The sequence below is a fragment of the Comamonas humi genome, assembly GCF_054782535.1.
Window position 1 is genome coordinate 443,639 of the sequence record NZ_BAAGSH010000005.1, and the last position, 57,371, is coordinate 501,009.

General features: G+C 67.3%; 47 protein-coding genes and 1 tRNA gene (2 of these 48 running past the window's edge). 31 read left to right on the forward strand and 17 right to left on the reverse strand.

The genetic code is table 11. The annotated features are described in order from the left end of the window. On the reverse strand, positions 1–962 hold the 5' portion of the coding sequence (locus ACYVKR_RS06365; RefSeq protein ID WP_460479959.1) for an FAD-dependent monooxygenase. It extends 172 nt beyond the left edge of the window; the window shows 962 of its 1,134 coding nt (coding positions 1–962); it begins with the start codon at positions 960–962; its stop codon lies off the left edge, out of view. A 49-nt stretch (positions 963–1,011) separates the two neighbouring features. Here ACYVKR_RS06365 and ACYVKR_RS06370 point away from each other — a divergent pair, with 49 nt between their 5' ends. Next, positions 1,012–1,887, forward strand: a complete 876-nt coding sequence (locus tag ACYVKR_RS06370; protein WP_460479960.1) for an MOSC domain-containing protein — start codon at positions 1,012–1,014, stop codon at positions 1,885–1,887. Between the two features lie 85 nt (positions 1,888–1,972). Here the strand turns inward: ACYVKR_RS06370 and ACYVKR_RS06375 are convergent, their stop codons facing one another. Further along, positions 1,973–2,287 carry a hypothetical protein gene (locus ACYVKR_RS06375; protein WP_460479961.1) on the reverse strand — a complete coding sequence of 105 codons (315 nt, stop codon included), beginning with the start codon at positions 2,285–2,287 and terminating at the stop codon, positions 1,973–1,975. Positions 2,288–2,551: 264 nt separating this feature from the next. On the opposite strand from ACYVKR_RS06375, the gene ychF reads away from it, so the two are divergent. Beyond that, positions 2,552–3,646, forward strand: a complete 1,095-nt coding sequence (gene ychF / locus ACYVKR_RS06380; RefSeq protein WP_460479962.1) for a redox-regulated ATPase YchF — start codon at positions 2,552–2,554, stop codon at positions 3,644–3,646. A gap of 334 nt (positions 3,647–3,980) precedes the next feature. On the opposite strand, the gene ACYVKR_RS06385 is transcribed toward ychF, so the two are convergent. The 3 genes from ACYVKR_RS06385 to ACYVKR_RS06395 all read right to left on the reverse strand — a co-directional run bounded on the left by ACYVKR_RS06385 (position 3,981) and on the right by ACYVKR_RS06395 (position 7,338). Beyond that, entirely contained in the window at positions 3,981–5,450 is a 1,470-nt protein-coding gene (locus ACYVKR_RS06385; RefSeq protein WP_460479963.1) for an N-acyl-D-amino-acid deacylase family protein, read from the reverse strand. A gap of 126 nt (positions 5,451–5,576) precedes the next feature. Beyond that, positions 5,577–6,551, reverse strand: coding sequence for a Bug family tripartite tricarboxylate transporter substrate binding protein (locus ACYVKR_RS06390; RefSeq protein WP_460479964.1), 975 nt, complete (start codon positions 6,549–6,551; stop codon positions 5,577–5,579). 109 nt (positions 6,552–6,660) lie between these two features. Next, entirely contained in the window at positions 6,661–7,338 is a 678-nt protein-coding gene (locus ACYVKR_RS06395) for a DJ-1/PfpI family protein (RefSeq protein WP_460479965.1), read from the reverse strand. On the opposite strand from ACYVKR_RS06395, the gene ACYVKR_RS06400 reads away from it, so the two are divergent. The 8 genes from ACYVKR_RS06400 (at position 7,337) to ACYVKR_RS06435 (ending at position 21,851) form a co-directional block, all read left to right on the forward strand. Further along, positions 7,337–8,287 carry a GlxA family transcriptional regulator gene (locus tag ACYVKR_RS06400; RefSeq protein ID WP_460479966.1) on the forward strand — a complete coding sequence of 317 codons (951 nt, stop codon included), beginning with the start codon at positions 7,337–7,339 and terminating at the stop codon, positions 8,285–8,287. The genes ACYVKR_RS06395 and ACYVKR_RS06400 overlap by 2 nt on opposite strands. 524 nt (positions 8,288–8,811) lie before the next feature. After that, positions 8,812–9,105 carry a hypothetical protein gene (locus ACYVKR_RS06405; RefSeq protein ID WP_460479967.1) on the forward strand — a complete coding sequence of 98 codons (294 nt, stop codon included), beginning with the start codon at positions 8,812–8,814 and terminating at the stop codon, positions 9,103–9,105. Between the two features lie 138 nt (positions 9,106–9,243). Next, complete coding sequence (gene mgtA / locus ACYVKR_RS06410) at positions 9,244–12,009, forward strand: magnesium-translocating P-type ATPase (RefSeq protein ID WP_460479968.1); 2,766 nt, start codon at positions 9,244–9,246, stop codon at positions 12,007–12,009. Between the two features lie 18 nt (positions 12,010–12,027). Continuing rightward, positions 12,028–12,759 carry an MgtC/SapB family protein gene (locus ACYVKR_RS06415; RefSeq protein WP_460479969.1) on the forward strand — a complete coding sequence of 244 codons (732 nt, stop codon included), beginning with the start codon at positions 12,028–12,030 and terminating at the stop codon, positions 12,757–12,759. Between the two features lie 22 nt (positions 12,760–12,781). Further along, a complete protein-coding gene (locus ACYVKR_RS06420) occupies positions 12,782–13,870 on the forward strand; it encodes a sensor histidine kinase (protein WP_460479970.1) in 1,089 nt (362 codons plus the stop codon). After that, positions 13,867–14,487, forward strand: a complete 621-nt coding sequence (locus tag ACYVKR_RS06425) for a response regulator transcription factor (RefSeq protein WP_460479971.1) — start codon at positions 13,867–13,869, stop codon at positions 14,485–14,487. The genes ACYVKR_RS06420 and ACYVKR_RS06425 overlap by 4 nt, the downstream gene beginning before the upstream one ends. An 82-nt stretch (positions 14,488–14,569) precedes the next feature. Continuing rightward, on the forward strand, positions 14,570–16,132 hold the full coding sequence (locus tag ACYVKR_RS06430) for a serine hydrolase (protein ID WP_460479972.1): 1,563 nt from the start codon (positions 14,570–14,572) through the stop codon (positions 16,130–16,132). Between the two features lie 298 nt (positions 16,133–16,430). Continuing rightward, positions 16,431–21,851, forward strand: a complete 5,421-nt coding sequence (locus ACYVKR_RS06435) for a DUF7507 domain-containing protein (protein ID WP_460479973.1) — start codon at positions 16,431–16,433, stop codon at positions 21,849–21,851. Between the two features lie 113 nt (positions 21,852–21,964). Here the strand turns inward: ACYVKR_RS06435 and ACYVKR_RS06440 are convergent, their stop codons facing one another. The 3 genes from ACYVKR_RS06440 to ACYVKR_RS06450 all read right to left on the reverse strand — a co-directional run bounded on the left by ACYVKR_RS06440 (position 21,965) and on the right by ACYVKR_RS06450 (position 25,067). Beyond that, positions 21,965–23,647, reverse strand: a complete 1,683-nt coding sequence (locus ACYVKR_RS06440; RefSeq protein WP_460479974.1) for a sensor histidine kinase — start codon at positions 23,645–23,647, stop codon at positions 21,965–21,967. Positions 23,648–23,772: 125 nt separating this feature from the next. Continuing rightward, the gene (locus ACYVKR_RS06445; RefSeq protein ID WP_460479975.1) at positions 23,773–24,474 is read right to left on the reverse strand and encodes a response regulator transcription factor; all 702 of its coding nucleotides are present in this window, start codon (positions 24,472–24,474) and stop codon (positions 23,773–23,775) included. Positions 24,475–24,536: 62 nt separating this feature from the next. Further along, complete coding sequence (locus tag ACYVKR_RS06450; RefSeq protein ID WP_460479976.1) at positions 24,537–25,067, reverse strand: YqaA family protein; 531 nt, start codon at positions 25,065–25,067, stop codon at positions 24,537–24,539. A gap of 105 nt (positions 25,068–25,172) precedes the next feature. On the opposite strand from ACYVKR_RS06450, the gene ACYVKR_RS06455 reads away from it, so the two are divergent. The 6 genes from ACYVKR_RS06455 (at position 25,173) to ACYVKR_RS06480 (ending at position 30,194) form a co-directional block, all read left to right on the forward strand. Further along, on the forward strand, positions 25,173–26,006 hold the full coding sequence (locus ACYVKR_RS06455; protein ID WP_460479977.1) for a c-type cytochrome: 834 nt from the start codon (positions 25,173–25,175) through the stop codon (positions 26,004–26,006). Positions 26,007–26,124: 118 nt separating this feature from the next. Next, positions 26,125–27,198 (forward strand): tRNA dihydrouridine synthase, encoded by a 1,074-nt coding sequence (gene dusB, locus ACYVKR_RS06460; protein ID WP_460479978.1) that lies wholly within the window; start codon positions 26,125–26,127, stop codon positions 27,196–27,198. Further along, the gene (locus tag ACYVKR_RS06465) at positions 27,195–27,431 is read left to right on the forward strand and encodes a Fis family transcriptional regulator (RefSeq protein ID WP_460479979.1); all 237 of its coding nucleotides are present in this window, start codon (positions 27,195–27,197) and stop codon (positions 27,429–27,431) included. The genes dusB and ACYVKR_RS06465 overlap by 4 nt, the downstream gene beginning before the upstream one ends. An 82-nt stretch (positions 27,432–27,513) precedes the next feature. Continuing rightward, complete coding sequence (gene purH, locus ACYVKR_RS06470; protein WP_460479980.1) at positions 27,514–29,112, forward strand: bifunctional phosphoribosylaminoimidazolecarboxamide formyltransferase/inosine monophosphate cyclohydrolase; 1,599 nt, start codon at positions 27,514–27,516, stop codon at positions 29,110–29,112. 8 nt (positions 29,113–29,120) lie between these two features. Further along, positions 29,121–29,534, forward strand: a complete 414-nt coding sequence (locus ACYVKR_RS06475) for a c-type cytochrome (RefSeq protein ID WP_460479981.1) — start codon at positions 29,121–29,123, stop codon at positions 29,532–29,534. A 21-nt stretch (positions 29,535–29,555) separates the two neighbouring features. Further along, positions 29,556–30,194, forward strand: a complete 639-nt coding sequence (locus tag ACYVKR_RS06480) for a phosphatase PAP2 family protein (RefSeq protein ID WP_460479982.1) — start codon at positions 29,556–29,558, stop codon at positions 30,192–30,194. An 84-nt stretch (positions 30,195–30,278) separates the two neighbouring features. Here ACYVKR_RS06480 and ACYVKR_RS06485 read toward each other — a convergent pair whose 3' ends face one another. From ACYVKR_RS06485 to thiD, 5 genes are all read right to left on the reverse strand, one after another. Then, positions 30,279–31,196, reverse strand: coding sequence for a LysR family transcriptional regulator (locus ACYVKR_RS06485; RefSeq protein ID WP_460479983.1), 918 nt, complete (start codon positions 31,194–31,196; stop codon positions 30,279–30,281). A 23-nt stretch (positions 31,197–31,219) separates the two neighbouring features. After that, the gene (locus ACYVKR_RS06490; RefSeq protein WP_460479984.1) at positions 31,220–31,921 is read right to left on the reverse strand and encodes a cysteine hydrolase family protein; all 702 of its coding nucleotides are present in this window, start codon (positions 31,919–31,921) and stop codon (positions 31,220–31,222) included. A 141-nt stretch (positions 31,922–32,062) separates the two neighbouring features. Further along, positions 32,063–33,034 carry a Bug family tripartite tricarboxylate transporter substrate binding protein gene (locus tag ACYVKR_RS06495; protein ID WP_460479985.1) on the reverse strand — a complete coding sequence of 324 codons (972 nt, stop codon included), beginning with the start codon at positions 33,032–33,034 and terminating at the stop codon, positions 32,063–32,065. A 155-nt stretch (positions 33,035–33,189) separates the two neighbouring features. Then, on the reverse strand, positions 33,190–34,494 hold the full coding sequence (gene hemL, locus ACYVKR_RS06500) for a glutamate-1-semialdehyde 2,1-aminomutase (protein WP_460479986.1): 1,305 nt from the start codon (positions 34,492–34,494) through the stop codon (positions 33,190–33,192). A gap of 32 nt (positions 34,495–34,526) precedes the next feature. Then, positions 34,527–35,429 (reverse strand): bifunctional hydroxymethylpyrimidine kinase/phosphomethylpyrimidine kinase, encoded by a 903-nt coding sequence (gene thiD / locus ACYVKR_RS06505; RefSeq protein ID WP_460479987.1) that lies wholly within the window; start codon positions 35,427–35,429, stop codon positions 34,527–34,529. Positions 35,430–35,738: 309 nt separating this feature from the next. Here thiD and ACYVKR_RS06510 point away from each other — a divergent pair, with 309 nt between their 5' ends. The 8 genes from ACYVKR_RS06510 (at position 35,739) to ACYVKR_RS06545 (ending at position 47,117) form a co-directional block, all read left to right on the forward strand. Beyond that, positions 35,739–36,125, forward strand: a complete 387-nt coding sequence (locus ACYVKR_RS06510) for a response regulator (protein WP_460479988.1) — start codon at positions 35,739–35,741, stop codon at positions 36,123–36,125. Positions 36,126–36,152: 27 nt separating this feature from the next. Further along, positions 36,153–36,518: a response regulator gene (locus ACYVKR_RS06515; RefSeq protein WP_460479989.1), complete on the forward strand. Its 366-nt coding sequence runs from the start codon at positions 36,153–36,155 to the stop codon at positions 36,516–36,518. A gap of 3 nt (positions 36,519–36,521) precedes the next feature. Then, positions 36,522–37,049 (forward strand): chemotaxis protein CheW, encoded by a 528-nt coding sequence (locus ACYVKR_RS06520; protein ID WP_460479990.1) that lies wholly within the window; start codon positions 36,522–36,524, stop codon positions 37,047–37,049. A 35-nt stretch (positions 37,050–37,084) separates the two neighbouring features. Continuing rightward, entirely contained in the window at positions 37,085–39,289 is a 2,205-nt protein-coding gene (locus tag ACYVKR_RS06525; RefSeq protein WP_460479991.1) for a methyl-accepting chemotaxis protein, read from the forward strand. 149 nt (positions 39,290–39,438) lie between these two features. After that, complete coding sequence (locus ACYVKR_RS06530) at positions 39,439–45,300, forward strand: hybrid sensor histidine kinase/response regulator (RefSeq protein WP_460479992.1); 5,862 nt, start codon at positions 39,439–39,441, stop codon at positions 45,298–45,300. A 58-nt stretch (positions 45,301–45,358) separates the two neighbouring features. Next, positions 45,359–45,955, forward strand: coding sequence for a YqgE/AlgH family protein (locus ACYVKR_RS06535; RefSeq protein ID WP_460479993.1), 597 nt, complete (start codon positions 45,359–45,361; stop codon positions 45,953–45,955). Next, a complete protein-coding gene (gene ruvX, locus ACYVKR_RS06540) occupies positions 45,955–46,362 on the forward strand; it encodes a RuvX/YqgF family protein (RefSeq protein WP_460479994.1) in 408 nt (135 codons plus the stop codon). Before ACYVKR_RS06535 ends, ruvX begins: the two co-directional genes overlap by 1 nt. Next, a complete protein-coding gene (locus ACYVKR_RS06545) occupies positions 46,359–47,117 on the forward strand; it encodes a lysophospholipid acyltransferase family protein (protein WP_460479995.1) in 759 nt (252 codons plus the stop codon). The genes ruvX and ACYVKR_RS06545 overlap by 4 nt, the downstream gene beginning before the upstream one ends. A 94-nt stretch (positions 47,118–47,211) precedes the next feature. Here the strand turns inward: ACYVKR_RS06545 and ACYVKR_RS06550 are convergent, their stop codons facing one another. After that, complete coding sequence (locus ACYVKR_RS06550) at positions 47,212–48,255, reverse strand: ABC transporter ATP-binding protein (protein WP_460480082.1); 1,044 nt, start codon at positions 48,253–48,255, stop codon at positions 47,212–47,214. A 121-nt stretch (positions 48,256–48,376) separates the two neighbouring features. On the opposite strand from ACYVKR_RS06550, the gene ACYVKR_RS06555 reads away from it, so the two are divergent. The 5 genes from ACYVKR_RS06555 to ACYVKR_RS06575 all read left to right on the forward strand — a co-directional run bounded on the left by ACYVKR_RS06555 (position 48,377) and on the right by ACYVKR_RS06575 (position 52,572). Next, positions 48,377–50,011: an ABC transporter permease gene (locus ACYVKR_RS06555; protein ID WP_460479996.1), complete on the forward strand. Its 1,635-nt coding sequence runs from the start codon at positions 48,377–48,379 to the stop codon at positions 50,009–50,011. Positions 50,012–50,181: 170 nt separating this feature from the next. Then, on the forward strand, positions 50,182–51,621 hold the full coding sequence (locus ACYVKR_RS06560) for a phosphatase domain-containing protein (protein WP_460479997.1): 1,440 nt from the start codon (positions 50,182–50,184) through the stop codon (positions 51,619–51,621). A gap of 25 nt (positions 51,622–51,646) precedes the next feature. Continuing rightward, positions 51,647–52,054 (forward strand): roadblock/LC7 domain-containing protein, encoded by a 408-nt coding sequence (locus ACYVKR_RS06565; RefSeq protein WP_460479998.1) that lies wholly within the window; start codon positions 51,647–51,649, stop codon positions 52,052–52,054. Between the two features lie 55 nt (positions 52,055–52,109). Next, positions 52,110–52,463, forward strand: coding sequence for an arsenate reductase (glutaredoxin) (arsC, locus tag ACYVKR_RS06570; RefSeq protein ID WP_460479999.1), 354 nt, complete (start codon positions 52,110–52,112; stop codon positions 52,461–52,463). 34 nt (positions 52,464–52,497) lie between these two features. After that, a tRNA-Arg gene (locus ACYVKR_RS06575) sits at positions 52,498–52,572 on the forward strand. Positions 52,573–52,708: 136 nt separating this feature from the next. On the opposite strand, the gene dnaJ is transcribed toward ACYVKR_RS06575, so the two are convergent. The 3 genes from dnaJ to grpE all read right to left on the reverse strand — a co-directional run bounded on the left by dnaJ (position 52,709) and on the right by grpE (position 56,566). After that, complete coding sequence (dnaJ, locus tag ACYVKR_RS06580; protein WP_460480000.1) at positions 52,709–53,839, reverse strand: molecular chaperone DnaJ; 1,131 nt, start codon at positions 53,837–53,839, stop codon at positions 52,709–52,711. A gap of 141 nt (positions 53,840–53,980) precedes the next feature. Then, positions 53,981–55,912 carry an Hsp70 family protein gene (gene dnaK / locus ACYVKR_RS06585; protein ID WP_460480001.1) on the reverse strand — a complete coding sequence of 644 codons (1,932 nt, stop codon included), beginning with the start codon at positions 55,910–55,912 and terminating at the stop codon, positions 53,981–53,983. Positions 55,913–56,023: 111 nt separating this feature from the next. After that, the gene (grpE, locus tag ACYVKR_RS06590) at positions 56,024–56,566 is read right to left on the reverse strand and encodes a nucleotide exchange factor GrpE (protein ID WP_460480083.1); all 543 of its coding nucleotides are present in this window, start codon (positions 56,564–56,566) and stop codon (positions 56,024–56,026) included. Between the two features lie 217 nt (positions 56,567–56,783). Here grpE and rpsF point away from each other — a divergent pair, with 217 nt between their 5' ends. Continuing rightward, positions 56,784–57,158: a 30S ribosomal protein S6 gene (gene rpsF / locus ACYVKR_RS06595; RefSeq protein WP_460480002.1), complete on the forward strand. Its 375-nt coding sequence runs from the start codon at positions 56,784–56,786 to the stop codon at positions 57,156–57,158. 15 nt (positions 57,159–57,173) lie between these two features. Continuing rightward, positions 57,174–57,371, forward strand: partial view of a primosomal replication protein N gene (gene priB, locus ACYVKR_RS06600; protein ID WP_460480003.1) — the 5' portion only. 99 nt of this gene lie beyond the right edge of the window; the window shows 198 of its 297 coding nt (coding positions 1–198); it begins with the start codon at positions 57,174–57,176; its stop codon lies beyond the right edge, outside the window.

The following is a 57,371-nucleotide window of genomic DNA, read 5'->3' on the forward strand; positions in this document are numbered from 1 at the left end:
TCGCGCTCGTAGCGGCGCAGCACGCGCAGGTCGCCCAGGCGGCGCCAGCGGCCCTGGCTGTCGCACAGCAGGCGGGCGAGCGCGGCCACGTCGGCCAGCCCCAGGTTCAGGCCCTGGCCGGCGAGCGGGTGTACGTTGTGGGCCGAATCGCCGGCCAGCACCCAGCTGGTGGACGGCGCATCGGGCATGCTGCCGCACCAGCGTTCGGCCACGGCCTGCTGCAGTGGCCAGCTGGCGCGCGGCGCGGCGAGGGTGAGCGCGCCCAGCGCGCCCTGGCTGGCCGACTGCAGCGCCTGCACGAAGGCAGCGTCGTCCATCTGCAGCAGCGCCGGGGCCTGCGCGGCGGGCAGCGACCAGACCACGGCCACGGTGCGGCCCTCGGGGCCGCCCAGCGGCAGAAAGGCGAGGATGTCGCCGGCCGTCGAGAACCACTGGCGCGCCACCTGGCCGTGCGGCAGCTCGCACTCGAGCCGCGTGGCGATCGCCGTCTGGTGGTAGGGGGTGACGGCGAAGTCGATGTTGAATTCCTCGCGCGTGCGACTGTGCCTGCCCTCGCAGACCACGGTCAGCTCGGCGGCGACGGGCTCGGCCACCACCTCGACCATCGGCTGGTAGCGCACGGCCGCGGCCAGCTGCGCCTCGAGCGCGGGCACGTCCACGATCCAGTTCAGCGCCTCCACGCCCTGCAGCGCGGCATCAAAATGCACCTGGCCACCCATGTCGCCCTGCACGTCCATGCGCAGCACCGGCGTGGCGTAGGCCGACTCGGGCCAGCTGCGCACCGCCAGCAGCAGCTGGCGCGAGGCCTGGTTCAGCGCATAGGCGCGCACGTCGGAATGGCCGGAAGGCCCGCCGGGCGTCTCGACCAGGGCCACGCGCAGCCGCTCCCGGGCCAGCAGCAATGCCAGGGCGCGGCCTACAATGCCTGCGCCGCGAATACATACGTCAAAGTGGGGAGCCATAGGCTGGCTATTGTAGAGGTGCCCCCATTCGCGGGACGGACACAGTGACATGGATGCATTTGATATAGACGGGCACATCGCCCGCATGTGGACCTACCCCATCAAGTCCTGCGCGGGCATCGCGCTGACCGAGGCGCGCCTGCTGCCCACGGGGCTGGAGCACGACCGCCGCTTCATGCTGGTGGACGGGCAGGGCGAGTTCCTCACCCAGCGCAGCCTGCCGCGCATGGCGCTGGTCCAGCCGCAGCTGCCGGCGGACGGCGCGATGCAGGTCGGCGCGCCGGGCATGCCGCCGCTCGCCGTCGAGCTGGATTTCGACGGCCCCGAGCGCACGGTGCAGGTCTGGGACGACCGCGTGCAGGCCCTGGCCGCGCCGGCGGCGGTGAACCAGTGGTTCAGCGACTTTCTCGGCCAGGACTGCGCGCTGGTGCGCTTCGCGCCCGGCGAGCGCCGTCTGGCCAGCGCCAAGTGGACGCGCGGCGTGGAGGCGCCCACGCAGTTCGCCGACGGCTACCCGCTGCTGGTCATCACCCAGGCGGCGGTCGAGGAACTGAATGAGCGCCTGGTGCGCGCCGGCCATGCGCCGGTGGGGCCCGAGCGCTTCCGCCCGAACCTGCTGATCGGCGGCTGGCAGGCGCACGACGAAGACCGGGTGGACGAGTGCAGCATCCGGCTCGATGCCGCCGGCGACGCCTGGCTGCGGCTGGCCCTGGTCAAGCCCTGCGCGCGCTGTCCCATCCCCGACATCGACCCGCGGACGGCTGAGAGCCACCCCAGCGTCAGCGACACCCTGCGCGGCTACCGCCAGGACGCGCGGCTGGACGGCGCCATCACCTTCGGCATGAATGCCATCGCGCTGCAGGCCGATGAGCCGGTGAATCTGGCCGTGGGCCAGGCGGCGGGCGGCATGCTTCAGTTCGATTGATATAGCCTCGCTGAAAAGCAAAAAGCCGCTGATCGCTCAGCGGCTTTTTTCATGGTGCAGACCTGTGCGGCATGCATTGCGGCGCTTATTCGCCGTAGCTTTCGCCTTCGAAGCTGTGGCCGGCGTGGGCGAACTGGGCGGCTTCCTGGCGCACGGCGTCGCGGCTTTGGGTCGAGGGGCGCAGGGCTTCGCGGGCATTCACGCGGTCACCAACCAGGGCCATGGTGCCGTCGTGCATGGCTTGCACGGTCTGGGCTTGCACTTCGGCGCGGCTCAGCGCGCTGGTGGCGGCCACGGCGGGAGCCTGCGAGGCTTCGCCTTCATACACCGAGGCGGCCTGTGCTGCAGCAGCACCAAAAACCAGGGAAGCGGCAACGGCAAAAATACGGGCGTTCAACATTTTCAAATTCCTTTCAACAGTGGCGGCGGGTCGATCTGGCGGGCCGCGTCGTTGAGCGAGAGCGCTGAGGTGTTGTGCTTTTGTTCAACGATGTGCGAAGTTTAGAACTACAGGATTTCGGGATAAACCACCTCTGGCAGAACTTATTGTCATGAAAATGACATCAATCGAGGGCGGGAGCACTGCATTGGCCTCGCTGCACTGTGCTATGCGCATGGGCGGTAAAATGCCGGGTTTGATCGAAAAAATACGGAAAGCCCTGCCATGAGCCTGAAATGCGGCATCGTCGGTTTGCCCAACGTGGGCAAGTCCACCCTCTTCAACGCGCTGACCAAGGCCGGCATTGCGGCCGAGAACTACCCCTTCTGCACCATCGAGCCGAACACCGGCGTGGTGGAAGTGCCCGATCCGCGCCTGGACCAGCTGGCCGGCATCATCACGCCCGAGCGCATCGTGCCCGCCATCGTCGAGTTCGTGGACATCGCGGGCCTGGTGGCCGGCGCCTCCAAGGGTGAGGGCCTGGGCAACCAGTTCCTGGCCCACATCCGCGAGACGGACGCCATCGTCAACGTGGTGCGCTGCTTCGAAGACCCGAACGTGATTCACGTGGCCGGCCGGGTCGATCCCATCGCCGACATCGAGGTCATCCAGACCGAGCTGTGCCTGGCCGACCTGGCCACGGTGGAGAAGGCGCTGAACCGCTACAGCAAGGCCGCCAAGTCGGGCAACGACAAGGAAGCCGCCAAGCTGGTGTCGCTGCTCACGCCCATCCAGGCCGCGCTCGACCAGGGCAAGCCCGCGCGCACCGTGCCGCACAGCAAGGAAGACGCGCCGCTGCTCAAGCAGTTCTGCCTGATCACCGCCAAGCCGGCGATGTTCGTCGGCAACGTCGCCGAAGACGGCTTCGAGAACAATCCGTTGCTCGACAAGCTCAAGGAATACGCGGCGGCCCAGGGCGCGCCCGTGGTGGCCATCTGCGCCAAGATCGAGGCCGAGATGGCCGAGATGGAAGATGAAGACCGCGACATGTTCCTGCAGGAGCTGGGCCTGGAAGAGCCCGGCCTGAACCGCCTGATCCGCGCCGGCTTCAAGCTGCTGGGCCTGCAGACCTACTTCACCGCCGGTGTGAAGGAAGTGCGCGCCTGGACCGTGCCCGTGGGCGCCACAGCCCCCCAGGCCGCCGGCGTGATCCACGGCGACTTCGAGCGCGGCTTCATCCGCGCCCAGACCATCGCCTTCGACGACTTCATCCAGTACAAGGGCGAGCAGGGCGCCAAGGACGCGGGCAAGATGCGCGCCGAAGGCAAGGAATACATCGTCAAGGATGGCGATGTGATGAACTTCCTGTTCAACGTGTAAGCAGGAAGAGCTGTTCTTCAGGGTTCGCCGATGTCCCCAGGCGTTGGTTAACCCTCTGAAAAGATATAGGGGAACTGTTCGCCGTTGAACGTGAGTGTTCAGGGGTGTTCGCCTCATATGGGGGCATGCGTCCGTGTGCCCTGGGATACTGGGGATCTCGTGCCTCCAGCAGTCTCACAACCCGCATGGATACTGGCGGTATCGCCGTTTTGTATCCCCCTCATCTCACTTCGCATTGCGCAGGGGGCGAAACTGGCAACCTACTCCAGACCACCCTCTGCAGGGTGATGATCGATGATGGCAAATGTCAAGGAGCAGCGAATTTGCAGCCGCGCTACTTGCGAATCGATTTTTCCCCAACAGGAGGCGCACTACGTGCCAAGACTTGGCCAGTCCGAGTATGCAAATGTTCACGGTTAGAGTATGCAACGGTGCCGTTGACGATGACAACTTCGATGCCATCCGAAGGTTTAGTGGGGTCTTCATAGCTGGCTACGTCTTGCACTGTGGCAGGATCAAACACGGTTATGTCTGCATAGCAACCATCTGAGATCATTCCACGGCCTTCCAAGCCGAAGGTGTCTGCTGTGAGGCCCGTCATCTTCCAGACCGCCGTTTCTAACGGGAATAAACCAATGTCTCGGCTATAACGCCCCAGCACGCGTGGGAAGGTACCCCAAAGACGCGGGTGTGGGTGAGCCCCCTTTGGGATTCCATCTGAACCTACCATGGTCCACTCGAATGCCAGGATGCGCTGGACGTCCTCTTCACTCATACTGAAGTAGATCGCGCTTGCAGGATGAAGCCGATTCGCCGCTTTCAATCGAGAGACTCCCCAGCTATCCGCGATGTCTTGCAGGTCCATCCCCTGACACTCGGGATGAGGTTCACTGGACGCGATGGTCACGCGGCCTCGTAGCCGGGATTCCTCCTGGTGCAGCATGGTGGAGCTTGCGGTATATGGATAGCAATCGAGGCTCACACACTGGCAGTGCATTTCTTCTTCAATGCGACGCAGCGTGATCAGAGAGTTGCCAAAGTTGGCTTCTTGTAGATGCTTGTGATGGGAGATCACAACCGGTGCTAACACTTCGCTGCCAACTCGGAAAATCTCCTCTATCGATTCGAGACACTTGTCTGCCTCATTGCGAATGTGTGCGACAAGTAGCGCACGCCGAACGCCGAGCGGACGAGATACCTCAACCACCTCTTCAGTGGAGGCCGCTGCAGCAGGTGGATAGTAGGTTCCAGTTGACATACCCACAGCTCCTGCATCGAGAGCCTCATTCAGAAGGGATTGCATTACTGCTACTTCCTCGCAGGTTGCCGAGCGATTGATATCCTCCATTGCCATGAGTCGCAAATTCGTATGTCCCACCATCGGTACTACGTTCACTGCTGGCGGACACCGTTTCAGCTCGTCGAGGTAGTGCTTAAAGGTCGGAAAGTATCGACTGCCATCATGTAACAGTCCGAGCGGCATGGGGAGCGGGGAATCCAGGCGGAGTGGTGCCGCGCTGATGCCACAATTGCCTGTAACTACAGTGGTTACTCCCTGCGATACCTTGAAAGGAAGATCAGGATTCGACAGCAATGCATCATCATCGTGTGTGTGCGAGTCTATGAAACCGGGAGCAACAACCCTTCCCGAAGCATCAATGACCTGATCCGCGTTATAGGCTGACAGATCGCCAATCGCAACGATACGCCCAGCCCTTACGCCAACGTCGGCTCGATATCTGGGGCGCCTAGTTCCGTCGATAACCGTGCCCCCTCGGATCAGGAGCTCAAGCTTTATATTCATCCCTATAATTCCTCATTATTCAATGATGCCCTATCATGGCTCTGATGTGAATTTGCTGTGCAAAATGCGGGAGATATATTCAATCAATGACTATTTCATTGTGGGAAAATATTTATCCAAATTTTATCACTCTACATTAAGATGCCGCTCCTCTATCAATGTTCTCACCTGCTTGAGCTCCGATAGAATATCCGCTCGAAACTTTGCTTCGGTTCCACCTGCTGCAATTGCCTCATTAACTATTAATGCATCGCGAAATGCCTGTGTTTTGATGATTTTGTTCGCAGCAGTATTAAGCTTGTCGACAATCACTTGAGAAGTCCTTGCAGGGGCCATAAGGCCATACCACGCCATGGTGTTGAGTTCTGGATAGCCGAGCTCCGCGAAGGTGGGGACTCCAGGCAAGCTGGACAGACGTGTGGGCGCCGCCACAGCCAATGCACGAACTTTTCCTGCCTTTATGAAGGGTAGGCTGGAGTTAATCTGGTCACACATCGATTGAACTTGCCCAGAGAGCAAATCGGCGAGTGCTGGCCCTGAGCCTTTGTAAGGAATATGTGTCATCCTGGTTCTAGTGGCGGCAGCAAACATCTCACAGTTGACGTGATTTATCCCTCCTGTCCCTGCACTGGAGAAATTGTATTTCTCTGGGTTGGCAGCCAACAATTTAATAAATGATCTTAGGTCTGAGGCAGGCACCGAAGGGTGAACCTCTAGGACGTTTGGCACTTCTGCAATCTTGATGATGGGAATCAGATCTTTATCAGGGGTATAGCCTAGTTTCATAAAAACTGGATTTGTCACATGGGTTGAAACGGTGGCAACTCCAATGGTGTAACCATCAGCAGGAGCATTCGCCACGATGCCCGTACCAAGCGCGCCGCCCGCTCCACCACGGTTATCCGGTACAACAGGTACCCCTAGCTCTTTTGACAGACTATCGGCGACAAGACGACCAATAATGTTAGTTGCTCCACCGCTTGCAAATGGGATTACCAGCCTGATAGGTCTAGTGGGCCAATCCGCAGCCAATGCTGGCATACAGGCAATCAACCACGACACGAGAACGAGATGCACTAAAGCTCTAAAAGACATTTTCATGTTTATCTAAGTGTGGACGTTGATCTATTTTTTCGTTTATGGGCTAAGCTCCCCGCCTAGCCTTTCGTCCTCGGATCGGCGAGCTGAAAGCGATAGCCTCACGTATGCACTAGGATTTAAGTGCGGCCACAGCTTGTTTGACGATGCCTGCTCGAATCGTGCGACGCTGCTGAGTTGCGGCCAGACAATGCTCAACGATGGCCGGAGGTGAAGTCTCCGGTCGGCCCCCTTCAAAAGGTGGCTCAGGGTCATATTCGATCTGCAGTTGAATCTGTCGAGCTGTGTCTTCATCGAACATTAGAGCTACCGCACGAAGCGCCATGTCGATTCCCGAGGTCACGCCACCAGAAGTAAAGATGTTGCCATCCACACATGTGCGAGAGGCGTCCGGTATACCTCCAAAAGCAGCAATGAACTCGCGAGACTGCCAGTGACAAGCCGCTCGCTTGCCATGCAATAGGCCGGCTGCACCGAGTAGCAGGGAGCCAGTGCAGATACCCAAGATGTAGCGCGCACTGCTGGCTTGCTGTGTAATGAAGCTGATCCAACGTGGGTCGATCAGCGCGTCATCCGTGCCTGGCCCACCAGGGACTACCAGGAGATCACACGGCGCGGCTAACTCTAAGGTTGTGGTAGGCATCATTATCAAACCACGGTCTGAGCGGACTGGGTCGAGAGTAGGTGAAACAAAATCGATGGTGACCCCTGGCAACCGAGCTAGTATTTCATAGGGGCCAGCCAAGTCCAGTTGCGTGAGAGCTTCAAATAGTAGAAAGTTGACGTGCATGAAAGACCTCCGTAAAAGTTCAATGATGGGAGGTGCACGACTCATCAGTGCGCCAAAAACGACAGCTATTGCGCCAATTCGCATCGCATTCCTCGTCTTCGAAGGCTTTCAGCCTATTGACCTAAGCGGGCCATGGCAGGCCTTCACCACCGCAAATGAAGAAAGCGGTCGCATGCTCTACGAATTGGTTACCTGTGGCGCGCAAGCCGTCGCCGCGACTACCGGTCATGGACTGCGTGTACTGCTCGACTACACCCTAGGGGAGTCACACAGCTTGCGACCACATACGGTCATCGTACCGGGTGGGGAAGGTGTACACGCTGCGATAGGTGATGCCCAGATGAGAGATTGGCTCAAACATCAAGATAATGTGACTGAGCGCACCTGTAGCGTTTGCACGGGGGTGTTTCTGTTGGCAGCGGCTGGTTTAGTAGATGGGAGAGAAGTCACCACTCACTGGCGGGCGGCCGAACAATTACGGCAGCAATTTCCCTCTGTAAAGGTACAGGATGAGCAAATCTATTGTGAGTCTGGCAAGTACTGGACGACCGCAGGCGTCACGGCGGGAATTGATTTAGCACTCGCCCTGATTGAGCAAGACGGAGGTGCGTTATTGACCCAAAAAGTCTCTCGCCGTCTTGTGGTGCATATGCGAAGAAGCGGCGATCAACGCCAGTACAGCCAAGTGTTGCGGGCACAGGATCGGGCAGGCGCACCATTTGGCGCGCTGATCGAGCGCATCGAGTCGAACATAACCCTACCTTGGACTGTAGATGACATGGCCGATGCGAGCAACATGTCTCGCAGGACTTTCCAGAGGAGATTCAAACAGAGTTTTGGTGTTACACCAGTGGAATTGCTTCGTACGTTACGCGCTGAGCGTTCCCAGTTACTTGCTCGGGCAGGAAAAATCACACGCAAAGAGGGTTATAGGCTCACTAGGTCCTAGTGAAAGACGGATTTCAATCTCTCAATATTCAAGTGATCGGGCCTCTTCCTGTTCGGAAATTGCCTTAGTCGTGACGGTGCGTAATCGGTAATGTGTTACAGACTTGTTGCCAATAATCGGTGGTGAGGCGCATGAGAGCGTGCTAAAGCACGCACGGTGAATTTTCACATTTGGGCATAACAGAGGTGGCTGGTGCTTGGATTTTTTCATTTCTGGGCCTAGCCGTCATATACCAAGGTATATCCCCCCACCGCCAAGGTATAGCGCGGCCATCCCAAGAGAGGTTGGCGCCGCGCCGCCATCCTGCGGACAATAGCTGCCATGGCAGGGCCGGCATGGCTCCGGCGCCACCCATCCACCCACCAACCAGCGAGGAACGCACGATGGACCCCGACCCGCAAGGGCGCAGCCGCGCCTTCCCCACTCCGCATCTTTCCTACCACCGCGTTGCCCGCGGGAGGCCCGGCATCGCCTGAGCGCGAGGGGCTCCTGTGCGGGTGATGCACCCCGCAAGGAGCCTGACCATGACCCGCCAAGCCTTGCAGGCGGCGCTGCGCGAAGCGCTGGCCGCCCGCCGCATTTCCCTGATTTCCGACCTGCTGGCCCTGCACGGCCAACCTGCCTTTGCCGACGCGGTGGCGCGGTGCTCGCCGCGCGTGGCCGCCGATCTGCTCACGCTGCTGGATGCCGCCGAGCGCGATGCCGTGCTGCGCCGCCTGCCGCGCGGCCTGCGCGCCGAGCTGCGTGCGCTGGGCGTGGAGGTGATGCCGCGCGCTCCGAGAGCTATGGGCCTGGGGCTGCTGGCCTGGGCGCGTTGATTCACTAAAAACATAGCTGCCAGCGCTTGATTTACGGCCATTTCCAATAGGTTTGAATTGGAGATGGCCAAGTACAAAGCGCTGCCAGCTATGGTTTTTGAAGGCTGTGCGCCCGGCGCACGGCCCGAGGAGCACACCATGAAGATCCTGAAAACCTGGTTCGGCAACTTTCTGCGCCGCCGCCACCGCCGCGCGCTGTTCGGCCGCCGCGCGCTGCCCAGCGCGCGCGCCGGGGCCGGCGTGGCGCAGGGCGTGCGCGTGGACGAGTACCGCACGCGCGAGCTGTGGCGCGTGGCATGCGACGACGTGCCGGCGGCGCTGGTGCGCCTGCATTCGCACGAGGACGGCCTGTCCGACGCCGAGGCCGCCGAGCGGCTCGCGCGCCTGGGCCCCAACGAGGTCGACCACGAGAAGCCGCTGGCCTGGTGGCTGCACCTGTGGCAGTGCTACCAGAACCCGTTCAACGTGCTGCTGACGGTGCTGGCCATCGTCTCGTGGGTCACCGACGACCGCGAGGCCACGGTGGTGATCGCCATCATGGTGCTGCTGTCCACGCTGATCCGCTTCGTGCAGGAGGGTCGCTCGCACCGCAGTGCCGAGCAGCTCAAGGCCCTGGTGGGCAACACCGCGACGGTGCTGCGGCGCAGCCTGGGCACCGAGGCCGCCGAGGTGGCCGAGCGCTATTTCGAGGCCCGGCTGCACACGCGCCGCGCCGCCACGCAGCGCGAGGTGGCCATCCGCGAGCTGGTGCCGGGCGACCACATCCGGCTGTCCGCCGGCGACATGGTGCCGGCCGACTGCCGCGTGCTGGCGGCCAAGGACCTGTTCGTGGCCCAGGCGGCGATGACCGGCGAGTCGCTGCCGGTGGAGAAGTTCGCCGAGCGCCGCGGCCTCAACGACAGCGTGCTCGAGCAGTCGAACCTGCTGTTCATGGGCACCAACGTGGTGTCGGGCTCGGCCACGGCGCTGGTGGTGGCCACGGGCAACCACACCTACTTCGGCATGCTGGCGCAGCGCGCTACGGCCGGCGAGCGCGAGGCCACGGCCTTCCAGGCGGGCGTCAACAGCGTGTCGTGGCTGCTGATCCGTTTTGCGCTGGTGATGGTGCCGGTGGTGCTGCTGATCAACGGCTTCACCAAGGGCGACTGGATGCAGGCCTTCCTGTTCTCGCTGTCGGTGGCTGTGGGGCTCACGCCCGAGATGCTGCCGATGATCGTGACCTCGACGCTGGCCAAGGGCGCGGTGGCGCTGTCGCGCAAGAAGGTCATCGTCAAGCGGCTGGATGCGATCCAGAACTTCGGCGCGATGGACGTGCTGTGCACCGACAAGACCGGCACGCTCACGCAGGACAAGATCGTGCTCGAGCGCCACACCGACGTCTTCGGCCAGGAGTCGCACGAGGCGCTGCGCCTGGCCTACCTCAACAGCTACCACCAGACCGGGCTGAAGAACCTGCTCGACCACGCGGTGCTGGCGCATGCGTCCGAGCTGGGCGCCGGGCTGTCGGCCCGCTGGCGCAAGGTGGACGAGATCCCGTTCGACTTCGAGCGCCGCCGCATGTCGGTGGTGGTGGCGCCGGAGGGCGGCGGCCGCCCGCTGCTCATCTGCAAGGGCGCGGTCGAGGAGATGCTGGCCGTGTGCAGCCAGGTGCGCCATGGCGACGAGGTGCTGCCGCTGGACGAGGCCATGCTGGCGCGCGTGCGCGGCGTGACGCACGAGCTCAACGAGCAGGGCCTGCGCGTGGTCGCCGTGGCCGCGCGCGAGGAGCCCGTGGCCCAGACCGTGTACGGCGTGGTGGACGAGGCCGGCCTCACGCTGGTGGGCTACATCGCCTTCCTCGATCCGCCCAAGGAAACCACGGCGCCGGCGCTGCAGGCGCTGGCCGAGCACGGCGTCGAGGTGAAGGTGCTGACCGGCGACAACGAGCTGGTGGCCGCGCGCGTCTGCGCCCAGGTGGGGCTGGACGTGGGCGCGCCCGTCACCGGCCCGCAGATCGAGCACATCAGCGACGAGGCGCTGCTGCGGCTGGCGCAGCAGCGGCGCCTGTTCGCGCGGCTCACGCCGCTGCACAAGGAGCGGCTGGTGCGCGTGCTGCGCTCGGCCGGGCATGTGGTCGGCTTCATGGGCGACGGCATCAACGACGCGCCGGCGCTGCGCGCCGCCGACATCGGCATCAGCGTGGACAGCGCGGTGGACATCGCCAAGGAGGCGGCCGACATCATCCTGCTCGAAAAGAGCCTGATGGTGCTGGAGGAGGGCGTGGTCGAAGGGCGGCGCACCTTCTGCAACATGCTCAAGTACATCCGCATGACGGCCAGCTCCAACTTCGGCAACGTATTCTCGGTGCTGGTGGCCTCGGCCTTCCTGCCCTTTCTGCCCATGCTGCCGCTGCAACTCTTGGTGCAGAACCTGCTGTACGACCTGTCGCAGATCGCCATCCCCTTCGACCGGGTGGACGACGAGCAGGTGCGCAAGCCAATGACCTGGAACCCGGCGGACATCGGCCGCTTCATGCTGTGCTTCGGGCCGCTGAGCTCGCTGTTCGACATCCTCTGCTTCGCGATGATGTGGTTCGTCTTCGGCGCCCGCACGGTGGAGCAGCAGTCGCTGTTCCAGTCGGGCTGGTTCGTGGTGGGCCTGCTCACGCAGACGCTGATCGTGCACATGATCCGCACGCCGCGCCTGCCCTTCCTCCAGAGCCGCGCCGCGTGGCCGCTGCTGGCGACGACGCTGTGCATCATGGCCGTGGGCGTCTTCCTGCCCATGGGGCCTTTGGCCGGCTACTTCAAAATGCAGGCGCTGCCGCCGCTGTACTGGCCGCTGCTGCTGCTCATCCTGGGCGGCTACGCGGTGCTGGCCACGGTGGCCAAGCGCCTGTACATACGCCGCTTCGGCTGGCAATAGAAACTGAGGGGAACCTGCATGAAATATGGATGGCCTGCCTTCGACACCATGGCCGCGCTCAGCACGCTGGCCAGCCTGTCGCTCGCGTTCGTGCTGGGGCTGCTGATCGGCTTCGAGCGCCAGGTGCGCCAGCGCACCGCGGGGCTGCGCACCAACACGCTGGTGGCGGTGGGCGCGGCGGTGTTCGTCGACCTGGCGGTGCGCTTTCATGTGCAGTACGGCGGCTCGCCCAGCCCGCTGCAGGTGATTGCCTACGTGGTCTCGGGCATAGGCTTCCTGGGCGCGGGCGCGATCATGAAGGAGGGCGCCAATGTCTCGGGGCTGAACACCGCGGCCACGCTGTGGTGCTCGGCCGCCGTGGGCTGCTGCGCGGGCGCCAAGCTGCTGCCCGAGGCGGTGCTGGCCACGCTGTTCGTGCTGGCGGCCAACACCTTGCTGCGGCCGGTGGCCAACCGCATCAACCGCAGCCCGGTGCGCGAGGAATCCAGCGAGGCGACCTACACCGTCTACGTGGTCTGCCGCAGCGAGCACCGCGCCGCCGTGCACGACAAGCTCGACGAATGGCTACACGCCGCGCACTACCCGGTGCGCACCATCGACCACCATGCCTTCGGCGCAGCCGACGTGGAGATCGAGGCCACGCTGTACGCCACCGCGGTCGAGGCGCCGGCGCTCGACGCCATCATGGAGCGGCTGATGGCCGAGCCCGGCGTGCAGCAGGCCTTCTGGAACGCCAGCGCCGAGGACTGACGAGCGGCCATAATTCCCCATCATGCTGCCCAACCCGCTGTCCACCTACTCGCTGCGCCGCGCCCTCGCGGCCGCGGCCATTGCCGCGGGCCTGGTGGCGATCTTCGTGCTGGACACGCTCACCGAGTACGCGGTGGCCGTGGCGGTGTTCCACTCGGTGCTCATCCTGCTGGCGGTGCGCTGGTTCAGCGCCCGCGCGGTGGTGGCGCTGACGCTGCTGTGCATCGCGCTCACGCTGCTGAGCTTTGCGCTCACGCCGGCGGGCATCTACCACCTGGGGCTGATCAACACCTGCATCAGCATCGTGGCGATCGCCGTCACCGCCTACCTGGGGCTCAAGCTGGTGGCGGCGCGGGCGGCGGCCCATGCCGCTCAGGCGCGGCTGGCGCAGCTCGCGCAGGCCACCAGCGTGGGCGAGCTGGCGGGCTCGATCGCGCACGAGGTCAACCAGCCGCTGGCGGCCATCGTCACCAGCGGCCATGCCTGCCAGCGCTGGCTGGCGCAGGAGCCGCCGCAGCTCGAGCGCGCCGGCGCGGCGCTGGCGCGCATGCTGGCCGATGCCGAGCGCGCCAGCAACGTCATCACCCGCATCCGCGGCGCGGCGCGAGGCGAGCTGCCGCAGCGCACGCGCTTTGCGCTGAACGATGCGCTGCGCGAGATCGCCGCCATGTCCGAGGACGAGCTGCAGCGCGGCGGCGTGGCCCTGCAGCTGCAGCTGGCGCCCGACCTGCCGCCCGCCTGGGCCGACCGCGTGCATGTGCAGCAGGTGGCCGGCAACCTGCTGCTGAACGCCATCGACGCGGTGCGGTCCATGCCGGCCGGCGCACGCCAGATCGTGCTGCGCAGCGCGCTGGCCGATGCCGGCCTGCTGCGCCTGCAGGTGATGGACAGCGGCCCCGGCGTGCCGCCGGCCGCCATGCCGCATCTGTTCGAGGCCTTCTGGACCACCAAGCGCCGCGGCCTGGGGCTGGGGCTCAACATCAGCCGCAACCTGGTCGAGGTCAATGGCGGCAGCATCGCCGCCGGTGCCCGCACCGATGGCAAGAGCGGCGCGCAGTTCGAGGTGCTGCTGCCGTCCGTGGGCAGCGCCGCCGCACAGGAGGCTGCATGACGGACGAAGCCATCGTCTACGTGCTCGACGACGACGCCTCGGTGCGCGCGGCGGTGGACGACCTGCTGGCCTCCGTGGGCCTGGCGGTGCACAGCTTCGCGTCGGCGGCCGAGTTCTGGCAGTTCTGGGAGCAGGGTGCGCAGGACCGTCCCGCCTGCCTGGTGCTGGACATCCGCATGCCGGGCGTGAGCGGCCTGGAGTTCCGCCGCCAGATGCTGGAGCGCGGGCTGGCGCTGCCCACCATCTTCATCACCGGGCATGGCGACATCCGCATGGGCGTCGAGGCGATGAAGACCGGCGCCATCGAGTTCCTGACCAAGCCCTTCCGCGACCAGGACCTGATCGACGCCATCCAGCAAGGCATTGCCCGCGACCGCCTGCGCCGCGCGGGCGACGTGGCGCGGCAGGCGGCGCAGCAGGGCTGGCAGCAGCTGTCGCGCGGCGAGCAGGACGTGGTGCGCCTCGTGGTGCAGGGCTGGCTCAACAAGCAGATCGCGGCCGAGCTGGGCGTGAGCGAGGTCACCGTCAAGGTGCGCCGCGCCCAGGCCATGCGCAAGATGGACGCGGCCTCGCTGGCCGACCTGGTGCGCGCCTTCGATCGCCTCGGCGGCGCCTGAATCACTGATTTACGGGATGTCTGCGCCGCCGCGTGCGCCTACAGTGGGGCCTGCGTCGGGAACCAGACAACGGAGGGTGGCAATGGCGGACGGCAACCACAACACGGACATGAACCTGCACCAGCACCCGCCGGCTCTGAGCCGCCGCCAGCTGCTGGGCCGCACGCTGGCGCTGCCCGGCCTGGGCAGCCTGGGCGCGGCGCTGCCCGCCTGCGGCGGCAGCAGCGGCAACCGCCTGCAGGCCGCGACCGACCAGCTGCCCGCGCTGGCGCGCGCGCTGCTGCAGGGCACCGGCGTGCCCGGCCTCGCCTGGGCCGTGGTGCATGGCGGCGAGACCGTGGCCGCCCATGGCCTGGGCGTGTGCCAGGCCGGCGGCAGCGCTGCGGTGGACGCCGACACCGTGTTCCAGCTGGCCTCGGTCTCCAAGCCGCTGGGCGCCACCGTGGTCGCGCGCCAGGTGGGCGAGGGCCGGGTGTCGTGGGACAGCCGCATGCGCGAGCTGCTGCCCTGGTTTGCGCTGAGCGACAGCGGCAGCACCGAGTACCTGACGGTGGGCGACCTCTACGCCCACCGCAGCGGCCTGCCCGACCATGCGGGCGACAAGCTCGAGGAGCTGGGCTATCCCCAGCGCGAGGTGCTGGAGCGCCTGCGCCTGCTGCTCGTCAAGCCGCTGCGCTCGACCTATGCCTACACCAACGCCGGGCTCACCGCCGCGGCCATCGCCGTGGCCCAGGCCGCGGGCACGGACTGGGCCACGCTGTCGCGGCAAAGCCTGTACGCGCCGCTGGGCATGGCGCGCACCACCTCGGTCTACGAGGAATTCATGCGCCAGGGCAACCGGGCCGTCGGCCATGTGCGCGGCGACGATGGCCAGTGGCGGCCCGGCGCGCCGCGCAATGCCGATGCGCAGTCGCCGGCGGGCGGCGCCAGCTCCAGCGTCAACGACATGGCGCGCTGGCTGGCGCTGCTGCTGGCCCAGGGCCGCTGGCAGGGCGCGAGCCTGGTCGCGCCGGCGGCGCTGCAGCCCATGTGGCAGCCGCAGGCGCCGGGCGGGGCCTACGGCTACGGCTTCAACGTGGGGGCGACGGAGGCCGGGCTGGGCTTCGTCAGCCACTCGGGCGCCTTCATGCTCGGCGCGGCCACCTGCTTCATGCTGGTGCCATCGCTGGACGCGGCCATCGTCGTGCTGACCAACGGCATCCCCATCGGCGTGCCCGAGACACTGTGCCGACAGTTCGTGGACCTGCTCGAGAACGGCCACCTCACCCGCGACTGGTGGGAGGCCTACAGCAAGGCCATCGCCCCGCTGATGGCGCCCACCGGCGCGCTGCGCGGCCAGGAGCCGCCGTCGCCGGCCGTGCCGGCGGGCCCGCTCGCGCAGTACGCCGGCCGCTACGACAACGCCTACTACGGCCCGCTGCAGGTCGATCTGGCGGGCGACGGGCTGCAGCTCACGCTGGGGCCTGCGCGGCAAACCTACGCGCTGCGCCACTGGAGCGGCCAGCAGTTCAGCTTTGTGCCGGCCAACGAAAGCGCGGCGCCACACAGCATCTCGCTGGCCAGCTTCACGCTGGATGGCGGCGGCGCCCGCGTGTGGCTGGAGTTCTACGACGACGAGCGCCAAGGGGTTTTCGTGCGCGGCTGAGGTTCGCTGGCGTTCAAAAAAAGGAGCTGCCAGCGCTCATTCCTATTGGTTTTTGGATATTTTTCTGTCTGTAACCAAGAGAGAGTGAGCGCTAGCAGCTCACTTTTTTTCATGGCTGCGCTGGCAGCCAGGGCAGGCGCAGCGTCACCGGGGTGGCATGGTGCGTCCACGATCGGCTGAGGATTGTTTTGTTTGCGTGATGGGAATCGCGTCATTTTTAAATAGATATAAACAATCAACTTATAATCAATAAGAAAATTTAACTATAGTTTGACCGTGTGCATGAAGGAGCCGGTCAATGAGCAAAACGAGCTTCACGGGAGGCAATTTCTTTCTGGCCATGCGCGGTGGTGGCCTGTCCCTTCGGGGGATGCACGGGGCGGCATCGCTGCTATCGGTAGCGTCTCTCGTGCTCGCCGCCACGCTGGCAAGCACCTCCGCGCAGGCGCAGGTGGGCGTCGGTTTCAGCTCCAATGGCTCCTATAGCGGCACGATAGGCTCCAACAAGGGCACGGCCGGGCCTGTGCAATGTCCACCTGGTTCGGTGTTGCGCGGCGTTCGGCACACCGACAAATCCATGAGCGCGACCAATGGCTCGACCCGTGGCATGACCAGCCAGGCCAGCCTGTACTGCGCCCGGATCAACATCACCCCCGCAGGTACGGTCCAGGTGGTGAATGTCACGCCCGACGGCACGCCCACCTCCAACGGCTTTGCCTATCCGCAGCCTGGCACGGAGCAGACCGCCTACTGCCCGGCCGGGCAGGTCGTGCAGCGCCTGGGCGGCTACGACCGCATTACGCCCAGCCCCTACAACACGCCATGGGCATCCAGCCTGGTGATCGCCTGCCGCCCGGCCAACACCGGCGCGGGCGACTGGGTCCAGATCGATACCGGTGCCACCGCCACCGAGGCCCGGGCCGGCGTTATCGAAACCAACGCCACCCACAATTTCCGCGGCTACTTCTGTCCCAATGCGGCGGACCAGGCGGTTTCCGGCATCTACCGGCAGGCCGGCGGCGAGGGCTACGACGGCATCAACGTGTACTGCGGACAGCTGCAGCAGGCCCGCCTGTCGGCGATCATGACGTTCACCGATTTCGCCTGGGACCAGACCCTGGGCGGATCGGGCTGGCTGGTGAACCTGACGCGTGACGGCACGCTGCTCGACAACCTTGCCGGCATGTCCGGAGAAAACAAGACGCCCTACGCCGCGGCGGGCGACAACGATCCCGAGGACTACCAAGCCGACAGCGAGCTGTACGTGCTGCCCAATGCGGGTTACGGGGCTGCCGTTTCGCAGCGGCCGAGCGGCATCGCCGAGAACACCTACGTCGCCTTGAACACCTGCGCGGCCGGCATGCCGATGGCCAACCGGCAGGACCAGTCCTGCATGCTCAATGTGGCCGGACGGCCGGACATTTTCGTCGACATCACCCCCCCGCCCATTCGCTACAACTCCGTGGGCCAGACCCAGAATCTGACGCTCACGGCGACCAACCTGGGCCCGGGCGACGTCGGCGACACGGATGGCTTTGCCCTCAGGGTTGAAATTCCGGCCGGCTGGACGCCGGGCTCCGTGCCGGGCTGCACGGTCTCGGGCCAGGTGCTGACTTGCCCGATCGACACGGTGATGGCTGCCGCCTCCGCGCCGGGCGCCAATGGCGGGCAACTGGCCTTCACGATTCCGGTCACCACCAATGCCTCCGTCACCAGCGGCACCCGCATGGTCACCGCCAGCCTGGAGCGCTCGACACCCGACGACGATGACGATCCCACCAATGATGACTACGACACTGACAATGACACCGATGTGGCACCGCTGGACTTCCTGGCAGGTACGCCGTCGCTGGGCATCAACAAGATAACGCGTGGCGGTGCCGGCAGCTTCAGCTTCTCGGGCAACAACGGCTGGGACCTGCAAACCATCACCACCACCCAGAATTTGCGCACGGCCTATGGCGACATACAGGTGCTGGATGCCGCCCATGTGGAGACCACGATCACCGAGTCCTTGCCGCCACGCTGGAAACTCAGTTCGGTGAATTGCACAGGCATGGCGCCGGGCGGCACGGTCACCGTCGGCCCCACTTCCTTCACCTTGAGCGCGAGCGCCATCGCCGCGGACAGCGAGATCGCCTGTACCGTGGTCAACGACACGCCCGAGCTGCGCGTCACCAAGACCTCCGGCGCCGTTATCGACACCAACGGCGACGGCAAGGTCAACGCCGGCGATACCGTCAACTTCACGATCCGGGTCGAGAACATCGGTCCGATAACCATCAACAACCTCAGCATCGACGACCCCTTGCTCGGCATGAGCGCCGTGCCGCTGAACCCGTCCAGCCTCGCTCCGGCCGAGTCGGCGTCGGTCGGCCCGATCAGCTACACGCTGACCCAGCAGGACATCTACAACGGCAAGGTCACGAACACGGCAACCGCCAACGGAGCCGACCCCGACGGCAACCCGGTCAGCGCGACCGGCAGCGTCACCACGCCGGTGGCGGGCAGCCCCGAAATGACCCTGGACAAAGCCATGTCGAACTACACCGATGTCGACGGCGACGGGAGGCGCAGCGTCGGTGATCGCTTCAGCTACACCCTCACGGTCAAAAACATCGGCGGCGTGCGCTTGACGGGTGTCTCCATCGACGACCCCAAATTGAGCACCACCCCGCTGGCGGTGACCCCCGCCAACCTCGAGCCCGGACAATCGGGCACGGCCTCGGGGGACTACACGCTGACGCAGACAGACGTCGATGCCGGCTTTGTCACCAACGATGCCACCGCCAGCGGCAAAACGCCGGCAGGGGGCGATGTCTCGGCATTTGCCTCGCAGGTGGAGCGCATCGCGCCGGTGGCCGAAATGACGCTGACCAAGTCCGCGGGCGCCGTGACCGATGCCAATGGCAACGGATACGACGATGTGGGCGACACCATCACCTACACCTTCTCGGTGGAGAACACCGGCAACGTCACGCTCAACAGCGTGGCCATCAGCGATCCCAAGCTGGGGGTCAGCGGGCTGGCCGTGTCGCCGGCTACCCTGGCGCCCCACCAGACCGGCACGGCGAGCGCCACCTATACGCTGACCCAGGCCGACTTCGATGCCGGCGAGGTCCGCAACACGGCCACCGCGTCAGGGATGGACCCGGATGGCGGCGGCCCCATCAGCGACGAAGCCTTCGTGACGACACCGCTCGCCGGTGATCCGCGGCTGACCGTGGCCAAGGACGCCTCCCCATCCAGCGCGGCCCTGGGCGATACCGTCACCTACACCATCCGCGTGAGCAACAGCGGACCGCGGCCCAGCGCCGCCAACACCACCATCACCGACTACGTGCGCGAAGGCGTCACGGTCACCCAGGTGGACAGCGGCACCGGCTGGGCATGCAATCCCACCAGCGGAGCCGGCCCCATGGGCATCGATTGCGTGAGTGCCGCCGGCGTGCCGGCCGGCGCCGTCGATGCCCTGGTGGCCACCATCACCACCACCAAGACCACGACCAGCGCCGTGACCAACACCGCCAGCGTGACCAGCGGCGATGCGCAGTGCGAGGCCAACCCGCCCCCTGCGCGCTGCGGCGCCACGGCCACCGTGGGTGACAACAGCCAGCCTGTCCTGGCCATGGGCAAGGCGGCGGACAAGGCCAGCGCCGCGCTGGGCGAGAGCATCACCTACACGCTACAGGTCAGCAACAGCGGCCCGGTGGCAAGCGCCGCCAACACCACCATCAGCGACAACGTTCCCGAAGGGCTGAGCGTGGTGGGCGTGACCAACGGCGCAGGCTGGTCGTGCAGCCCCACCACCGGCACGGGCCCGGTCACTATCGCCTGCGTGAACGCGTCCGGCGTGGCGACTGGTGCGAGCAACGCGCCGGTGGCCACCATCACGGCCACCAAGACCGGCACCAGCGCCGTCACCAACAGTGCCAGCGTGGGCAGCGGCGATCCCGCCTGCGCCGAAACGCCGGTGCCGGATCGCTGCAGTGCCGCCGTCGTGGTGGCCGACAGCACCCAGCCCGTGCTGAGCGTGAGCAAGGCCGCCGACAAGGCCAGTGCGGCCCAGGGCGAGGCCATCACCTACACGGTGCAGGTGAGCAACAGCGGCGCCGTGCCGAGCGCGGCCAAAACCATCATCAGCGACAACCTTTCGGAAGGCCTGGAGCTGACGGCCGTGCGCAGTGGCGACGGCTGGACCTGCACCCCCACGGCAGGCGCCGGCCCCCTCACCATCCAGTGCGTGCACGCGGCTGGCGTGCCGGCAGGAGCCAGCAAGCTCCCGGTGGCCACCATCACCGCCACCAAGACGGGCACCAATGCGGTGAGAAACACGGTCAGCATCACCCAAGGCGATGAGACCTGCCAGGCCACCCCGGCCCCGGAGCGCTGCGTGGACGTGGTGCCCGTGGCCGATGCTAGCCAGCCGGCACTCGCACTGGCCAAGAGCGCAGACCTGGCCAGCGCAGCGCAGGGCGAGAACATCACCTACACCATCCGCGTGGGCAACAGCGGCCCGGTGGCGAGCGCTGCCAACACCACGGTCAGCGACGCCGTGCCCGCAGGGCTCGCGCTGGTGAGCGTGACCGGCGGCACGGGCTGGGTGTGCGACAGCAGCGTCAGTTGCGTCAAGGCCGCCGGTGTGGCGGCCGGTGCGGCCGATGAAACCGTGGCCACCGTGGTGGCGACCAAGACCGGTACCACCGCCGTCACCAACACCGCGCGGGTGGCGAGCGGCGACCTGGCCTGCGAGTCCGACGTGCCGGCGGCCCGCTGCACGAGCAGCGCCACGGTGGCCGATGCCAGCCAGCCGGCGCTGGCGCTGGCCAAGAGCGCAGCGCCCGCCAGCGCGGCGCAGGGCGAGAACATCACCTACAGCATCCGTGTGAGCAACAGCGGCCAGGTGGCCAGCGCGGCCGACACCACGGTCACCGATACCTTGCCCGCAGGGCTGAGCCTGGTGAGCGTGACCGCCGGCGAGGGTTGGACGTGCGACCACAGCATCCGCTGTACCAAGGCCGGCGGCGTGGCCGCGGGCACGACGGATGAAACCGTGGTCACCGTGGTCGCCACCAAGACCGGCACCGCCAGCGTGACCAACACCGCCTCGGTGGCCAGCGGCGACGCCGCCTGCGAGGCCACGCCGGTGGCCGGGCGCTGCAGCAGCAGCGCCACGGTGGAGGACGGCGGTAGCCCGCCGGCACCGGCGCTGGCCGTGGCCAAGGCTGCAGACCGTGCCAGCGCGCGGCGCGGGGACACGATCCACTACCGCATCCAGGTGGGCAACGGCGGCCTGGTGGCCAGCGGCGCCGACACCACCATCGTGGACAGCGTGCCCGAAGGCCTGCGCGTGGTGGCGGTGCGCGGCGGCGAGGGCTGGACCTGCACGCCCGGCTCGGGCGAAGGCCCGGTGGACATCCGTTGCGTGAAGGCGGCCGGCGTGGCGGCCGGCGCGGCGCAGGAGCTGGTGGCCGAGATCGTCTCCACCAAGACGGGCAGCGGCGCCGTCACCAACACTGCTAGCGTGACCCGCGGCGGCGGCCCCGGCTGCGATGCGCCCGCCTCGGACTGCCATCAGACGGCCAGTGTGACCGTGGCCGATGCCGATGTCGGCGCTCCGGCATCGATACCGGTGGATTCGCGGCTCATGCTGGCCGTGCTGGGCCTGCTGCTGCTGTGGGCTGCGGCCCTGCGGTTGAGGGCCGCGCAAGGCCGGTGAAGGCCAGGCAGCGTGTCTGTCAAAAAAAGGAGCTGCTGGCGCTTGTTGTTATTGGTTTTTGATGCTTTTTTGCATTAGAAGCCAGAGATAACAAGCGCCAGCTGCTCTGCTTTTTAAAGATCCTGGGGCCAGGGCATGCGCAGCGACACCGTGGTGGCATGGCCTTGCGAATCCACCATGAGCTGCGCGCCCAGCCGCTGGGCGCGGGCTTGCATGCTGTGCAGGCCCGTGCTGCCTGGCGTGCCCGATGCACCGGGGGCCAGGCCCACGCCGTTGTCGCGCACCTGCAGCTGCAGCTGCCGTGCTTCGTAGGCCAGCGTCACCTCCACGCGCGTGGCGCGGCTGTGCTTGAAGACATTGGTCAGCGCCTCCTGCAGGATGCGCAGCACGTCCAGGCTGGGCGTGGTGCCCAGGTGCACCTCGTCCAGGTGCTGCACCTGCCAGTGCACGTCGATGTCGTGCAGCTCGAACAGCACGCTCATGCGGTGGCGCAGCGGCGCCAGCAGCTCGGCCAGCGACAGCTCGCCGTAGTGCTGGGCCGAGGCGGTGTCGATGATGAGCCGCAGGTCGTCGCGCATGCCGCGCAGCATGTCCAGCACCTGGTCCTGCGGCAGCGGGCCGCCGGCGCGCTCCAGCGTGGTGATGTTGCCGATCAGCATGCCGCCCAGGCCGTCGTGCAGGTCGTGCGCGAGGTTGACGCGCTCGCCCAGGCGCGCGTGCAGCAGCTCCAGCTCGTGCTGGCGTGCGAGCGACGCGGTCAGCTCGGCGCGGGCCTGCGTGATGCCGTGCTGCATCTCGTCGTTGAAGCTCTCGATGCGCCGGGTGTTGGCCACGAAGGTCCAGGCCAGGACCAGCGCGATGCCGATGGTGGAGACGGTCTCGGAATAGGTGACGAGGTAGAAGTTGCTGTCCACGATGCGCAGGAAGACCAGCAGGTCGTGCGCCATGGCCAGCGCGCCGGCGATCGCCGTCAGCGACAGGATGCGCTGCGGCAGGTTGCCCCCGCGCCAGGCCAGGTACAGGAACACGCCGGACGTGGCGAACAGCAGCGCGGACGACATCCAGGCCAGCGCGTTGCGCATCGCGCCCACCTGCTCGTGCGGGGCCAGCAGCATGGCGGCCGTGGCAGCGGCGATCAGCAGCCACATGCCCCGCTCGCGGCGCGGCCAGCGGCAGCCCAGGAAGCGCAGCACGAACATGGCGTTGCAGCCGTGGTAGACCACATAGGCCACCGAGGTGACGGCGGCGTAGGTGTCGGTGCTGCCAAAGGGCCAGGTGCTGGTGTGCACGAAGTTGACCGCGAACACGAACCAGGCCGCCTGCTGCGCACCGTACCAGCCGTAGGCCGTCTCCTGGCGGCGCATCAGCCACAGCGCGAGAAAGAAGCAGCCCAGCGTGGAGCCTATGCCCAGGTTGAGCCACTGCAGGCTTTGCCGCTTCAGGTAGCTGCTGCGCTGCGCGTCCTGCATGGCGCCGGGCGGGCCGATCTCCACCGGCCCCAGCGCGGGCTGGTGGGCCGCGAAGCCGCTGACGCGGATCAGCAGCTCGTTGCGGCCGGTGTGCAGCAGCGGCGCGGGCAGCAGCAGAAAGCGCGGCAGGTTCCAGGTGCGCGACAGCGGATCGACGAGGTTCGCGTCGCGCTGCAGCTCCACGCCGTTGACCGAGATCACGCCCGCGAAGATCAGGTAGTGCACGAACAGGCCCTGGTTCTGCGGCGGGCCGTCGATGTTCCAGCGCAGGCGGTACCAGACCACGCCGTCGTGCCCCGGCCACTGCTGGTTCCAGTCGTTGGGCACGGACGCCGGCACCCAGCCGGTCTCGGGCGGCTGAGTCGCCTGCCAGTCGGCGCGCGCGGCCTCGACCGTGCCGGGCCACGCGGCCTGGGCGGGCGCGGCCAGCCAGAGCCAGAGACAGAGCGCCGCTAGGGCAGCAAGCCATGCTCGCGCGCGCGCCGCACGGCCTGGGTGCGCGAGCTGACGGCCAGCTTGTCGTAGATATGCCGGATGTGCGAGTCGATGGTCCATCGGGAAAGGTGCAGGCATTCGGCAATCTCGCGATTGCTCAGGCCCGCGGCAACATGGTCGAGTATCTGCCGCTCGCGCTCGCTCAGCGCGTCGCGCAGGGCCGGGTCGGGCGCCGGCGTGGGGCCGGCCTGGCGGCCCACCAGGTCGAGGATGCGCCGCGCGATGAACGGGTCTATGGGCGCGCCGCCCTTGAGCACGCTCTTGATCGACAGCGCGATCTCCAGGTCGTCGCGCTCCTTGAGCACGTAGCCGTTGGCGCCGGCGCGCAGCGCGCCGAGGATCATCTCCTCGGTGCTCCAGGCCGATACCACCAGGATGGGCAGACGCTCGTCGCGGGCGCGCAGCCAGGCGATCAGTTCGATGCCGCTGCCATCGGGCAGGCCCAGGTCCACCAGCGCCATGGCCAAGGGCTGCAGCCCGCCGCCGGGATGCGCGGCCGCGGCCTGGCACTGCGCGACTGAGCCGGTGGGCCGCAGGCGGGCCGCGGCCATGCCCAGCGAGCCCAGCACCTCGCCCAGCCGCGCGAGCAGGGCCGGGTCGTCGTCGACCATCAGGACGGGCAGGGGCGTGTCGGGCGTTTCGGGCATCTCAGCGGGCATCGGGGGATTCTGGCGCAACCGGGGGCAAAAGCCATCCCGTATTTGCGGGATGGGGGCCGGGATCAGGCGGGCGTGGGCCACAGGTACAGCACCGCGCTGGTCATCACCAGGTAGCGCAGGAACTTGCCTATGCCCATGTACAGCACGCAGGGCCAGAACGGCAGCCGCAGCCAGCCGGCCACGGCGCACAGCGGGTCGCCCACCACCGGCAGCCAGCTCAGCAGGCAGGCCTTGGGGCCGAAGCGGCGCAGCCACACGCGGGCCAGGCGCTCGTGGCGCGGGCGGGTGGTGGGTGTGGCAGCTTCGGCCTCGCTAGCCTCTGCGGCGGCGGGCCGCCGGCGAGCCCGGTCCCAGGCCTGGTGCGCGCCCAGGCCCATCCACCAGCTGATGGCGCCGCCGATGGTGTTGCCGATGGTGGCGACGACGATGGCTTGCCAGAACAGCTCGGGATTGAGCTTGAGCAGGCCGACGACCGCCGGCTCCGAGCCCAGCGGCAGCAGGGTGGCCGACACCAGGGCCACGACGAACACGGTGGACAGGCCGAACTGGGGCAGGGCCAGCCATTGCAGCAATTGTTGAATCCACACTTCCATGGCGCGAGTGTAGGGGTTGGCCCTGATCCGGGCCGCCGGCAAAAGCCTCTTGCCGAGCGGGATTGCCTTTTGTATCTTGTCGGGGTTTGGCCTTGGAGCACTTGTATGAACGCATCCCTTTTTCCCCGCCTGGCGATTGCCCTGGCCTGCATGCTGGCGGCCGCTGGCCTGCAGGCCGCCACGCTGACGCTGGACGGCCCCGGCGGCCAGCGCCAGCTCGACAGCGAGGTGCTGGCCCACCACGCCGAGGCGCGCGACATCGCCGTGCCGCGCGATGCCTCGTACCACCGCGCCATGCGCTACCGCGCCGTGCCGCTGGCCGTGGTGCTGCGCGAGCTGGGCCTCACGGCCACCGACACGCTGGAGGTGGTGGCCACCGATGGCTTCGTCGCCCAGCTGCCCGGCGCGCTGGCGCTGCAGCAGGGCGCGGGCAAGCCGCAGCCCTGGCTGGCCATCGAGCCCAAGGACGCGCCCTGGCCGGTGCTGCCCGACCGCCCGCACGGCGCCGGGCCGATGTATATCGTCTGGCCGGTGGACCAAGGCGTGAGCAGCGAGCAGTGGCCCTACGCGGTGGCGCGGCTGCACGTGCGCGAGTCGCCCGAGCGCCGCTGGCCCGAGATTGCGGTGGCGGCCAGCCTGCCGGCGGATGCCCCCGCGCGGCGCGGCCAGGCCGTGTTCATCGTCCAGTGTCTGACCTGCCACGCCATGAACGGCGCGGGCGGCGCCACCATGGGGCCGGACCTGAACCGGCCGATGAGTCCGGTCGAGTACTTCCAGCCCCAGGCGCTGCGCCAGCTGGTGCGCAACACCGCCAGCGTGCGCCGCTGGCCGGCGCAGGCCATGCCGGCCTTCAGCGCCGAGCAGCTCAGCGAAGCCTCGCTCGACGACCTGATCGCCTATCTACAGCACATGGCCGGGCAGCGCCAGCCGGCGCGCTGAAACCGGGGCCGGGGCGCTACTTTTTCCGTGCCGCTTTTTTGAGCAGGTACAATCGCCCCCTTCCCCCATTCACCCCCCACCATCGCGCTTCGCGTGAAGCGCATGCATTCTTGCTTCCATGTCCGTGCGCATTGGTCCCCATACCTTGGCCAACCAGGTGTTCGTCGCCCCCATGGCGGGCGTGACGGACCGGCCCTTCCGCCAGCTCTGCAAGGAGCTGGGCGCGGGCTACGCGGTCAGCGAGATGGTGACCTCGCGCCCCGACCTGTGGGCCAGCCTCAAGACCAGCCGCCGCGCCAACCATGATGGCGAGCCGGGCCCCATCGCCGTGCAGATCGCCGGCACCGAGGCCGAGATGATGGCCGACGCCGCCCGCTACAACGTGGACCGCGGCGCGCAGATCATCGACATCAACATGGGCTGTCCGGCCAAGAAGGTCTGCAACAAATGGGCCGGCTCGGCGCTGATGCAGAACGAGGCGCTGGCGGTCGAGATCGCGCAGGCCGTGGTCGAGGCCTGCGCGCCGCACGGCGTGCCGGTCACGCTGAAGATGCGCACCGGCTGGTGCGACACGCACCGCAACGCGGTGGTGCTGGCCCGGCAGTTCGAGGACGTGGGCATCCAGATGCTGACCGTCCACGGCCGCACGCGCGAGCAGGGCTATCGTGGCTTTGCCGAGTACGACACCATCGCCGCCGTCAAGGCCGCGGTGGCCGTGCCCGTGGTGGCCAACGGCGACATCACCAGCCCCGAGAAGGCCCGCGACGTGCTGGCCCGCACCGGCGCCGACGCGGTGATGGTCGGCCGCGCCGCGCAGGGCCGGCCGTGGATCTTCCGCGAGATCGTGCACTTCCTGCAGACCGGCGAGCACCTTGCGCCGCCGCTGGTGGCCGAGCTGCGCCGGCTGCTGCTGGCGCACCTGCAGGACCACTACGCGCTGTACGGCGAAAGCACCGGCGTGCGCTCGGCGCGCAAGCACATCGCCTGGTACGTGCAGGGCCTGCCCGGGGGGGACGCGTTCCGGCGCGTGATGAATGGGATCGACAACAGCGCCGCGCAATGGCAGGCGGTGGCCGACTATCTGGACGCGCTGGCCGCGCAGATGGACCGGCTGCCCGCTGCGGGCGCCGCACCCGGGGGAGACGGCGAGGAGCTGCCCCTGGCAACGACAACAACGAGTAACTGGGTATGAGCAAAACAACAACCATCGAGCAGTCCGTGCGCGAAAGCCTGCAGACCTATTTCCGCGATCTGGACGGCGAGATCCCTGACCGCGTCTACGACATGGTGGTGCGCATGGTCGAACGGCCGATGCTGGAAGTGGTGATGAGCCAGGCCGACCACAACCAGTCCCGCGCGGCCGAGTGGCTGGGGCTGAACCGCAACACGCTGCGCAAGAAGCTGGTTGAGCACAAGCTGCTGTGACCCCCTGGATGTTATTGATTTGATAGCTGCTTGCGCTTGATGGGCAAGGGCTGGAACGTGTTTTTATCTTGAAGAGAACCTCATGAACGCACTGATCTCCGTCTCCGACAAGACCGGCATTGTCGAGTTTGCCAAAAGCCTGCACGCGCTGGGCGTGCGCCTGCTGTCCACCGGCGGCACGGCCCAGCTGCTGGCCAAGGAAGGCCTGCCCGTCACCGAGGTGGCCGAGGTCACCGGCTTTCCCGAGATGCTGGACGGCCGCGTCAAGACCTTGCACCCCAAGGTGCACGGCGGCCTGCTGGCGCGCCGCGACCTGCCCGAGCACATGGCGGCCATCCAGGAGCACGGCATCGACACCATCGACCTGCTGGTGGTGAACCTGTACCCGTTCGAAGCCACCGTGGCCAAGGCCGGCTGTACGCTGGCCGACGCCATCGAGAACATCGACATCGGCGGCCCGGCCATGGTGCGCTCCGCCGCCAAGAACTGGAAGGACGTGGGCGTGGTCACGTCCGCCGACCAGTACGAAGCCGTGCTGGCCGAGCTGAAGGCGGGCGGCAAGCTGTCCGACCAGCTGCGCTTCGCGCTGTCGGTGGCCGCGTTCAACCGCATCGCCCAGTACGACGGCGCGATCAGCGACTACCTGTCGTCGGTGAAGTTCGAGCAGGACAAGCTCTCCGAAGCCTACGTGCCCGAGCGCAGCGCCTTCCCCGGCCAGAGCAACGGCCACTTCATCAAGGTGCAGGACCTGCGCTACGGCGAGAACAGCCACCAGCAGGCCGCGCTGTACCGCGACCTGTACCCGGCGCCAGGCTCGCTGGTCACCGGCGAACAGCTGCAGGGCAAGGAGCTGTCGTACAACAACATCGCCGACGCCGACGCGGCCTGGGAGTGCGTCAAGAGCTTCGAGGCCCCGGCCTGCGTGATCGTCAAGCACGCCAACCCCTGCGGCGTGGCCGTGGGCAAGGACGCGCACGAAGCCTATGCCAAGGCCTTCCAGACCGACCCGACCAGCGCCTTCGGCGGCATCATCGCCTTCAACCGCGTGGTGGACAAGGCCGCGGCCGAGGCCGTGGTCAAGCAGTTCGTCGAGGTGCTGATGGCGCCCGGCTTCACGCCCGAGGCGCTGGAGATCTTCAAGCCCAAGGTCAATGTGCGCTTGATGAAGATCGCTTTGCCGGCCGGTGGCGAGCGCGCCTGGGACCAGGGCCGCAACGCCGTGGACGCCAAGCGCGTGGGCTCGGGCCTGCTGCTGCAGACCGCCGACAACCACGAGCTGGCGCTGGCCGACCTGAAGGTCGTCACCGTCAAGCAGCCCACGCCTGAAGAACTGCAGGACCTGCTGTTCGCCTGGAAGGTGGCCAAGTACGTCAAGTCCAACGCCATCGTGTTCTGCAAGAACGGCATGACCATGGGCGTGGGCGCGGGCCAGATGAGCCGCCTCGACTCGGCGCGCATCGCCAGCATCAAGGCCGATGCCGCCAAGCTCAGCCTGCAGGGCACGGTGGTGGCGAGCGATGCCTTCTTCCCCTTCCGCGACGGCCTGGACGTGGTGGTGGACGCGGGCGCGACCTGCGTGGCCCAGCCCGGCGGCTCGATGCGCGACCAGGAGGTGATCGATGCCGCCAACGAGCGCGGCGTGGCCATGGTCTTCACCGGCGTGCGCCACTTCCGCCACTGATGGTGGACATGGACGACGAAGCCCCGGCGCGCCCGCGCTGGCTGGGCTGGCTGATCGCCATCGTGCTGCTGGCCGTGGTGCTGGGGCTGCTCAACATCGGCCGGCTCATCCTGCGGCCGGACCCGGTGGATGCAGCCGTTGCCGCGCGCCCCGAGCTGGCCGCGGCCAAGGCCCTGGTCGAGGCCAGCGACTGCATGCGCTGCCATGCCGCCGCGCGCCAGGCCGTGGGGCCGAGCTTCCAGGAGATCGCTGCGCGCCACGCCAACCGCGCCGATGCGGTGGAGTTCCTCGCCGGCAAGATCCGCAACGGCAGCGTGGGCGACTGGGGCCGTGTCGTGATGCCGCGCCATCCGCAGATCGGCGAGGACGACGCCCGGCGCATGGCCGAGTGGGTGCTGGCAGCGCCGCCGGCGGCCCGCTGATCCGCCGCCGAGGATTGCCGCATGGCGCCCGCCGCGAGCCGTTCCACCGCACCCCGGCGCCGCGGCCTGCTGTTCTGGGCGCTGTGCACGCTGGTGGTGTTCTACGCGATCTACCCGGCCAGCAACTGGCTGGCCGCGCGCCAGAGCCGGCGCTACGACTTCCTCACGCCCTGGGATGCGCAGATCCCGCTGGTGCCCGAGTTCATCTGGGTCTACTTCTCGTTCTTCGTCTTCATCCTGCTGCCCATCTGGTGGGTGGATAGCGACGACATCGACGCGCTGGGCCGGCGCCAGGTGCTGGCCACGGTGCTGTGCGGTGTGGTGTTCGCGCTGTTTCCGGCCAACCTGGCCTTCGAGCGCGTGCTGCCCGAGGCCGAGCCCTACCGCAGCATCTTCGGCTGGATGTTCGCGGTGGATGCGCCGCACAACCTGCTGCCCTCGCTGCACATCGTCTACACCGTGGCTACGGGCCTGGCGCTGTGGGCCACACAGTGGCGGCGCGGCCGGCCGGGGCGCTGCGCGCTGATCGCGCTATGGGGCGTGGCCATCTGCGCCTCGACCATGCTGGTGCACCAGCACCATGTGCTGGACGTGGTGGCGGCCGTGGTGCTGGTCGCCGTGCTGCAGCGGCTGGTGCGAACGCGGCCGGAAAGCCTTTAAAAACAGGAGCTGATAGCGCTCGTTGCTATTGGATTTCAGATGGTTTTCTATCTGAAATCAAGGTGTATCAAGCGCTAGCAGCTATCAAATCTGCTGTAGCGCATGGTTCGCCTGCTGCCGGTAGTGCGCGGCCAGGTGGTCGATCAGCGCGCGCACCTTGGGCGCCACGTGCGGGGTCTGCGGGTACAGCGCATGGTAGTGGCGCCGGCCCAGGTGGTGTTGCGGCAGCACCTGCAGCAGCCGGCCCTGGTCCAGCTCGCGCTGCACCGTGGGGCGGGTGAAGCTGGCGACGCCAAGGCCCGCCAGCGTGGCGCTGTGCACGGCGGTGATGGCGTCGAAGCGGTGGCGCGCCGGCCCGTCCCAGGTCAAGGATTCGCCGCCGCCGCGGTCTTGCAGCACCCACGCATCGCCGCCGGCCTGGCCCTGGTAGACCAGCCGGTGGTGCGCTGCCAGCGACGCCGGCTCGGGCAGGCCGTGCCGGGCGATGTACAGCGGCGCGGCCACGAGGATCTGCTCGGTGGCCAGCAGCAGCCGCGCCACCAGCCGGTTGTCGGGCAGCGCGCTGCTGATGCGCACGGCCAGGTCCAGCCCTTCGGCGACGAGGTTGGCGCGCCGGTCGCTGCACACCAGGTCGAGCTGCACTTCGGGGTAGCGCTGCTGGAAGCCGGGCAGCCAGTCGGGCAGCTCGAGCACGGCGATGGCATGCGGCAGGCCCACGCGCAGCGTGCCGCGGGGGCGCTGGCGCTGCGTGTCCATGGCCTCGGCCGTGGCGTCCACGCGGGCCAGGATGTCCAGGCAAGCCGCGTGAAAGCGCTGGCCGGCCTCGGTCAGGCTCAGGCGGCGGGTGTTGCGCAGCAGCAGCTGGGTGCCGAACTGCGCCTCCAGCTGCTTGAGCTGGCGCGACACCGACGAATGGGTGAGCCCCAGCCGCTCGGCGGCGGCCGTGAGGCTGCCGGCATCGACGATGGTCTGGAACACCCGCATCGCGAGCAACTGGTCCATGGACTTTCCTGTGGGTTGAACTCCTAGCGCAGCGGCAGCGCCAGGATCTGGGCCGTGGTCATCACGTCGCCGAAAGTGTCCTCGATTTCGGCCAGCGCCGCGCGGTGCAGGCTGTCCGCATCCACGGCGCTGCCGTCGGCGCGCACGATGCTGCGCGTAGCGCTGGCGTCCGACGCCACTACCACCTGGTAGCCCAGCGGCGCGGCGTCGCGCGCGGCGCCGGCGACGCAGGCATGCGTCATCAGGCCGGCGATCACGATCGTCTTGATGCCCGCGGCCTTCAGGCGGCGGTCGAGGTCGGTGCTGGCGAACACGCTGACAGTGGTCTTCTGCAGCACCTGGTCCTGCGGGCGCGGCAGGGCGCCGGGGTGGAACTGCACGGTCTTGCCATCGAGCGCGAACAGCGCCGAGCCGGCGGGCGCCACGTGCTGCACCTGGAACACCGGCAGCTTGGCGGCATCGGCCCAGGCCAGCAGCTGCTGCGTGCGCGCCAGCGCGGCGGGGCCGCCGGCGATGGGCATGCGGCCGCTGAAGTATTCGTTCTGGAAGTCGATCACCAGCAGCGCGGTCGAGCGCGCATCCAGCTGGGTGGCGGGCGTGGCGCCCGACATGGCGCGGATGGTGGGCGTGGGGGCGGCCTCGGCAGCGGCGGCTTGGGCCGCCATGGCGGGGGCGCTGGCCAGGGCCAGCAGGCGCAGCCAGGAACGGAGGAAAGCGGTGGACATGGAAAGACTCCCTGAAGAACACCTGCAGCACCATGCGCAGGTCGTGCCGGGAAGTCTAGGCAGCGGGCCCGGCGGCTACCAGACCGCCGCGGCCACAACATCTGTGCGCGGCGCGCACAGATGCGGGCAGGGAGCCGGCTTTCAGGCCTTGAGCTTGAGCACGTAGGTCAGCACGTTGGCCATGGCCAGGTCCAGCTCCAGGAAGGATTGGAAGTCGCGGCCCTCGGTCCAGTAGTTGTCCCAGTTGTTGCGCTTCAGGGTTCGCGTCCAGCCCTCGGTGGCGACGGCCCGGCGCACCGCATCGAGCAGCGCGGCCTGGCGCGGGGCTGGCACGGCCTTGCCGGTGAAGACGCCGCGCCAGTTGGCGATGTCGGCGTCCACGCCTTGCTGGCGCACCGAGGGCACGCCCAGGAAGGCCTGCTTGGACGAGACGCCGATGGCGCGCAGCTTGCCGCTGGCAAGGTGCTCGCTGAACTCGCTGTAGCCCGAGATGCCGGCCACGGCCTTGCCCGATTCCACCGCCGCCATCACCTGCGCGCCGCCCGCGAACGGCTGGTAGACCAGGGCCTCGGGCTTGCCGGCCGCGCGCGCCAGCAGGCCGGCGAACATGTGGTCGATGCCGCCGGCCGAGCCGCCGGCGATGGGCGTGGCGGCGGCATCGGCGCGCATTTTCGCGATCAGGTCCTTGGGGCTCTTGATCGGCGAGTCGCTCTTGACGACCAGCATCTCGTAGTCGCTGGTCAGCCGGGCCAGCGGCGCGATGCGGCTCAGGTCGACTGCGGGCTGCTGCAGCGCCACCGCGCCGACCATCACCGTGCCGCCCATCAGCAGGGCATTCGGGTCGGCGTCGTACTTTTCCACATAGCGCGCCAGGCCGATGGTGCCGCCCTTGCCACCGATGTTCTCGTAGTCGACGCGGGCCACCGCGCCGGCATCGAGCAGCGCGGTGCCCAGCGCGCGGCCGGTCTGGTCCCAGCCGCCGCCCTCGTTGGCCGGAATGACGATGCGCAGCTGGGGCAGCGGCGCGGCCTGCGCCCAGGACGCCAGCGCCCCCGAGCTGGCTGCGGTGGCAGCGAGCCACGAGGTGAAGTGGCGCCGGGTGGTGCGAACCATGGTGTCTCCAAAAGTGTCTAGCGGAAACAATTGTAAGTTCGAGCGATAGCGGATTGGTTCGATTTTTGGCCTGGATAGCTGAGGGCTTATCGAGCCGACCAATAAAAAAACCCTGCCGTGCTCGCGCACCGGCAAGGTGGGGGAGGGCGTGTCGCCTACAGCGTCTGGAACACCGCGCGCGCGGCCTCCAGCGTGCGGGCCACGTCGGCCTCGCTGTGCGCGGCGCTGACGAAGCCGGCCTCGTACAGCGCCGGCGCGAAGTAGTGGCCGCGCTCGAGCATGCCGTGGAAGAACTTGTTGAAGACCTGGCCGTCGGTCTTCATCACCTCGGCGTAGTGCGTCGGCAGCTGCGGCAGGAAGTAGAAGCCGAACAGCCCGCCCTGGTGGTCAACGCTGAAGGGCAGGCCGGCGGCATCGGCCTCGGCCTTGAGGCCCGCCATCAGCTGGCCGGTGCGCGCATGCAGCGCTTCGTGGAAGCCCGGCGCGGCGATCAGCTCCAGCGTCTTCAGGCCGCAGGCCGTGGCGATGGGGTTGCCTGACAGCGTGCCGGCCTGGTAGACCGGGCCCAGCGGCGAGAGCTTTTCCATGATGTCGCGGCGCCCGCCGAAGGCCGCCATCGGCATGCCGCCGCCGATCACCTTGCCCAGCACCGTGAGGTCGGGCGCGAAGCCGTCGATCTGCTGCGCATACAGGCTCTGCGCGCTGCCCAGCGCCACGCGAAAGCCCGTCATCACCTCGTCGTAGACCATCAGCGCGCCGTGCTCGCGCGTCAGCTCGCGGATGCGGCGCGTGAAGGGCACGCTGGCGCGCACGAAGTTCATGTTGCCGGCGATGGGCTCGAGGATCACGCAGGCGATCTCGGGGCCGTGCAGCGCGAAGGCCTCTTCGAGCTGGGCCACGTCGTTGTACTCGAGCACCAGCGTGTCCTTGACCACATCGGCCGGCACGCCAGCGCTCGACGAGGTGCCGAAGGTGGCCAGGCCCGAGCCGGCCTTGACCAGCAGCGAGTCCGCATGGCCGTGGTAGCAGCCGTTGAACTTGATGATCTTGTTGCGCCCGGTGTAGCCGCGCGCCAGGCGCAGCGCGCTCATGCCGGCCTCGGTGCCGGAGCTGACCAGGCGCACCATGTCCATCGACGGCACCAGCGCCAGGATGCGCTCGGCCAGCGCGATTTCGCGCTCGGTGGGCGCACCGAACGAGAAGCCTTCGGCGATGGCGCGCTGCACCGCCTCGACCACCTCGGGGTGGCCGTGGCCCAGGATCATCGGGCCCCAGGAGCCGATGTAGTCCACATACTGCTGAGCGTTGGCGTCCCACAGGTAGGCGCCTTGCGCGCGTGCGATGAAGCGCGGCGTGCCGCCGACGGCATTGAAGGCGCGCACCGGCGAGTTCACCCCGCCGGGGATGACCCGGCGTGCGCGTTCGAACAAAGAGGCATTCACATCATTGGAGGCTGTCATGGTGCAGGAAACGGAAAAAAGGGAGGAAGTAATCAGCGCTTCGGCTCGCCCTCGGCGGGCTCGCCGGCTTCGGCGCCATCGTCTTCTTCATCGTCGTCCGGCTGCACCCAGAACAGCCGGTCGGGAATGGTCTTGCCCATGCCGGGGCGGATGCCGCCTTCCAGGCACTTGTCTAGGTAGGCCAGGGCTTCGGCGGTGGCGTCGCTCAGGCTGGTCTCTGAGGCCAGCAGCGCGGCAAGCGCGGCGGACAGGGTGTCGCCCGCGCCGATGAACTCGGTCTCGAACAGCTCGAACTCGCCATTGCCATAGATGGTATCCGCCGACACCAGCGCGTTCTCCACATGCTGCGGGTGCGAGGGGATGCCGGTCACCAGCACGAAGGGCACGTCCTTCTCGGCGGCGGCCCGGGCGATGTCGCGCGGCGTGGGTGGGTGGGCGCTGTCGCGGTCGGGCAGCAGCCAGCGCCACAGCAGGCCGTACGAGCCCACCAGCACCGTGGCCTGCGGCAGCACGATCTCCTGGTAGGCATCGAGGTAGTCGTCGATCAACGCCGGGTCCCACCACGACATGCTGGGCATATAGGCGACGACCGGCAGGTCGGGATAGTCGTTCGACAGCTCGGCGCAGGCGCGGATGTTGGCCAGCGATCCCAGGAAGCCGAGCTTGATGGCCCGCACCGGAATGTCCTGCAGCACGGCGCGCGCCTGCTGCTGCACGGCTTCGTCGCTGAGCGCGTAGAAATCCTCCATCTCCAGCGTGTCGCGCACATAGGTGCCAGTGGCCACGGGGCAGCAGTGCCCGCCCATGGACGACACCACCAGGCTGTCGCAGGCGAGGCCGCCGGCACCGCTGGGATCGTTGGCGTTGATGCACAGCACGCTGGCGGTGATGGCGGAAGCAGGGGAGAGCTCGGGGAAGGTGCGAGGATTGGTCATGTATTAGAACGTCAACACGTTCTCAGGGTACACCGTACCGCCTGAGCGACAGCTCCGAGTGTTAAAAATATACAATCGTTGCATTCTAGGGGCAGGGGCATTAAGCTGCGAAAAATTCGTAGCAAAACAAGAGATGTTGGCGCGCAGACAGGCAGCACCTAGGCCTGTGCAATCTGCGAGAGCCCAGGCGCACGCTACTCCAGCGATGCGCACGTAGAGAGAAGAGAGGGATCCGTTGTTTGAACTGAAGTACTTGTGACGGATCTTTGTGGACTGCGTGTAACAAAATAATTTTAGGAGTGTGCAACTGTGACCACATCAACTGAGGGATTCAAGGTGCTGGTGGTGGATGACAGCAACACCATCCGCCGCAGCGCGGAGATTTTCCTGAAGCAGGGCGGGTACGATGTCCTGCTGGCCGAAGACGGCTTCGATGCGCTGGCCAAGATCAACGAATACCGGCCGGACATGGTGTTCTGCGACATCCTGATGCCCAAGCTGGACGGCTACCAGACCTGCGCCATCGTCAAGAGAAACCATAGTTTCGCGACCACGCCCGTGGTCATGCTGTCGTCGAAGGACGGGGTGTTCGACAAGGCGCGCGGCCGCATGGTGGGCTGCCAGGACTATCTGACCAAGCCGTTCACGAAAGACCAGCTGCTGCAGGCCGTCGAGCGCTTCGTGGTGGAAAAATAACGCGTGTTGTGTATTTGAGGAGAGGGCATGCCGATTCACAAGGTATTGATCGTTGATGATTCCAAGACGGAATTGATGTTTTTGAGCGAGCTGCTGGCCAAGGATGGCCTGGCAGTGCGGACGGCGCAGAGCGCGGACGAGGCCATGCTGCGCCTGCAGGAAGACAAGCCCGACCTGATCCTGATGGACGTGGTGATGCCGGGGCAGAACGGCTTCCAGCTGACGCGGGTGCTGTCGCGCGATCCGCAGTTCATGAATATTCCGATCATCATCTGCTCCAGCAAGAACCAGGAGACGGACCGGGTCTGGGGCCTGCGCCAGGGCGCCAAGGGCTATGTGACCAAGCCCGTCGTCCCGGCCGAGCTCAAGGCCAAGATCGAAGCGCTGGGCTGAGCGATGGCGAACCAAGGGGATTTGCGGGCGCTGCAGGCGCGCCTGGCCGAGCGCCTGGACCAGGCCCGCGAACAAAAGGTGTCCGGTGCGGCCTGGCTGGCCGTGAAGGCGGCCGGGCAGGGCTATCTGCTGCCGTTGAGCCAGTCGGGCGAAGTGCTGCCCTGGAGCGGCGTGACGCCGGTGCCCTATACCAAGCCCTGGATGCTGGGCGTGGCCAGCCTGCGCGGCCTGCTGCTGACGGTGGTGGACCTGGCACTGATGCTGGGCCAGCCCGCCCGCCGCACCGAAGGCTTCTATGCGGAGGCCAAGCTGGTGGTGCTCAATCCATTGCTGGGCGTGCATGCCGCGCTGCTGGTCGAGCAGCTGGAAGGTCTGCGGCGGGTGCAGGACTTTGCCCGTTCGCAGCCGCCGGCCGACGAGGCCCCGCCCTTCGTCAGCGCGAGCTACGTGGCCGTCGATGGGCAGGCCTGGCAGGAGCTGGACCTGCAAAAGCTGGCGGAATCCCGCGATTTCCTGGATATCAGCGCTTGAAACCCGACGCGCGCTGCACCTGCATGTGAGCCACTATGCTGAAAAGACTACTGAAATCTGAACCGCGCAACGAGGCCGCCGTGGATGCCGCCGTCAGCGTTTTTCCCGCTGACGAGGCGGTTGAGGCCGGCGAGCCGTCGGTGCTGGAGCCCGTCGTACTGCCGGAGCTGGAGGGCCAGGTCACGCTGCCCGTGCTGGGAACGGCGCCGGTCGAAAAGCACCAGCGCGCCCTGTTCGCGCTGCTGGCGCTGAGCATCCTCAGCTTCGTGGCGCTGGTGATCTGGGCGCTGCTGCAGACGCAGAGCGCCAACCGCCAGTCGGCCGCGGCCGGACAGGCCCTGATCCAGTCGCAGCGCCTGGCGAAGTCGGTGGTGCAGGCCACCTCCGGCAGTGCGCCCGCCTTTGCCGATGTGGCGGAGAGCGCCGCGATCCTGACGCGCAACACCAAGGCGCTGGAAGCGGGCGACTCCGAGCTGGGCGTGAGCGCGCTGGGCAGTTCGCACGAGTCCATGCTGGAGCCCCTGTCGGCGCTGGTTGAGCGGGCGCAGCGCAACGCCGACGTGGTGGGCAAGCAGAAGGATTCGCTGACCAAGATGAGCGAGGCCCTGCAGGGCGTGCAGCGCAATACCTCCGCCCTGCTGGAGCAGGCGGAAAGCGTGGTCAGCGCCAAGCTGCAGCAGGGCGCGCCGGTCGGCGAGATCGCGGCGGCCAGCCAGCTGACCATGCTGACGCAGCGGATCGGCAAGTCGGCCAGCGAGTTCCAGTCCAGCGAGGGCGCAAGCCCCGAGGCGGTGTTCCTGCTCGGCAAGGACCTGAACACCTTCAAGGAGATTGCCACCGGCCTGCTGGACGGCAGCGCCGACCTGCGCCTGGCGCCGGCGCGCGACGCGCAGATGCGCGAGCGCCTGCAGACGCTGGTGAAGCAGTACGAGAACACCTTGAAAGAGGGCAGCGCGGTGCTCAGCAACATCAAGGGCATCTCGGTGGCGCGCGAGGCGCAGGTGTCCATCCTCACCGACAGCGAGGCCCTGCGCAAAGGCATGGAGACGCTGCAGGATTCGCTGGGCGAGCGCACCTGGGTGTCCTGGCCGATCGCGCTGGGCATCGTGCTGACGCTGCTGCTGGTGATGCTGAGCGGCTGGTCGCTGGTGTGGCTGCAACTGACCGACAGCCGCGAGCGCCAGCGCTCGGCAGAAAAGCTGCAGCAGGACGCCAAGAACCAGGAAATGGACGCCAAGCGCCTGAACGACGCCAACCAGGCGGCCATCTTGCGGCTGATGAACGAGCTGCAGTCGGTGGCCGAGGGCGACCTGACGCAGGAAGCCACGGTGTCGGAAGACATCACCGGCGCCATCGCCGACTCGGTGAACTACACCGTGGAAGAGCTGCGCCTGCTGGTGGGCAGCGTGCAGAACACGGCATCGCGGGTGGCCCAGACCACGGCCTCGGTGGACCAGAACTCGACGGAGCTGCTGGCCGCCTCGACCGAGCAGATGCGCGAGATCCGCGAAACCGGCCAGTCGATTCTGGACATGGCGACGCGGATCAACCAGGTGTCGGCCCAGGCGCAGGAATCGGCCGCGGTGGCGCGCCAGTCGCTGAGCGCCGCGAAGACCGGCCTGCAGGCGGTGGAGAACTCCATCGACGGCATGAACTCCATCCGCAACCAGATCCAGGAAACGGCCAAGCGCATCAAGCGGCTGGGCGAGTCCTCGCAGGAGATCGGCGAAATCACCGACCTGATTTCCGACATTACCGAGCAGACCAACGTGCTGGCGCTGAACGCGGCCATCCAGGCGGCCTCGGCCGGCGAGGCGGGCCGGGGTTTCTCGGTGGTGGCCGAGGAAGTGCAGCGGCTGGCCGAGCGCTCGGGCGATGCGACGCGGCAGATTTCCGCGCTGGTGAAGGCCATTCAGACCGACACGCAGGATGCGGTGGCGGCCATGGAGCGCTCGACCCAGGGTGTGGTCGAGGGCGCGAAGCTGTCCGACTCGGCCGGCACCGCGCTGGCCGAAATCGACCGCGTGTCGCGCCGCCTGGCCGAGCTGATCGAGCACATCTCGCATTCGGCATCGTCCGAAGCCGCGCAGGCGAACGAGGTGGCAGAGAACATCCAGCACATCTTCGCCGTTTCCGAGCAGACCAGCGATGGCACGCGCACCACGGCGCAGAAGGTGCGAGAGCTGTCGCAGATCGCCGAAGAGCTGCGCCAGTCCGTGGCGCGGTTCAAGATCGCATGAGATGAAACCTCCTCCGAGCCGTGTCGCTCCTTCCCCGCAGGGGGCGACCGCCTTTGCCGCGAGGCGGCCCATGCCGTCATCCCGTAGGCGGGATGCGTCGGTTGCAAGGGCAGCGCTTGGATAACTGAGTCCGACAACAGGAACTTTGCATGTCTTCTCCCCACACCGCGGCGACCACGCCGCCTTCCTGGCTCAGCGAAGAAACCGATCTGCGGCCTTTGGCATGGGTGCGTGCCGAAGTGCGGCGTGCACTGGAGGGAGCGGTCAAGGCGCTGCGGCGGCATTTGCATGATCTGGAGTCCTCGCAAGGCGGCGACCTGGAGGCGGTCGATCCCGCCGGTGCCCGCTTTGCCAAGCAGCAACTGCACACCATAGGTGGCGCGCTGGTGATGGTGGGCATGGACCAGCCCGCACGGCTGGTGGAGGCCATGGAGACCGTGGTGCAGCGGTTTGCGGTCAAGCCCGAGCTGTGCACGCCGCAGGCGGTGGCCGTGCTGGAGAAATCGTCGTTTGCGCTGGTCCAGTACCTGGACCACCTGCTCAAGGCCCGCAGCGCCTCGTTCGTCTCTCTGTTCCCCCAGTACCGCGACGTGCAGGCGCTGGCGGGTGTGGAACGGCTGCACCCCGCCGACCTGTGGCGCGCCGAGCCCGACCAGGCCGAGCCCGCCACGCCCGCCGTGCATGCTCTGGCGGTGGATGCCGCCACGCGCAGCCGCATGGATGCGGCCATGCTGCCCATCATCAAGTCGGCGGACGCCGCAGCAGCGCTGGACCTGACTGCCGTATGCCTGGGCATCGCGCAGGGCCGGCAGGCCCAGGGGCTGCGGCTGTTCTGGAAGGTGACCGCGGGCTTTTTCGAAGGCCTGGCGCACCGGCTGATACCGGCCGACCTCTACACCAAACGCACGGCTTCGCGGGTGCTGCTGCAGTATGCGGCGCTGGCCAAGGGGCGCGAGGATGTCGATGCCGGCCTGCTGCACGAGCTGAATTTCTTCTGTGCACTGGCACAGCCCGATGAAGGACAGGCCTCGGGCATGCCGGTATTGGCGGCCGTGCGGCAGACGCTGCCGGTGGCCGGGCTCGACGGCGTGCACTACGCCGAGGAGCGCTACGGCCTGTACGACCCCGCCGTGCTGGCGCAGGCGCGCAAGCGCGTCGACACCGCTGCCGAGCTGTGGGCCAGCCTGGCCGATGGCGACCGCTACAAGATCAAGCCGGTCGGCGACCAGTTCCACCTGATCCGCGAGTCACTGCACAAGCTGCGCATGGGTGCCGACGAACTGGGCGCGGCGCTGGGCAAGGTGGCCGAGCACCTGACGGAAGCCGGTACGGTGCCTTCGACCTCGCTGGGGATGGAGGTGGCTACCGCCATCCTCTACCTGCAGGCCAATCTCGATGCCATGGATGCCACGCCCGATGCCACGCGCCCCCGCGCGGGCCGGCTCGCCGAGCGGCTGCAACGGGCCCTGGCAGGCCACGAGCCCGAGCCGCTGGAAGCCTGGGTCGAGGAGCTGTACCGCAAGGTCAGCGACCACCAGACCATGGGCAGCGTGGTGGATGAGCTGCGCAACACCCTGGGCGAGGTGGAGCAGCGCCTGGACCAGTATTTCCGCCATCCCGACGATGTCTCCATGCTCGGGGCGGTGACGGGCCTGATGTCGCAAATCCGCGGCGTGCTGTCGGTGCTTGGCTTGGACCAGGCCGCGGCGGCCATGCAGCACTTCCGCGGCGTGGTGGACCAGCTGGCGGCGAACCAGATTTCCGAGGCCGAGCGGCCTGCCGTGTTCGACCGGCTGGGCAACAGCCTGGGGGCGCTGGGCTTCATGCTCGACATGCTGGGCTACCAGCGCACGCTGGCGCGCAAGCTGTTCGTGTTCGACGAGGTCGTGGGTGAGCTGCGTATCTCTATGGGTGTGCAGAAAGAGGCGGAAGATGCCTCGCCGCAGGCCACGGTGCCGGCGCCATTGCCCCCGGCCGCGGCGGCGGAGCCTGTGGCACCCGCCCGCGAAGCGCAGGCCGAGGCTCCTGCACCAGTGGTCATCGACGAGGAGCTGCTGGGCATCTTCCTCGAAGAGGCCAAGACCGTGGTGGACGACGGCTCGCAGGCGCTGCGTGCGCTGCGCCGCAACCCCAGCGATGCGGAAGCGCTGACCACGGTGCGCCGTTCCTTCCATACGCTCAAGGGCAGCTCGCGCATGGTGGGGCTGGAAGCCTATGGCGAGGCCGCATGGGCCATGGAGCAGCTGCTCAACACCTGGCTGGCCGAGCACAAGCCGGTGAGCGAGCCGCTGCTCGCGCTGTCGCGCGAAGCCCTGCAAGGGCTGGGCAGCTGGGCCGAGGACATCGGCAGCCAGGCGCAGACCTCCTGGAACCCTGCGATGTTCCGTACCTCGGCCGACGCCATGCGCGTCGACGGCCGCCATGTTCCGCTGGCGGTGCCCGAATCGGCCCGGGTGGATCTGGTCGCGCCCACGCAGATCGCCGACCTGGAGCCCGCAGAACTGCCGGCCGATCCACCGGCCGCCGTGCTGCCTGAGCTGGTGCTGGAATGGCCGTTGGAGGCCGTCGATCTGGAGCTGGAGCCGGCGCCTTCGGTGCCGGACGATGTCGAGGCCGATCTGCCCGAACCTGCGCTGGCCCTGGCGGAAGAGGTCGATTTCGATGCCTTCGCCCAGGCCCTGGATGCCGCGTCGGCCCCTGCCGAAACGGCCGTGGAGGCGATGGACGATGAGCAGGACTGGGAGCACGACCTGGCGCCCACGATGATGCTGGCACTGCCCGACTTGGAGCTGCCGCCGATGCGGGCCGAGTCCGAATCCGCCCCGGTGGTGATCGAGGTGCTGGCCGAGCCTGAAGTGCCGGCGGTCCTGCCCATGGTAGAGCCCGTCAGCGCATCTACGCAGGATGGCGGTGAAGTGGTGTCTGCCGACGTGGTGCCAGCCGACGTGGTGGAGTCGGCCCAGCCCGGCGATACCCCGGCCCAGGCGCCGGAGGCGGAGGTGCCGCAGAGCCTGGTGCAGCAGCTGGGCATCAGCCCGGCGCTGTACAGCGTCTACCTGGGCGAGGCAGAGGAATGGTCGCGGGCGCTGGAAAAGTCGCTGCATGCCTGGGCCGAGCGGCCTGAGCGCATGCTGCCCGATGAAGCCATCGCCTATGCCCATTCGCTGGCCGGCAGTTCCGCGACGGTGGGATTCCAGCCGCTGTCGGAGCTGGCGCGCGCACTCGAGCATGCGTTGCTGCATGTACAGCATTTTTCTTCGCCGGACCTGTTCTGGCTCAATACCTTCCAGGCGGCGGGATCGGACATCCGCAAGCTGCTGCACCAGTTTGCCGCGGGCTTTGTGAAGCCGGCCAGCGAGTCGGTGCTGGAGGATCTGCAGACCGTCCTCGCGGCGCCGGTCGATTCCGGCCTGCACCCGCCCTATGGCCTGGCGGCACTGCAGGCGGATGAGGTGCCCGAGCCGATATTGGTGAAGGAGCCGCCGCCACCGGTGCCGAAGCCCGTGGCAGCGCCGGCCGTGGCGGTCGCCGCGCCTTCGCAGCCTGCCGCGAAAGCGCCGCCGGCGCCGCAGCCTGAGGCACCACCAGAGGTGCCGATGGAGCTGGCGCCCGCGCTGGCCGACGTGGACGCGGTGGATGTCATCGATCCCGACCTGTTCCTGATCTTCGACGAAGAGGCGCAGGAGCTGCTGCCGCGCCTGGCCTCCGCGCTGCGGGAATGGGCGGCCGATCCGCAGCATGTGCCGCCGCGCGCCGAGGTGCTGCGCCACCTGCATACGCTGAAAGGCAGCGCCCGCCTGGCCGGCGCGATGCGCCTGGGCGAGATGGCCCACCGCATGGAGTCCGCGGTGGAGGAGATCGACACCGAGCGCGCTTCCAGCCCGGACGTCGAGCCGCTGCTGGTGCGCTTCGATGCGTTGCAGGCCGAGTTCCAGCTGCTGCAAAAGCGCGGCACCCAGGTGGTGGCGCAGGGCCTGCTGCCGCAGCCGGCTCCGGTCGCCCTCGTGGATGCGGCCGACGGCCCGGCCGAGGTGCAGGCCCGCGCTACGGCCGAGCTGCCCGCGATGGACGAGGAGGGCGCGGCGCCTGGGGTCACGCATATGCCGGTGACCCTGCGCATGGCCCCGGTGCGGGTGAGCACCGGCCAGACGGTGCGGGTGCGCTCGCAGCTGCTGGACCGCCTGCTGAACGAAGCTGGCGAGGTGCTGATCGCGCGCTCGCGGCTCGACATGCGCGTGGTGCAGATGCGCTCCACGCTCAAGGAGCTGGCCACCAGCCTGGAGCGGCTGCGCTCGCAGCTGCGCGACCTGGAGGTGCAGGCCGAGTCGCAGATGCAGTCGCGCCTGGCCCAGTCCAAGGATGCCGACTCGGGCTTCGATCCGCTGGAGTTCGACCGCTTCACGCGGGTGCAGGAGCTCACCCGCATGATGGCCGAGTCGGTGGGTGACGTGGCCGCCATGCAGCGCAACCTGCTGCGCACGGCCGAAGGCGCGGAAGATGACCTCACCGCCCAGGGCCGCCAGGCGCGCGAGCTGCAGCGCGACCTGCTGCGCACCCGCATGGTGGAGTTCGATTCGGTCTCCGAGCGCCTATACGCTATCGTGCGCCAGGTGTCCAAGGAACTGGGCAAGCAGGTCAAGCTCGAGATCTTCGGCGGCGCCATCGAAATGGACCGCGGCGTGCTGGACCGCGTGATGCCGGCCTTCGAGCACCTGCTGCGCAACTGCGTGGCGCACGGCATCGAGGGCGTCGAGGACCGTGCCCGTGCCGGCAAGCCGGCCGCCGGCAAGGTCGAGGTCGAGGTGCGGCAGGAAGGCAATGATATTTCCGTCTCGTTCCGCGACGATGGCGCGGGCCTCAACGTGGCCCGCATCCAGGAGAAGGCCGTGCGCATGGGCCTGATCGACAAGGGCGCCGTGGTGGATGCCGAGATGGCGGCTTCGCTGATCTACGCGCCCGGCTTCTCGACGGCCAGCGAAGTGACCGGCGTGGCCGGCCGCGGCATCGGCATGGATGTGGTGCGGGCCGAGGTGCAGGCGCTGGGCGGCAACGTGGTCACGACCACCGACGTGGGCCGCGGCAGCACCTTCCGCCTCGTCATGCCGTTGACCACCGCGGTGACGCAGGTGGTGATGGTGCGCGCCGGCAAGGTGCAGTTCGGCGTGCCGGCCAACATGGTCGAGTACGTGCGCCGCGTGCCGCAGGAAGCGATCGACCAGGCGCATGACAGCCGCCACTACGCCGAAGGCAATGACAACCTGCCTTTCTACTACGCCGGCGCCCTGCTGCAGGGCGATCTGAAGAGCCAGGAAAAGCTGGAGAAGACCAGCGCCGTGGTGATCCTGCGCAGCGCGGCCCAGCGGGTGGCGCTGCATGTGGACGAGGTGCTGGGCAACCAGGAAGTCGTGGTCAAGCATCTGGGGCTGCAGCTGGCGCGCCTGCCAGGCCTGGCCGGCATGTCGGTGCTGGCTTCGGGCGCCGTGGTGCTGATCTACAACCCGGTCGCGCTGCACACCGTCTATGGCGAGCGCGTGCTCCAGCGGCTCGAAGGCGAGGCGGACACCGTCGTCGTGGGCGAGCTGCCGCCGCAGCTGCAAGAGGCTGTGGCGCTGCAGACGCCGCTGGTGCTGGTGGTGGACGATTCGATCACGGTGCGCCGCGTGACGCAGCGCTTGCTGCAGCGCGAAGGCTACCGGGTGGCGCTGGCCGCCGACGGGCTGCAGGCGCTGGACCGGCTGGGCGAGGAGCGCCCGGTGCTGGTGCTGTCGGACATCGAGATGCCGCGCATGGACGGCTTCGAGCTGCTGCGCGAGATCCGTGGCGACGGGCGGCTGTCCGGCATGCCGGTGGTGATGATCACCTCGCGCATCGCCGACAAGCACCGCGAGCACGCGATGAGCCTGGGCGCCAACCACTACCTCGGCAAGCCGTATTCGGACGAGGTGCTGCTCGGCCTGGTGCGGCAGTACGCGCTGCAGCGCGAGCTGCAGGCGACAGAGGGCGCGGCATAGCGGTGGAAATGGTGCCGGCGAGGCCGGGTTCGGTAGGTAACAGCCTCTAGAATGGGGCATGTCCGACACCGACATCAGCAACCTCACGCACCACTTCCTGATCGCCATGCCTTCGCTGCAGGACGAGATCTTCGGCCGCAGCGTCGTCTATGTCTGCGAGCACAGCGACAAGGGCGCGCTGGGCCTGGTCATCAACAAGCCGGCGGCCATCACGCTGTCGCACCTGTTCGACAAGGTGGACATGGTGCTGCGGCGCGACGACCTGAAGGACGAGCCCGTGCTGCAGGGCGGTCCGGTGCACACCGAGCGCGGCTTCGTGCTGCACGACCGCATCGCCATCGAATCCAGCGACCCGAATGAATCGGCCTACGCGTCCACGCTCGCCATCCCCGGCGGGCTGGAGATGACCACCTCGCGCGACGTGCTCGAGGCCCTGTCCACCGGGGCCGGCCCCGGGCGCGTGCTGGTGACGTTGGGTTACTCGTCGTGGAGCGAGGGCCAGCTGGAGTCAGAGATCGCCGAGAACGCTTGGCTGACCGTCGATGCCGACACCCGCGTCATCTTCGACACGCCGGTGGAAGAGCGCTACGACCGCGCGCTGGGCCTGCTGGGCGTCGAGGCCTGGATGCTGTCCTCCGACGTGGGCCGGGCGTGATGGACGCCCAAACTTTTCTGGCCTTCGACATGGGGCTCAAGCGCACCGGCGTGGCCTACGGCACGCGCATGCTGGGCACGGCGCGGCCGCTGCCCACCATCCACGCCGAGGGCAACGCGCGCTTTGCCTCGGTCGAGAAATACCTGGCCGAGTGGCAGCCCGATGCCATTGTGGTCGGCGTGCCCTACCACCCCGACGGCGCGCCGCACGAGAACACGGCGCGCGCGCAGCGCTTTGCGCGCCAGCTGCGCGGCCGCTTCGGGCTGCCGGTGTTCGAGGTGGACGAGCGCTACAGCACCACCGAGGCGCTGGCGCAGGGCGCGAGCGATGCCGATGCCGCATCGGCCTGCATCATCCTGGAGCAGCACCTGCGCTCGCTCGATACCCCGGGGACGGCGCCATCGTGAGTTCGCTGCGGCGTGCCCTGGTCGGCGTGGGGCGCCTGGCCCGGCTGGGCCTGCACATGCTGTGCGGGCTGTGGACGATCTACACCCGCTTCGGCCGCTTCAGCCATGCCGAGCGCAACCGCGCCGTCGAGCAGTGGGCGGCCGGGCTGCTGCGCTGCTGCGGCGTGGAGCTGAAGCTGCTGGGCGTGCCGCTGCAGGCCGGGCCGGCGCTGCTGGTGGCCAACCACCTGTCGTGGCTCGATATCCCGCTGATGCATGCCTGCAAGCACGTGCGCTTTGTCTCCAAGTCGGATGTGAAGCAGTGGCCCGTGGTGGGCACGCTGGCCAGCGCCGGCGGCACGCTGTACATCGAGCGCAGCTCGCGGCGCGACGCGATGCGCACGGTGGAGCGCATGGCGCAGGCGCTGCGCGAGGGCGACCTGGTTGCCATCTTCCCCGAGGGCACGACGGGCGACGGGCGCAGGCTGCTGCCCTTCCATGCCAACCTGCTGCAGGCGGCCATCGATGCCGAGGCGCCCATCCTGCCGGTGGGCCTGTGCTTCTACGACCGGGCCACGGGCGCGCCCAGCTACGCACCCAGCTATGTGGGCGACGAGACGCTGCTGGGCTCGATCTGGCGCACGGTGACCGCGCCGCCGCTGGTGGCGCAGGTGCATTACGGCGAACTGGAGCATGCCAACGGCCGCGACCGCCGCGCCTGGGGCCACCATCTGCACCGCCGCGTCGACCGGCTGTGGCAGAGCCGCCAATCCTGAATTGATAGCTGCTGGCGCTTTCCAGCTAAGCATTTCAAATAGAAAACTATTTGAAATCCTTATGTAGCAAGCGCAAACAGCTCTCTTTTTTATTTCAGAAGAACAGCAATTGCTCGGGCTGCGCGCGCACGCCTACGTGCTCGCCCACGGCGTGCGCCTGCTCGCTCGCCACCTGCGCGTAGACGGTGTGGCCCGAAGGCAGCTCCAGCGTGTACAGCGTCAGCGAGCCGCGGAAGGCCTTGCGCAGCAGCCGGGCCTGCGTGGGCGCCGTGGGGTCGCAGACCACGTCGCTGGCGCGCAGCAGCAGCTCGCGGGCACCGGGGCGCGGCGCATCGGCGGCCGCCAGCGGCAGCGGGCCCAGCGGCGTGTCCACCGTGCAGCCATCGGGCGACTGCGCCACGGTGGCCGGCACGAAGGCGCCGTGGCCGATGAAGTCCGCCACGAAGCGCGAGGCCGGCCGCTGGTACAGCGTGGCGGCGTCGGCCCACTGGTGCAACTGGCCGTCCTGCATCACGCCGACCGCATCGCCGATGGCAAAGGCCTCCAGCTGGTCGTGGGTGACGAAGACGGCGGTGGCGCCGGCGGTCTTGAGGATGTCGCGCACCTCGAAGGCCAGGCGCTCGCGCAGCTCGACGTCGAGGTTGGAGAAGGGTTCGTCCAGCAGCATGAGCTGCGGGCGCGGCGCCAGCGCGCGGGCCAGCGCCACGCGCTGCTGCTGGCCGCCAGAAAGCTCGTGCGGGTAGCGGTCGGCGCTCTGGCCCAGGCCCACCAGCGCAAGCACCTCCTGCACGCGCCGGGCCTGGTCGGGGCGCGACCAGTGGTGGATGCCGAAGGCCACGTTGCGCCCCACGCTGAGGTGGGGGAACAGCGCGTAGTCCTGGAACACCATGCCGATGCGGCGCTTTTCGGCCGGCACCTGGCTGCGGGCGCTGCTCACCAGCTCGGACTGCAGCCGGATCTCGCCCTGGGCGACCGGCTCCAGCCCGGCGATGGCGCGCAGCAGCGTGGTCTTGCCGCAGCCCGAGGGGCCGATCAGCACGCCGATGTCGCCCGCGGGCAGCTGCAGCGAGACATCCTGGACGGCGGGGCGGGGGCGGGCGGGGTAGCGGACTTCGAGCCGGGAAACTTCGAGGAACATGGGGGCGTGGTGGCGGCGCGCGGCGCCAGGAGCGAAAAAATCGGGCAAGGGGTAAATGATAGGCGTTATCAGTAAGCAAATACAATTCCGGGTTCTTTGCTGTTTCCGGGCCTTCACCGTTTTGCGTACCACCTCGTCCCTTCGCCTTCGCGTGCTGCTCGGCATCCTGGCCGCCTTCCTGGTGCTGCCGGTGCTGACTGTGTTCAGCGCCTGGCTGCCCTGGCAGTTGAACGACCACGATGCCCTGGCCATCGTGCGCGAGATGGCATCCACCGTGCTGCCCGGCTATATGCGCACCACGGTGCTGCTGGGCGTGCTGGTGGCCGCCGGCGCGGCGCTGGTGGGCTCGGTGACGGCGGCGACGGTGACGCTGTTCGCCTTCCGCGGGCGGGCGCTGCTCGAATGGCTGCTGCTGCTGCCACTGGCCATGCCGGCCTATGTGATCGCCTACGCCTACACCGATTTCCTGCAGTTCAGCGGCCCGCTGCAGACCTGGCTGCGCGCCACCTTCGGGCTGGAGGGGCGGCTGCTGCCCGAGATCCGCTCGCTGGGCGGCGCGGTGCTGGTCTTCGTGTTCGCGCTCTACCCCTATGTCTACCTGCTGGCGCGCACGGCGCTGAGCGAGCGCGCCGCGCACCTGATGGAGGCGGCACGCCTCATGGGCGCGCCGCTGCACCGCCGCGTCTGGGCCGTGGCCCTGCCGATGGCACGGCCGGCCGTGGTCGCCGGCGTCGCCCTGGTGGCGATGGAGACGCTGGCCGACTTCGGCGTGTCCAGCTATTTCGGCATCACCACCTTCACCACCGGCATCTACAAGGCCTGGCTGTCCATGGAAAACCATGTGGCCGCGGCCCAGCTGGCCACCATGCTGCTGGTGCTGGTGATCCTGGTGCTGCAGCTCGAGCTGCGCGCCCAGCGCCGCATGCGCTTCGTGACCAACCATGTGCGCCGTGCCGGCGCGGCCGACGCCCACCCGGTGCCGCTGCGTGGCCGCTGGTGCCTGCTGGCGTGGCTGGTCTGCCTGTTGCCGGTGTTGCTGGGCTTCGTGGCGCCGGTGCTGTTCATGCTGCGCCCGCTCACGGCCGACTGGTCGGTGCTGCCCTGGGACCGTTTCTTGCAATGGGCCGCCAACAGCGTGCGCCTGGGTCTGGTCTCGGCCGTGCTCGCCGTGGCGGTGGCGCTGCTGGTCGCCTACGCCCACCGCCGCAGCGCTGACCGCTTCACCCACTGGGTGGTGCAGTTGCTGGGGCTGGGCTATGCCATCCCGGGTGCGGTGATCGTCGTCGGCCTGCTGCTGCCGGTGGGCTGGGTGCAGCAAGTGCTGCCGCAGTGGGGCGTGCCCGCGCTGGTCACCACCACCATCACCGGCCTGGTCTGGGCCTATATGGTGCGCTTTGGCGCGGTGGCCTTACAGTCCGTGCAAAGTGGTTACACCAGGATACCGGCAAGCCTCGACGAATCTGCCCGCATGCTGGGTGCCGGCGGCGCGCGGCTGTTGCTTCGCGTCCACGGTCCGCTGCTGCGCCGCTCGGCCATCACCGCCGTGCTGCTGGTGCTGGTGGATGTGATGAAGGAACTGCCCGCCACCATGGTGCTGCGCCCCTTCAACTCGGACACGCTGGCCGTCGTGGCCTACCAGCTGGCGCGCGACGAGCGCCTGAGCGAGGCCGCGCTGCCTTCGCTGGCGCTGGTGCTGGTGGGACTGATCCCGGTCATCCTGCTGAGCCGCGAACTGAACGATTCGAGCCGCCGCTAGGCGGGCGCCGAGGCAAATGGCATGCCTATACTCTATTTATAAACTATTAACAATAGCTAATAATTACTAATCCCTACCAGCTAATCCCACCATAATGCGAAAGCATTTGCAATAAAAACTAACAAATTGACGCTTACCAGCATAGGTAGCGCAAACACGGTGGGGATGTTTTGGATAACGCATCGGTATTGACGACCCAGGGGTGGGGCGTTGCTTTCGGCGACAAGGTCGTGCTGGCGGAGCTGGATGTGCGCATCGAGCCCGGCATGGTCACGGCGCTGCTGGGGCCGTCCGGTGCAGGCAAGTCCACGCTGGTGCGCACGCTGGCCGGCCTGCACCAGGACCATCCGCGCTTCAAGCAATGGGGGCAAGTGCAGTACCTCGGGCAGCCGCTGGGTGCGGGCGAGCATCCGCGCCTGGTGGTGCAGAAGGCGCGGCTGATGCAAGCCACGGTGCTGCAGGCCATCACCGAATTCCACCGCGAACGCGTGTCCGTCACCCCCGGCGAAATCAAGCAATGGTGCGCCCGCCACGTGGTGGAGATGGGTTTCGCCGAACTGGTGCCGCTGCTCGATCGATCCACGGTGGAACTGGGCTCGCTGCAGCAGCGGGCCGTGGCCATCCTGCGCGAGGCCGCGGCGCAGCCCGCCTTGCTGATGGTGGATGAGCCCACGGCCGGCCTCGACGATGCCGACAGCGCCCGCCTGCTCGATCTGCTGGGCCGCCTGGCGGGCGGCATGGCCATCGTGCTGATCACCCACAACCAGCGCCACGCGCGCGTGGCGCAGCGCATGCTGCTGCTGGCCGGCGGCCGCATCCAGGAAGCCGGCGGCATGGAGGCCTTTCTGGCCGCGCCGCAGTCCGAGGCCGGGCGCCAGTACGTGCGCACCGGCAGCTGCGCCGTGGCGGCGCCGGACGCCGATCCCGAGAGCTTGTCCGAAGACGTGCCCGCGCCGGCCGCGCTGCCGGCACAGGCGCTGGCCGCGCTGGCCGCGCCTGCGCCGGCTCCCTTGCCGCCACCTGCCGTGCAGGCGACCGCGCCGGTGGCCGACGTGCCGCCCGCGCCCAAGCCCGCGCCGATGGTGCCCGACATGGCGCTGATCCAGCCGATACCGGCGGCCTTCCGCTACATCCCCGCGTCGCGCGGGCCGCGCGGCTTTGCCTGGGTGGTGCCCGGGCGGCTGGCCGGCACGCCCAAGCCGGGCGTGGTGCAGTCCATCGATGTGGATCTGACCGCGCTGCGCACCTGCGGCGTGACCACCCTGGTCACGCTGACCGAAACCAATATGGACCAGGCGGCGCTGGCGCGCCATGGCATGCGCAACGTGTTTCTGCCGGTCAAGGACCGCGAGCCGCCGTCGGTGGCGCAGCTGCAGATGCTGATGATCAAGATGAAGCGCCTGCTGCTGGGCGGCGAGGTGCTGGCCGTGCACTGCCTGGCGGGCCTGGGCCGCACGGGCACGGTGCTGGCGGCGTGGCTGATTTTCGAGGGTGTGACCGCCGAAGAGGCGTTGCGGCGCGTGCGTGCGATCGAGTCGCAGTACGTGCAGTCGGATGTGCAGGAGGCGATTCTTTTCGAATACGAAGAGCTGCTCCTGCGGAAGATGTGATTTTTACCAAAGAGAGGATATCGCGATGTCTGTAGATGCAATCATGCAAAAAGTGGCGGCCTTCGTGCCGGAGTGCCTGGCCGCAGGGGTGGTGGACGTGGCTTCGGGGATGCTGCTGTCGATCCGCACGGTGGACTCGCACCCGCGCGAGGTCATCGACCTGGTGGCCGCGGCCACGGCCGACCTGTTCAACGGCCCCAATGTGTCCATGATCGAGCGCATGTTCAAGAAGTCGCGCGGCCTGAGCGACGACGGCCACCACTACTTCCAGGAAATCATCGTCAACAGCGACAACCTGATCCACGTCTTCATCCGCGGCAAGACCAACCCGGAATATGTGAGCGTCTTCGTCTGCCGTCGCACCGCCAACCTGGGCATGGCGCTGACCAAGGCCCGCATCATCGTCCCCGAGCTGGAAGCCGCCCTGGTCTGATTGCTCGATTGCAGGCGTTACCATCGCGGCTTTGGATACCGAAAGCGAGCCGCCGATGCCCACGCAAGCCACCATCTACCACAATGCCCGCTGCAGCAACTCGCGCGGCGCGCTGGCGCTGTTGCGCGAGCACGGCATCGAGCCCGAGGTGGTGGACTACCTGGCCCAGCCGCTGAACCTGGCGCAGCTGCAGGCGTTGGTGGCGCAGCTGGGTGTGCCGGTGCGCGACATCATCCGCAGCAAGGAAGCCGTCTTCGACGAGCTGGGCCTGGCCGCGCCGCACTGGACGGACACCCAGCTGCTGGAGCAGGTCGCGGCGCATCCGCAGTTGCTCAACCGCCCCATCGTCATCACGCCCAAGGGCGCGAGGCTGTGCCGTCCGCCGGAGCTGGTGCTGGATTTGCTCTGAGCTGCGCCTGCAGGCTCTACAATGCCCGATTCCGCTCCCTATAGTTCAATGGATAGAACGAGTGCCTCCTAAGCGCTAGATGCAGGTTCGATTCCTGCTGGGGGGACCAGATCCAAGGCCGCGAAGCTGCACCAGCTTCGCGGCCTTTTGCATTTTGATGCTATCAAAAGAAAAGCTGCCAGCGCTTTATCCATAAGCGCTGGCAGCCAATTTGGTTCATATTCGCGCCGAGGTGGCGCGAGGCATCAGGCGAAGAGGTTCTTCAGTCGCTCCGACCAGGTCTGGTTGTTGGGCGTGTGCTTGGCGCCGCCCTTCTTCAGCGACTCGTCCAGCTCCTTGAGCAGCTTGCGCTGGTGCTCGGTGAGCTTGACCGGGGTCTCCACCGTGATGTGGCAGTACAGGTCGCCGGGGTAGCTGCTGCGCACGCCCTTGATGCCCTTGCCGCGCAGGCGGAACTGCTTGCCGGTCTGCGTGCCCTCGGGTAGGTCGATCGCGGCCTTGCCGCTCAGCGTGGGCACCTCGATCTCGCCGCCCAGTGCGGCGGTGATCATGCTCACGGGCACCTTGCAGTGCAGGTCGTCGCCGTCGCGCTCGAACACCTCGTGGTCGCGCACGCGGATCTCGATGTACAGGTCGCCCGGCGGGCCGCCGTTGATGCCCGGCTCGCCATTGCCCGAGCTGCGGATGCGCATGCCGTCGTCGATGCCGGCGGGGATGTTCACCTCCAGCGTCTTCTGCGTCTTGGTGCGGCCCTGGCCGTGGCAGGCGGTGCAGGGCTCGGGGATGATCTTGCCGGTGCCGCGGCAGTGCGGGCAGGTCTGCTGCACGGCGAAGAAGCCCTGGCGCATCTGCACCGTGCCGCTGCCGTTGCAGGTGCCGCAGGTCTTGGGGCTGGTGCCGGGCTTGGCGCCGCTGCCGCTGCAGGTATCGCACTCATCCCACGACGGGATCTTGATCTGCGCGTGCTTGCCGTTGGCCGCTTCTTCCAGCGTGATGTCCATCGCGTAGCTCAGGTCGCTGCCTCGGTAGACCTGGGGCCCGCCGCCGCGGCGTCCGCCGTTGCCGAACATGTCGCCGAAGATGTCGCCGAAGGCTTCCGCAAATCCGCCGAAGCCCTCGGCGCCGGGGCCGCCGCGCATGCTGGGGTCGACGCCTGCATGGCCATACTGGTCGTAGGCGGCACGTTTCTGGCCGTCGGACAGCATCTCGTAGGCCTCCTTGACCTCCTTGAACTGCTCTTCGGCCTCCTTGGCCTTCTCGCCCTGGTTGCGGTCGGGGTGGTGCTTCATCGCGAGCTTGCGATAGGCCTTCTTGATATCGTCGTCCGAGGCGTTCTTGGCAACGCCGAGGACTTCGTAGTAGTCGCGTTTGGACATGGTTCTGTGCGTGTGGTGGGGCTTGGCGGCCGGTGCGAACAATGCGCGTCGGAGAAAAGGCCATGCCGGAGCACTGCGTTCGCAGGCTCCGGCATGGGGTTCAGGTCATCGTGCGCACCTGTGGCGGAAGCGGGGAGGGGCTCAGCCCTTCTTCACTTCCTTGACCTCGGCGTCCACCACGTTGTCGTCGGCAGCCGCAGCGCTGGCGCCGGGGGCAGCACCGCCGGCGGCGCCCGCCGCCTGTGCGGCCTGGGCATCGGCGTAGACTTTCTCGCCCAGCTTCTGGCTGGCGGTCATCAGCGCCGTGGTCTTGGCCTCGATGGCGTCCTTGTCCTCGCCCTTGAGCGCCTCTTCCAGTTCCTTGGAAGCGGCCTCGATGGCGGTCTTGTCGGCCGCATCCAGCTTGTCGCCGTGCTCGCCCAGGCTCTTGGTCACGCTGTGCAGCGCGGCCTCACCCTGGTTGCGGGCCTGCACCAGCTCGAGCTTCTTCTTGTCGTCCGCGGCGTTCAGCTCGGCGTCCTTCACCATCTTCTGGATCTCGTCCTCGGACAGGCCGGAGCTGGCCTTGATGGTGATCTTGTTTTCCTTGCCCGTGCCCTTGTCCTTGGCGGACACGTTCAGGATGCCGTTGGCGTCGATGTCGAAGGTCACCTCGATCTGCGGCACGCCGCGCGGTGCGGCGGGGATGCCCTCGAGGTTGAACTCGCCCAGCAGCTTGTTGGCGCTGGCGATGTCACGCTCGCCCTGGAAGACCTTGATGGTCACCGCGGGCTGGTTGTCGTCGGCAGTGGAGTAGGTCTGCGCGAACTTGGTCGGGATGGTCGTGTTCTTCGCGATCATCTTGGTCATCACGCCGCCCAGGGTCTCGATGCCCAGCGACAGCGGCGTCACGTCCAGCAGCAGCACGTCGGAGCGCTCACCGCCCAGCACCTGGCCCTGGATGGCCGCGCCCACGGCCACGGCTTCATCGGGGTTCACGTCCTTGCGGGGTTCCTTGCCGAAGAATTCCTTGACCTTCTCCTGCACCTTGGGCATGCGGGACATGCCGCCGACCAGGATCACGTCGTCGATGTCGCTCACGCTGATGCCGGCATCCTTGATGGCGGTGCGGCAGGGGGCGATGGTGCGCTCGATCAGCTCTTCCACCAGGGCTTCCAGCTTGGCGCGGGTCAGCTTGATGTTCAGGTGCTTGGGGCCGGTGGCGTCTGCCGTGATGTAGGGCAGGTTGATGTCGGTCTGGGCCGAGTTCGACAGCTCGATCTTGGCCTTCTCGGCGGCTTCCTTCAGGCGCTGCAGGGCCAGCACGTCCTTGGTCAGGTCGACACCTTGCTCCTTCTTGAACTCGCCGATGATGTAGTCGATGATGCGCTGGTCGAAGTCTTCGCCGCCCAGGAAGGTGTCGCCGTTGGTGGCCAGCACTTCGAACTGCTTCTCGCCGTCGACGTCGGCGATCTCGATGATCGACACGTCGAACGTGCCGCCGCCCAGGTCATACACGGCGATCTTGTGGTCGCCCTTGCCGCCCTTGTCCAGGCCGAAGGCCAGGGCCGCGGCGGTGGGCTCGTTGATGATGCGCTTGACTTCCAGGCCGGCGATGCGGCCGGCGTCCTTGGTGGCCTGGCGCTGGCTGTCGTTGAAGTAGGCCGGCACGGTGATCACGGCCTCGGTCACGGGCTCGCCCAGGTAGTCCTCGGCGGTCTTCTTCATCTTGCGCAGCACTTCGGCGCTGATCTGGGGCGCGGCCAGCTTCTGGTCGCGCACCTTGACCCAGGCGTCGCCGTTGTCGGCCTTGATGATCTCGAAGGGCATCAGGTCGATGTCCTTCTGCACTTCCTTCTCGTCGAACTTGCGGCCGATCAGGCGCTTGGCGGCGTAGATGGTGTTCTTGGGGTTGGTGACGGCCTGGCGCTTGGCCGAGGCGCCGACGAGGATCTCGCCGTCGTCCTGGTAGGCCACGATCGACGGCGTGGTGCGCGCACCTTCGCTGTTCTCGATCACGCGGGTGGTGTTGCCTTCCATGATGGCCACGCAGCTGTTGGTCGTGCCCAGGTCAATGCCGATGATTTTTCCCATATCTGACTCCGTATTTTTGAAAAATTGGTGAATTTGCTTGGATGGTCGTTATCTGTGGCTGTTTTTTGGCGCTTCAAGACAGGAATACGCAAAAAACGGCGGCATTTGGCGTCATTTCGGCGCGGCGACGGTCACCAGGGCCGGGCGCATCACGCGGTCGGCGATCAAATAGCCCTTCTGCAGCGTGGCGACCACGGTGTTGGCGTCCTGGTCGGCGGGCACCATGCTGATGGCCTGGTGCTGGTGCGGGTCGAACTTCTCGCCGGCGGCCGGGGCGATGGCGACGACCTTGTTGCGCTCCAATGCCGACAGCAGCTGGCGCAGCGTGGCCTCGGAGCCCTCGCGCAGCACTTCGTTAGGGGCGTCGGCCACGGCCAGGCCGGCTTCCAGGCTGTCCACCACGGGCAGCATGCTCTCGGCGAAGCTCTCGACGCCGAACTTGCGGGCCTTGCTCACTTCCTCGTCGGCGCGGCGGCGGGCGTTCTCGACCTCGGCCTTGGCGCGCAGGTACTGGTCGGCCAGATCGACGTTCTTGGCCTGCAGCTCGGCCACCTGGGCCTGCAGCTGCGCCAGGGCGTCAGCCTCGTTGGCGGCTGCCGCGGCTTCCAGTTCCTCGGGCGACATGGGGTTTTCGTGGGGGGACTGTGGTGGCATGGTCATCGTTGTGCAATCGTTCCAAAAAACAGACTTTCTGATAGGTAGGAGCGCCGGGCGGCATTTCAAGACCCGCATGCGCGTAATGGAGCAGCAAGGTGCCGTTTGACGGCTTTTGGCGCTTGAAATATAATCGTGGGCTTTCCCTTGCCGCACCCTCATCGCATCCGATGTGCGATGTTCTTTGGGGCGGCTATTATCCACAAGGAGTTTGTGCATGCGTCACTACGAGATCGTGCTGCTGATCCACCCCGATCAGAGCGAACAGGTTCCAGCCATGCTGGAGCGCTACAAGGGCATGATTACCGCCGGCGGTGGTCAGATCCACCGTGTTGAAGACTGGGGCCGCCGTCAACTGGCCTACATGATCAACAAGCTGGCCAAGGCTCACTACCTGTGCCTGAATATCGAAGCCGACCAGGCTGTGATGGCTGAACTGGAGCACGCCTTCAAGTTCAACGACGCCGTGCTGCGCCAGCTGACCGTGCAGCGCAAGAAGGCCGACACCGGCCCTTCGTCGATGATGAAGACCGTCGAGCGCGAAGAAGCCCGCAAGGCCACCCAGGCCGAGCACGCTGCTGCCGATCGCTGATCACACCGGTAGGAGGTGAAGAACCACGTTGTCGTGACTGCAGGCCTGGCGGAGATTCAAGCTCTGCGCTACACGCCCGCAGGCCTGCCCGCCGTCGATGTGAAGCTGGAACACCAGTCTTCGCAACCGGAAATGGGGCAGCAGCGACAGGTGAACCTGCTGATCAAGGCGGTGGCCTTTGGCCCGCTGGCCGAGCGAATCGCCCGGCAGGCC

Bases quoted from the DNA above. Each gene is read 5' to 3' on its own strand.
- dnaK (WP_460480001.1), bottom strand. From the start codon at position 55,912: ATGGGAAAAATCATCGGCATTGACCTGGGCACGACCAACAGCTGCGTG.
- ACYVKR_RS06520 (WP_460479990.1), top strand. From the start codon at position 36,522: ATGGCGAACCAAGGGGATTTGCGGGCGCTGCAGGCGCGCCTGGCCGAG.
- ACYVKR_RS06525 (WP_460479991.1), top strand. From the start codon at position 37,085: ATGCTGAAAAGACTACTGAAATCTGAACCGCGCAACGAGGCCGCCGTG.
- ACYVKR_RS06400 (WP_460479966.1), top strand. From the start codon at position 7,337: ATGAAAGACCTCCGTAAAAGTTCAATGATGGGAGGTGCACGACTCATC.
- arsC (WP_460479999.1), top strand. From the start codon at position 52,110: ATGCCCACGCAAGCCACCATCTACCACAATGCCCGCTGCAGCAACTCG.
- ACYVKR_RS06370 (WP_460479960.1), top strand. From the start codon at position 1,012: ATGGATGCATTTGATATAGACGGGCACATCGCCCGCATGTGGACCTAC.
- dusB (WP_460479978.1), top strand. From the start codon at position 26,125: ATGTCCGTGCGCATTGGTCCCCATACCTTGGCCAACCAGGTGTTCGTC.
- ACYVKR_RS06495 (WP_460479985.1), bottom strand. From the start codon at position 33,034: ATGGTTCGCACCACCCGGCGCCACTTCACCTCGTGGCTCGCTGCCACC.
- ACYVKR_RS06450 (WP_460479976.1), bottom strand. From the start codon at position 25,067: ATGGAAGTGTGGATTCAACAATTGCTGCAATGGCTGGCCCTGCCCCAG.
- rpsF (WP_460480002.1), top strand. From the start codon at position 56,784: ATGCGTCACTACGAGATCGTGCTGCTGATCCACCCCGATCAGAGCGAA.
- ACYVKR_RS06565 (WP_460479998.1), top strand. From the start codon at position 51,647: ATGTCTGTAGATGCAATCATGCAAAAAGTGGCGGCCTTCGTGCCGGAG.
- ACYVKR_RS06530 (WP_460479992.1), top strand. From the start codon at position 39,439: ATGTCTTCTCCCCACACCGCGGCGACCACGCCGCCTTCCTGGCTCAGC.
- ACYVKR_RS06395 (WP_460479965.1), bottom strand. From the start codon at position 7,338: ATGCACGTCAACTTTCTACTATTTGAAGCTCTCACGCAACTGGACTTG.
- ACYVKR_RS06405 (WP_460479967.1), top strand. From the start codon at position 8,812: ATGACCCGCCAAGCCTTGCAGGCGGCGCTGCGCGAAGCGCTGGCCGCC.
- ACYVKR_RS06480 (WP_460479982.1), top strand. From the start codon at position 29,556: ATGGCGCCCGCCGCGAGCCGTTCCACCGCACCCCGGCGCCGCGGCCTG.
- ACYVKR_RS06465 (WP_460479979.1), top strand. From the start codon at position 27,195: ATGAGCAAAACAACAACCATCGAGCAGTCCGTGCGCGAAAGCCTGCAG.
- ACYVKR_RS06415 (WP_460479969.1), top strand. From the start codon at position 12,028: ATGAAATATGGATGGCCTGCCTTCGACACCATGGCCGCGCTCAGCACG.
- ACYVKR_RS06420 (WP_460479970.1), top strand. From the start codon at position 12,782: ATGCTGCCCAACCCGCTGTCCACCTACTCGCTGCGCCGCGCCCTCGCG.
- dnaJ (WP_460480000.1), bottom strand. From the start codon at position 53,839: ATGTCCAAACGCGACTACTACGAAGTCCTCGGCGTTGCCAAGAACGCC.
- ACYVKR_RS06445 (WP_460479975.1), bottom strand. From the start codon at position 24,474: ATGCCCGCTGAGATGCCCGAAACGCCCGACACGCCCCTGCCCGTCCTG.
- ACYVKR_RS06375 (WP_460479961.1), bottom strand. From the start codon at position 2,287: ATGTTGAACGCCCGTATTTTTGCCGTTGCCGCTTCCCTGGTTTTTGGT.
- purH (WP_460479980.1), top strand. From the start codon at position 27,514: ATGAACGCACTGATCTCCGTCTCCGACAAGACCGGCATTGTCGAGTTT.
- grpE (WP_460480083.1), bottom strand. From the start codon at position 56,566: ATGCCACCACAGTCCCCCCACGAAAACCCCATGTCGCCCGAGGAACTG.
- ACYVKR_RS06435 (WP_460479973.1), top strand. From the start codon at position 16,431: ATGAGCAAAACGAGCTTCACGGGAGGCAATTTCTTTCTGGCCATGCGC.
- ACYVKR_RS06385 (WP_460479963.1), bottom strand. From the start codon at position 5,450: ATGAATATAAAGCTTGAGCTCCTGATCCGAGGGGGCACGGTTATCGAC.
- ruvX (WP_460479994.1), top strand. From the start codon at position 45,955: ATGGACGCCCAAACTTTTCTGGCCTTCGACATGGGGCTCAAGCGCACC.
- ychF (WP_460479962.1), top strand. From the start codon at position 2,552: ATGAGCCTGAAATGCGGCATCGTCGGTTTGCCCAACGTGGGCAAGTCC.
- ACYVKR_RS06485 (WP_460479983.1), bottom strand. From the start codon at position 31,196: ATGGACCAGTTGCTCGCGATGCGGGTGTTCCAGACCATCGTCGATGCC.
- ACYVKR_RS06515 (WP_460479989.1), top strand. From the start codon at position 36,153: ATGCCGATTCACAAGGTATTGATCGTTGATGATTCCAAGACGGAATTG.
- ACYVKR_RS06490 (WP_460479984.1), bottom strand. From the start codon at position 31,921: ATGTCCACCGCTTTCCTCCGTTCCTGGCTGCGCCTGCTGGCCCTGGCC.
- ACYVKR_RS06430 (WP_460479972.1), top strand. From the start codon at position 14,570: ATGGCGGACGGCAACCACAACACGGACATGAACCTGCACCAGCACCCG.
- ACYVKR_RS06550 (WP_460480082.1), bottom strand. From the start codon at position 48,255: ATGTTCCTCGAAGTTTCCCGGCTCGAAGTCCGCTACCCCGCCCGCCCC.
- mgtA (WP_460479968.1), top strand. From the start codon at position 9,244: ATGAAGATCCTGAAAACCTGGTTCGGCAACTTTCTGCGCCGCCGCCAC.
- ACYVKR_RS06535 (WP_460479993.1), top strand. From the start codon at position 45,359: ATGTCCGACACCGACATCAGCAACCTCACGCACCACTTCCTGATCGCC.
- ACYVKR_RS06475 (WP_460479981.1), top strand. From the start codon at position 29,121: ATGGACGACGAAGCCCCGGCGCGCCCGCGCTGGCTGGGCTGGCTGATC.
- ACYVKR_RS06425 (WP_460479971.1), top strand. From the start codon at position 13,867: ATGACGGACGAAGCCATCGTCTACGTGCTCGACGACGACGCCTCGGTG.
- hemL (WP_460479986.1), bottom strand. From the start codon at position 34,494: ATGACAGCCTCCAATGATGTGAATGCCTCTTTGTTCGAACGCGCACGC.
- ACYVKR_RS06455 (WP_460479977.1), top strand. From the start codon at position 25,173: ATGAACGCATCCCTTTTTCCCCGCCTGGCGATTGCCCTGGCCTGCATG.
- thiD (WP_460479987.1), bottom strand. From the start codon at position 35,429: ATGACCAATCCTCGCACCTTCCCCGAGCTCTCCCCTGCTTCCGCCATC.
- ACYVKR_RS06390 (WP_460479964.1), bottom strand. From the start codon at position 6,551: ATGAAAATGTCTTTTAGAGCTTTAGTGCATCTCGTTCTCGTGTCGTGG.